Source organism: Streptomyces sp. NPDC040622 (assembly GCF_055593965.1).
This window is the reverse complement of the sequence record NZ_JBVIXD010000002.1, coordinates 279,376-333,920: the sequence shown is the minus strand read 5'-3', so window position 1 is coordinate 333,920 and position 54,545 is coordinate 279,376. Positions and strand designations below refer to the sequence as shown.

The window sequence follows — 54,545 nt, the reverse complement described above, 5'->3', positions numbered from 1 at the left end:
ACCCCCTACCCCCACCCCCCCCCCCCCCCCCCCCCCCCCCCCCCCCCCCCCCCCCCCCCCCCCCCCCCCCCCCCGCGCGTGCGGCTGCGATGGACTCAGGTCCACAGCACCGCGATGAAGATGTTCGCCACGGTCAGCAGACCGACGGCGCCGAACAGGCGCTTGTCGATCTTCTCCTCGTCCCGCTTCACGTAGACCAGCGCGAGGATCACGATCAGCACGGCCATCTTGATGCCGATCTTGACGTTGTTGACCGTGTTGTCGTCGGCCTGGTTGAGGCCCACCAGGGCCACCCCGGTGACGAGCATGACCAGCGCGCCGTGCAGCATCGCGGGGCCGAACCGGGCGGTGCCCTGGCCCATCTGCTTCATCTGGGTCAGGAAACCGCCCAGGAGCGAGGCGATGCCGATGATGTGCAGGCCGACGAAGAGATGGATGAGTAGGTCCATGAGGCCGGAGCCTAGCCCGGGCCCTCGCCGCTCCCGGCAGCCACCCCCTTACCACCGTCGCCCGGCAGGCACGTCGCAATCGGGCCATCGATCACAGCCGGACACCGAGTCGATATTGCCCCGATATCCACATGATCGATGACGGTCATTTTTCACCCACTTCAGCCAGTTACGCACAATCCGTCACCAACCCGTGACGGTCAGGTTTAGCGTCCTCCACCAGGTGACCGGCTCCCCACCGCCGTCCGGCCCAGGACGGCTGTCGGCCACCACCGCCGAGAAACCCGGCGGCGGTCCGCTCCCCCTGTGCGGGCCGCCGCCGGACACGTAAGGAGCCCTACTTCGTGGCAGCGCACCGCAAGCCCAGTCAGCGCTCGCTCAGTGGCAGCACGGCACGCACCGCTCTCACCCTCGCCCTGGCCGGCGTCGCGTCGGCCACCGCCTTCGACGGCACGGGCCACGCGGACCCCCGGCTCAGCCCCGCCGAGGTGAAGTCCAAGGTCGACTCCCTCTACCGCGAGGCGGAGAGGGCCACCGAGAAGTACAACGGCGCGAAGGAGAAGGCCGAGAAGGCCGAGACTTCGCTCGGCGAACTGCGCGACGAGGCCGCCCGCAAAGAGGAGAAGCTCAACTCCACCCGCGACAGCCTGGGTTCGTACGCCGCCGCGCAGTACCGCGCGGGCGGCATCGACCCCTCCGTGCAGCTCGCGCTCTCCTCCGATCCCGACCAGTTCCTGGACCGCGCGGCGCGCGCCGACCGGGCGGGCGACCGGCAGGCCGTGGCGCTCAGCGGCGTCCGCAGGCAGCTCCGGGAGATGGACCGGCTGCGCGGCGAGGCCGACGACCGGCTGGCCGCTCTCCGCACACGCCAGGCCGAGCTGAAGAAGCACAAGAAGACGATCACCGGCAAGCTCGGCGAGGCGAAGCGACTGCTGTCCCGGCTCACCGCAGACCAGCGCGCCGACCTCGCGGGCGCGCGGAGCGACCGCGCCACCCGCTCAAGCGCCCGAGCCGCCGCTCCGACCGCCAAGGCCCCCAACGCCCGGGCAGCGTCCGCCGTCTCTTACGCCTACAAGGCGATCGGCAGCCCCTACGTCTGGGGCGCGACCGGCCCGAACGCCTTCGACTGCTCGGGGCTCACCCAGGCCGCCTACCGCGCAGCAGGCGTCTCCCTGCCCCGCACCACCTACGCCCAGATCGACGCGGGCGAGCGCGTGGCCCGCTCCGAACTGCGCCCCGGCGACCTGGTCTTCTTCTACTCCGGCATCAGCCACGTCGGCCTCTACGTGGGCAACGGTCAGATGATCCACGCCCCCAACCCGAGCGCTCCGGTGCGGCTCGCGCCGATCGACCAGATGCCGTTCGCGGGAGCCGCCCGCGTGGCGTGAGCCGGGACAGCGCCCGTCGGCGACCGGCGCGGCACCCCCAGTACTGTCGGGTCCATGCCTAGCCGTACGCTGCCGCCGCCCCCGCCCCCCGTGCATCTGCGCACCTGGCCGGACCGGCGGACGCTGCTCGCGGACCGGGGGCGGGCCCTCGCGGAGCTGCGCAGGCGGTATCTCGGGGTGCACCGCCTGATGTTGCTGTGGCTGTGCGGCCTCGGCGGGGTCATCGGCTGGGCGCTGCTGACCCAGACGGTCCGGTTCATCGACGACAAGGACCCCACCGGCTTCCTCCTGGGCCCGGTCCTCGCCCTCCTCGGCCTCGCGGTCCTCGCGCCCTCGGTGATCGGCCTCTTCCTCGGCTTCCGGTACGACCGTCGGCTGCGGGAACTCACCGACGCCTGGCTCGCGTTGGACAGTGATCCGGCCGCCGACGCCCGGCTGCGCTCCCCCGCCCTCAGCCTCCTGTGGCTGCTCTCCTCCCTCGCCGTCTGCGCGCTCGGCCTGTGGGCTTCCTTCGCGGCGGCCGCGTACGCCGAACCGGGCCGCGAGACCTACACCGACGTCGCACTCGGCATGGGCGTCGGCCTGATCGTGTGGCTGACGGGCCTGCTCGGCGCCGCGAAGGCCGCCGCCCACTACCGCTGGGCACTGCGGAGCCTGGGCCGGTCCCCGGCGGCGGCCGCCCCGGCCGCCGCACAGGTCCAGGGCTCCAGGGCCTAGACCAGCCGTCGCGCCGTCGCCCACCGCGTCAGCTCGTGGCGGTTGGACAGCTGGAGCTTCCGCAGGACCGCCGACACATGCGACTCGACCGTCTTCACGGAGATGAAGAGCTGCTTGGCGATCTCCTTGTACGCGTACCCCCGCGCGATGAGGCGCAGGACCTCGCGCTCGCGCTGGGTGAGGCGGTCCAGGTCCTCGTCGACCGGGGGCGCGTCGGTGGAGGCGAAGGCGTCCAGGACGAACCCGGCGAGGCGCGGCGAGAACACCGCGTCGCCGTCCTGCACCCGGAAGACCGAGTCCACCAGGTCGGTGCCGGTGATGGTCTTGGTGACATAGCCGCGGGCGCCGCCCCGGATGACACCGATGACGTCCTCGGCGGCGTCGGAGACCGACAGCGCGAGGAAGCGCACGGGGCTCTCCGCGTCGGCCATCAACGGCGCGCAGCGGCGCAGGACTTCCACGCCGCCGCCGCCCGGCAGGTGCACGTCCAGGAGGACGACCTCCGGGCGCGTGGCCGTGATGACCGTGACCGCCTGGTCGACGTCGGCGGCCTCGCCGACGACCTCGACCCCGGTGATGTCGGTCCGGCCGATCTCCGCCTGCACTCCCGTGCGGAACATCCGGTGGTCGTCGACGAGGACGACCCGCACACGACGCCCGTCCGCACCGCCGCCCTCGTCCGCCCCGGTCGGCTCCGTGGGCCCGCTCGCCCCGGTCGCGTCGCTCATGTCGTCGCCGTCCTCTCCATCTCCAGCTCGACTTCCGTGCCGCCGCCGGGCACCGCGCGCAGTCGCGCCGTGCCGCCGTTGCGCTGCATACGGCCGATGATCGATTCTCGTACGCCCATGCGGTCGTCGGGCACGGAGTCCAGGTCGAAGCCGGGACCGCGGTCCCGGACGGACACGAACACCGTCTCCCCCTCGACTTCGGCGAAGACCTGCACCGCGCCGCCCTCGCCACCGTACTTGGCGGCGTTCACCATCGCTTCCCTCGCGGCCTGCATCTGTGCCGTCAGCCGCTCGTCGAGCGGGCAGTCGCCGACCACGACGACCTCGATGGGGACGCCGTGCTTGTCCTCGACCTCCGCGGCGCTCTGCCGGACCGCCTCGGCGAGGGTGTCGGGCTCCTCGTCCTCGTCCTTGCCGGTGCCCTCGGGGTTGTAGAGCCAGGCCCGCAGGTCGCGCTCCTGGGCGCGGGCGAGGCGGCGCACCTCGCTCGCGCTCTCCGCGTTGCGCTGGATCAGGGTCAGGGTGTGCAGCACCGAGTCGTGCACATGGGCGGCGACCTCGGCCCGCTCCTGGGCGCGGATGCGCATCAGCCGCTCCTCGGAGAGGTCCTGCATCATGCGCACGAGATAGGGGCCTGCGAGGAGCGCGACGCCGACGAGCACGGCGAGTGAGGCCTGCAGCACGGCGCCCAGGTGGGCGGCGGAGCCCTGCAGGACGAAGATGCCGGAGACCCCGGCGCCGACCAGCAGCACGCCGGCCCCGGACCGGGCGATCGTCAGGGTGCGCCTGCGGCGGCCGACGGCCATCCAGCGGGCCCTGCGGGCGTTGTCGGCCTGGCGCCAGACGAGCGCGACACCGGCGGCGACGAGCAGGGTGGGGAAGACATAGGCCTTGGTCGAGCCGTCCAGGTCCACGCTGCCGACGAAGACCATGGCGACGACGACCATCGCGAGGAGCGCGACGAGCTGTCCCTTGTCGGGCTTGCGGGCCACGAGTCTGCGACGGCCGTCCGGCGCGGTCTCGGCCGTGACGGCCGCGGGCGGCGGCCGCTCGGCGTCCACACCGCCGACGCCGAGCGGGACGAAGAACCAGAACGCCGCGTAGAGCAGGGCGCCCAGGCCGTCCGCCGTGAACAGGCCGACGAAGATCAGCCGGACCCAGATCACGGGCAGCCCGAGGTGTCCGGCCAGGCCGCGGGCGACGCCGCCGAGCCAACGACCGTCACCGCTGCGGTAGAGCTTGCGCAGCGGTCGGACGTCGTCGATGGGCGGGGCAGCGGCTTCCGGCATGACACCGATATTCACACGTGGGCGCGGGTGCGGGCATCAGGGTCGACCCCCGAGACTTCCCTGATCCCGGTCCCCGCCCCGCCCCTGTCAGGGGTGTGGCCCGCACGGTCTCAGGGGCGATATCAGGGTTCGTCCAGGGTCGTCCCGACTGCCGCGGCGGGCCCGCGGCCGTCACCATGGACGCATGAGAGATCAGCAGCCCGCCGAGACGGAGACCGAGGCCGCCCTCCGCGATGCCCTGCGCACCGCGCACGGCGTGCCGGGCGCTCCCGCGGGCGGTCAGGAGCCGGGGCTGCCCGCGCCGGAGCGGAAGTTCCGCCGCGACCGCCGGCAGAAGAAGCTCGGCGGCGTGTGCGCCGGGCTCGGCCGGCACTGCGACATGGATCCGGTGATCTTCCGCATCGGCCTCGCCGTGCTCGCGATCACCAGCGGCCTCGGCCTGGTCGTCTACGGCTTCGCCTGGCTCTTCGTGCCGTACGAGGACGAGGAGGAGAACGAGGCCCGCAGGCTCCTCTCCGGCCGGGTCGACGGCCAGGCCCTGACCGCCGTGCTCTTCGCCCTGGTCGGCTGCGGCGTCTTCCTCACCCTGTTGAACAACGGCGGGGCGCTCACCTTCTCCGCCGTCCTCGCCCTGCTCCTCGCGGGCGCGGGGTACTGGTCGCAGCAGCGCGACACCCTCGACGCCGACCCGGTGGCGGCCCAGGCCGCGGCGGACGCCCCGCCCGAGGCGAAGGCGCCGCCCGTCACCGGCAGCCCGTCGTGGTGGCGCGACCCGATCGTCAAGGACGGCACGCACGACGGTCTCACGGGCTACTTCTGGGGCCCCGACGGTCTCAAAGGGCTCGATGTCGGCTATCAGCCGACGGGCCATCGCGGAGTGCCCCGCAAGGAGCCCGTGGCGGCCGCACCGGCACCGAGGCCGCGCGGGCCACGCGGGCCGCGCTGGATCGGCGGCACCGTGTTCCTGTTCGCCCTGCTCGCGGGCGCTCTCGGCACCGGCCTGACCTGGGAGGACCATCCGCTCGGCACGACGTTGCAGACCGGTCTCGCGTGTGCGCTCGCGGTGTTCGGCATCGGCATCGCGGTCAGCGCCTTCCTCGGGCGCACCGGCGCGGGATCGATCGTGCTCGCGGTGCTGACCGCCGGGCTCCTCGCCGCCTCGGCGGCCCTGCCGAAGAACATCACCACGCACTACGCCCGCATCGACTGGATACCGGTCACGGCGGCGGACGTCCGGCCCCAGTACGAGGTGGGGCTCGGCCGGGGCACGCTCGACCTGAGCAAGATCGACATCGGCAAGGGCAAGACGCTGAAGACCGGCGCCGAGATCGGCGCGGGCGATCTCAGGGTGATCGTGCCGAAGGACGCCACCGTGCGGCTGTACGCGGAAGTGGGCGTCGGCGACATCGTGTTGCCCGACGACGAGAACAAGGACCTGGACATCGCTCCGGGTCGCGAGAAGAAGGTGACGCTGGAGCCGCCCTCGGGCAGCGAGAACGGCGGCGCGATCGATCTGCACCTCGAAGTCGGCGTCGGACAAGCGAAGGTGACCCGTGCTACGTCATGAATTCCACCCCGGCAAGCTGGTGGCGGGGCTCGCCCTGCTGGCGGTCGCCGTCGTGTACGCGGGCGACGCGGGCGGCGCCTGGGACGCACCGTGGTTCGTCGCGCTGCCACTCGTGATGGCCGGCCTGTTCCTCGCGGGCGTGGCGGCGACGATCCACGGCATACGCCCGAGGAGCGCGGCCCGCGCGGGCGAGCGCTCCCGGGGCACCGAGGAGCAGCGGGACTGAGCGGGCCGCGAGGCCTCAGGGGCGCGAGGTCTCAGGGCCGCAGGGGCGCGAGGTCGCGGAGGCACGAGGCCGCGAGGGCGCAGAGGCGCGAGGTCGCGGGGGCGGAGCGCTAGCCGAGGCCCGTGGCGTCCCTGCGGCGGGCGGTGCGCAGGGCGTCGACGGAGAGGACCGAGGCCCCGGCGAGCACCAGTGGCAGCCATGCCATGAGGTAGGCCAGGTCGTTGCCGTAGTAGTAGGGCTCCTCGTGCCAGCTGACGGTCAGCCAGAGGCTGAGCGAGATGAGCGCACCGCCGAGCGCGGCGATCCGGGCGAACAGGCCGATCAGCGTGCCGATGCCGACGGCCAGCTCGCCGAGGGCGATGGCGTAGCCGAAGCCGACGGGGCTCTTGAGGGAGAGGTCGACGAGAGCGGGGATCGCGGAGATGTCGCGGACGCCTTCCATCTGTGCACCGATCGAGCCCGCGCCGCTCGCCTGGAGGAAGGTGCTGTCGGTGAGCTTGTCCAGGCCGGCGTAGATGAAGGTGACGCCGAGGAAGATCCGCAAGGGAAGCAGGGCGTAGCGGGTGGCGGACTCCCGCCAGTCGTCACGCCTGACGTAGCTGGTGTGGCTGTCCGTCCGCATGCCGTGCGCCATGGCACTCCACCGCCTCTCACGTGGTCCCGTCATCTGACGATACGTACGAAGAGGGGCCGCTGCTCACTGGCGTACGGCGGAATCCGGCACGGGGACCGGAAAGCTCGAAGGGGAGGGTTCTGGGATGTGGTGGGAGGTGTGTGGGGCGGGTTCCGCCGGGCGGGCCGGGGTGCCGGTGGGTCAGTCCGTGACGTCGATGGTGACGCGGTTGGTCTCCAGGCCCGCGGCGGTGACGACCTGGACCTCGACGCGGCCGGGCTCGACGTCGACGGGGACGGGCACGGTCAGTACCGCGTCGGTCGGATTGGTGAAGCCGCCCGGTACGGGGACGAGCGGCACGTGGACGTGCACGGCCCCGATGCGCACGACCGTGCGGGCGAGGCGGTCCGCGTCCCCGGCGCCGGGCGGGACGAAGCCCGCGCCGCGGATCTCGATGTCGTCGCCCGTGCGGATGGGGGCGTCGAGGTCGCCGGCCTCCCGGGCGCGGACGACGGAGAGGATCACGGGGCGCCCGCCCTCGGCGTACTTCCCCGCCAGATATGTCGCGGCCGACACCAGCACGAGCAGGGCGAGGCCCCACGGCAGATCGGGCAGCTGCTCGGGGCGGCGCGCCAGGCGTACGGCGGCGAAGACCACGGCGACGGCACTGACCAGGACGTACTGGGTGTCGGTGAAGCTGCCGCGTCCCGCGTCGTCGGTGAGCGGGTCGGCGGCCCGCGGCCGGTCCGCGCGCACCTTCTGCAGCCGCTGGCCGAGCACACGCAGGCCGACGACCCTGCGCACCAGGACGGCGACCGCGCACACCACGGCGAGGACGGTCACCGTTGCGGCTGCGCGGCCGATTTCGAGGCCGTCGATCAGCGCGTCGCGCTGCCCGTTGCCCGAGGCGGCGGCCAGTTCGCCCGCGAGGACGAGCACCGCGAAGACGACGAGGAGCACCCAGCAGGCGGCCACGGCACGCGAGGTGGAGAGCCGGTTGTCCTCGCCGATGACCGGCGCGAGGACCCCGCCGCGCGCCCGGTGCGCGTACGCGGCGCCGGTCAGCAGTCCGCCCACGACCAGGGCCGCCAGGAGCCCCGCGGTGCGCGCCGCGGTCCAGCCGGTGCCGATCGCGGTGAGCGCCTGGACGAGGAGCAGCACGACGAAGCCGCCCCAGACGACACCGAGCGTGCGGGTCCACAGGCGTCGCAGCCAGGCCTCTCCGTCGGCCCTGGCGCGCTCGGCGACGTCCCGCGCGGACTGCGTCAGTTCGTCCGACACCCACTGCCGCGAGGCGCCGGCCGAGTGCGCGACCGCCGCGGGCAGCCCCTGCCCGGCCGCGAACTCGTCCCGCTGGGCGAGGAACGCGGCGACGGCGCGCCGGTGCCCCTCGCGCGCCCCGTGCGGACAGCCGCCGCACGTGCCGCCACCTCCGTGCGCGCCCTGCCCCGCCTCCTGCACCGCCACCGCGTACGCCGCCTTCCCCACCCTCGAAGCCCCTGGGGGCTCCCACGAACTTCCTTGCAGAGAAAGGGAATTGTGCCGTACTGAAGGGCGAACGAATCCCTGGGGTCAGGTCAGCGGGGGTGAACGGGCCTACGGGGCGTTGACGCCGGCACCGCACGGGCCGTCTGAGCAGGTCGGCTCAGGCCAGCAGGTCGGGTTCGCTGCGGCTGATGTCCTGCCACAGGGACTGGTAGTTGATCCACGCGACCAGGTCACTGCCGAGCTGCTCACGCGTCTGCACCGCCTGCTTGTGCCCGATGAGCACGGGGCGGCCCGCGGCCCGCGCGCTCAGCTGTACCTGGCAGGAGCGTTCCATGGAGATGAACCACCAGGCGGCGGCGTCGACGGAGTCCCCGACGGTGAGCAGTCCGTGATTGCGGAGCACGACCGCCTTGTGCCCGCCGAGTGCGGACGCGATCCTGCGGCCCTCCTCGGCGTCCACGACGACGCCGGTGTAGCCGTCGTACAGCGCGTGGCTCTCGTAGAAGGCACAGGCCTCCTGGGTGATCGGGTCCAGGAGTTCACCGAGCGTGGAGAGGGCGCGGCCGTGCAGCGAGTGGCAGTGTGCGACGGCGACGACGTCGGGCCGCGCCAGATGGGCCTGGGCGTGGACGGTGAACGCGGCCTGGTTGACGTGGCGGCGCCCCTCGACCACCTGGCCCTCGGCGTTGGCGAGGACGAGGTCGCCGACGGTGACGTGCTTGAACGGCATCCCGAAGGGGTTCACCCAGAAGCAGTCGGTGTGCTCCGGGTCGCGGGCGGTGATGTGACCGGAGACGCCGTCCTCGTACCCGAGCCTCCCGAAGACCCGCAGCGCGCCGGCGAGCCGTTCCTTGCGGTGCCGCCGTTCGTCCGCCACGGACTCGTGCACGGGCGGCATCGCGAACTGCAACCGCTCGACGGGTATCGGTGTGGGCGCCTGCATGTGTCCTCCATCCCTGGCTGTACGGGGCGGAAGTTACCGGTGAGAAGCACAGGAGGACAGAGGCACGGCACGATCAACGACCCGCGATGCGGGCCGGCAGGGGCCGACAGGGGCCGACAGGACGCGGCAATAGGAGACAGAAGGTGTCGGGTATGGGCGGGAGGCTCGTCGTATGACGTTCACCTGGGAAGACTTCGTCACGGCGGAGCCGGACTTCGCGACCACCGTCGAGAAGCGCTTCGGCGCGTTCACCCATCACACCCTCGCGACCCTGCGCAGGGACGGATCACCGCGCACCACCGGGCTCGAAGTGCGGTTCCTGCACGGGGAGTTGTGGCTCGGCATGATGCCGAACTCGCTCAAGGCGCTCGATCTGCGCCGCGACCCTCGGTTCGCCCTGCAGGCGAACCCGGGTTCGGGCACGGAGATGGCGGGCGGCGACGTCCGGATCGCGGGTCGCGCCGTCGAGGTGCGGGACGCGGAGTCCCGCGCGCGCTACACGGACACGGTGAACCCGCCGGACCCGGACGCCTTCCACCTCTTCCGCACCGAGCTGACGGAGGTGGTGCGCACGTTCGTCGAGGACGAGACGTACCTGGCGGTGCAGGTGTGGAAGCCGGGCGCCCCGCTGCGCACGACCCGGCGGACATGAGCGGGGCACGCCGCCCCGGACAGGCCTCGTAGGCACACACCGCCGCCGTACGCACACACCGCTGGCCCTACGCGCACACCGCCGCCGTACGCGAGCGGCGCCGCCCACAGACCGTGGGCGGCGCCGCTTCAAGCGTGCGGGGAGATCCCGCGGAGGGAGGTCACTCCCACTCGATGGTCCCCGGCGGCTTCGAGGTCACGTCGAGCACGACGCGGTTCACGTCGGCGACCTCGTTGGTGATGCGGGTGGAGATCTTCGCCAGGACGTCGTACGGCATCCGGGTCCAGTCGGCCGTCATGGCGTCCTCGGAGGAGACGGGACGCAGGACGATCGGGTGGCCGTAGGTGCGGCCGTCGCCCTGGACGCCGACGCTGCGGACGTCAGCGAGCAGCACGACCGGGCACTGCCAGATCTCGCGGTCGAGGCCGGCCGCCGTCAGCTCCTCGCGGGCGATGAAGTCGGCCTCGCGCAGCAGGTCGAGGCGGTCCTTGGTGACCTCGCCGACGATGCGGATACCGAGGCCCGGGCCGGGGAACGGCTGGCGCTGGACGATCTCGTCCGGCAGGCCGAGCTCGGCGCCGACCATCCGGACCTCGTCCTTGAACAGCTTGCGCAGCGGCTCGATGAGCTGGAACTCCAGGTCTTCGGGGAGCCCGCCGACGTTGTGGTGCGACTTGATGTTCGCGGTGCCGGAGCCGCCACCGGACTCGACCACGTCGGGGTAGAGGGTGCCCTGGACCAGGAACTCGACCGGCTGGTCGCCGGGGGCCTCGGCGACGATCTCCGCCTGGGCCTGCTCGAAGACGCGGATGAACTCGCGCCCGATGATCTTCCGCTTCTCCTCGGGGTCGGAGACCCCGGCGAGCGCGGCGAGGAACCGCTCCTGGGCGTCGACGACCTTCAGCTGCACGCCGGTCGCGGCGACGAAGTCCTTCTCGACCTGCTCGGTCTCGTTCTTGCGCATCAGGCCGTGGTCGACGTAGACGCAGGTCAGCTGCGTGCCGATGGCCTTCTGCACGAGGGCGGCGGCGACGGCGGAGTCCACGCCGCCGGACAGACCGCAGATGGCACGGCGGGTGCCGACCTGGTCGCGGATGGCGGCGACCTGCTCGTCGATGACGTTGCCGGTCGTCCAGTCCGGCTTGAGGCCCGCGCCACGGTAGAGGAAGTGCTCCAGGACCTGCTGGCCGTGCGTGGAGTGCATCACCTCGGGGTGGTACTGCACGCCGTACAGCTTCTTCTCGTCGTCCTCGAAGGCCGCGACCGGCACGACGTCCGTGGACGCGGTCACCGTGAAGCCCTCGGGCGCCGCGCTGCACGCGTCGCCGTGCGACATCCACACGGGCTGCTCGGCCGGGGTGCCCTCGAAGAGGGTGGAGCCGGGCTTGGAGACGGACAGCGCCGTCCGGCCGTACTCACGGGCGCCGGTGTTGTCGACCGTGCCGCCGAGGGCGACGGCCATCAGCTGGAAGCCGTAGCACATGCCGAAGACGGGGACGCCGGCCTCGAAGAGCTGGCGGTCGACGGTGGGCGCGTGCTCCGCGTACACCGACGAGGGGCCGCCGGAGAGGATGATCGCCGCGGGCTTCTTGGCGAGCATCTCGGAGACCGGCATCGTGCTCGGCACGATCTCGCTGTAGACGCGGGCCTCACGGACGCGACGGGCGATGAGCTGGGCGTACTGCGCTCCGAAGTCGACGACCAGAACGGTGTCGGGAGCGGCGGCAGCGGGGGACGCTGATGGCACGGCGGCGGCCTTCCGGCGTTGAGCGTGAGCGGTGCGTGAGCAGAGGCTCGTGCGTGAGCAGGGGGTCTGTATTTGTCGATTCTAACGGGCCCGGCGGGGCCCTCTTCGTCGTATCCGACGGCCCTCCACGCCCGGGGGCGGCGCGTGGACGGGCGTCTCAGCATGCGGGCCGTACGGGGTCCCGATTGACCCGGCACGCGCGCGTGGGGGCATACTGGGCCCGTGACCAAGCACCTCGGCTTCCTCTTTACCTATGGCAACCGGCCCACCGGCTGCCATGGTCGAGCTGCTTGATCCACTGACAAGCGACTTACCGGGCGCCCCGGGCCGACAAGGCCCGGGGCGCTCTGTCGTACGCGGGTCCTGCCGCTCCGGGGCGCCTCCACCGCCATCACCCAGGACACAAGGAGCCAGCCCCGCATGAGCACCACCGCCACCACCACCGCTTCCGCCACCACCACCGCTTCCGCCGTCACCGCCGCCGACAAGACCGGCGCCCGCACCCCCGAGGCCGCGGACGTGATCGAGAACGCCCGTGAGCGGATCGACGCGCTCGACGACCGGATCATCGGCCTCGTCCAGGAACGGATGGCCGTCTCGGCCGTCATCCAGGAAGCACGCATCACCTCCGGCGGCCGCCGCGTGAACCTCTCCCGCGAGATGGAGGTCCTCGGCCACTACAGGGACGCGCTCGGCAAGCCCGGCACGGCGCTCGCCATGACGCTCCTGGAGCTGTGCCGGGGCCGCGTCTGACCCGCCGCGGGTGACCCTCCGCGGGTGACCCTCCGCGGACCCGCGCCGCGGGGCCGCGGTCGCCCACGGGGCACCTGCCGGTCGCCGGGCCGCGCCCGCCTGCGGACCTGAGTTCGGATCCGTTCTCACCCGTACGGCGCGTGACCGGTTCCGGGCGGGCTTCGTTGGTCCCGGTGTCCGTGTCAGCCAGGTGCGGGCCCGCAAGATCCACGCGTGGCTCCGCTGGAGCGATGAGGCGTACGGCCCGTTCGTACGCCGTGGGACCTCGCTTCAGTGATGTGACCGGACGGCAGGGGACAGCAGCCCGGTCACCCAAGAGAACGGTCGGCTCCGGGGACGCCCGGAGTCGGCCGGCCTCTCCGTCCCGAGAACCCCGACCCGTTCCCCCATACATGTGGTCCAAACGGTTGCGTCCCCGACAACCCATCCAGCACGATGCAGAGAAAGGGCGGCGGCAAGTCCCCCCGTCCACAGCTTCATTGCCAATGGTCGATACCACGTGAGCGCCCCCCAGTGCGCCGGGTCGGCCACCGGCACCCCGACCAAGCGGCGCACTCCCCCCGGCGCCGCCCCGAGGCATCGACGCGGCCCTGACGTCGGTGCTGACAGCCAAGGGCCCCGCGGATCCGTCCCGCGGGGCCCTTCGCTCCGCCCCGGCCCGGCTGCCGACGGCCTCACCGGCTCGCCCGCAGGGTCAGAGGCCCTGCACCTTGTCCACCTGCGCCTCGACGATCGCCGTCGGCACCTCGAACGTCTTCGGCTTGAGCAGGTTGATCGAGTAGAAGGCCGCGAGCGTCGAGCCGCTGCGTACGACGGTGAAGGTCATCGGCGTCTTCTGGCCCTCGATGACACCCACGACCTTGTACGCGACCGCCTCGTCGCCCGCCTTCGGGGCGGTCAGGGCGGCCACGTCGCGGTACTCGGAATCGGCGTGCTCGTACGCCGTGCACTTCTTCGTCGCCGTGCGCAGGTCGTCCATGACCTTCTCGGCGTCGGCCTTCTCGTGCGCGAGCAACGCCAGCGAGACGACCGTGGCGTCCAGTTCGTCGGGGCCCGTCAGGGTCCTGCCGACGCGGGACTTCGCCGTCGGCTGCGTGGCGAACATGAACATGTCGGCGAACGGCTGGCAGGCCGCCGGGTCCGCGGGCACGGTCTGCGAGGGCATGTCCGCCGCGGACATCTTCTCGACCTCGTAGCCCTTGAGGTCGCCCTTGGCGAGCACCGCCTTCTCCAGGTCTGCGGCGGACAGCACGGTCGACTTCGGCCCGGCCGGCTTCGCATCCCCCACCGCCTGCGCGGACTTGGCCGGATCCGACGGCTTCTTGCCGTCGGATCCGTTGCCGCCCTTGTCGCCGCTGTCGCCGCCGCATGCTGCGGTCAGGCCCAGCGCGACCGTGACGGACGCGGCCATGACGGCCCGAGACACAGATGACTTCACGTTTCCCACCTTCAGATCGCACGGCGCGGGCGACGGCCCGTGCCGAGGCGACATGAAAGCGGCAAACACACGCCGCTCACCAGCGTTTTCCATAACGATCGGAAACCGTGGAAAAGGTTGTACCGCGAGTGTGTGAGTTAGGTCGTCGCCGGCCCGAGCTTGCCGAGCTGCGCGTCGACGATCTCGGGGGCGACCTGCGGATCCTCGTCGGCCGTGGGCGTCCCGGCGCCCTCCATGCCGTCCTTCGCCGCCTCCCTGTCGCTCTGGACGCCCTCGGGGTCGTACGGGTTCGCCGCGTCGAAGACCGCGAGCGTCGAGCCGGTGCGCACGACCGTGACGCTCTCCCGCGTGACGAACTCGCCGTTGCGCCGGGCGAACTTGTACGCGACGGCCTCGTCGCCCCGGTCCGGCGCGGGCAGCCGCGCGACGCCGACGTACCGCTGCTCGCCGACGTGGAAGGCGGCGCACTTCTTCGACGTCGACGCCGCGCGCAGGTCGGCCAGCACCTTCTTGGCGCCGGCCTCGGCACCGGACCCGGCCCCCGCCCCCGCCGTCGCCCCGGAGTGGTCGGACAGCGTGACGTCCGTGATCGTCGCGTCCTTGTGCGAGGCGGCGGTCAGGACGCGGCTCACACGGGACTTCGCCCGGCCGGGAGCCGCGAGCGGCCCGCACACGGCAGGCGTCGGCCGCCCGGCGGGCGGGGCGGCGGCCCCGGCCTCCGCGTCGCCCGCGGACTCGTCCGGGTTCTCGACCTTGTAGCGCCTGAGGCCCCCGTGTCGCTTGAGGTCGCCCGCGGTGAGGGCCGCTTTCTCCAGCTTCGCGGCAGCGTCCTGCCCGCCGCCCTGCGAAGGGCCCGCGCTCGCGCCCGGCTCCGACGGCTTCGTACGGCGGTCGCCACCGCCGTCGCCACCGCCGCTGTCACCACCACTGCCGCACGCGGCGCTCGCCCCGAGGACAGCCACGACCGAAAAGGCCACGACCGCCCGAGACACAGATGACTTCACGTTCCGATCCCCCGCTTGTTCTCGTTCCCCCTGTACGACGGGGAAGGATCAATTACGGTTCCGCGTCCACCGTTGCGGGGCCGGGCGCTGGGCCGGGCGCTGGGCCGGGTGTCGGGCCGAGTGCGGGACTACCACCCCCACATCCAGAAGCGGAACGGGCTGAGCAGCGCGATCGCGAGGGCCATGCAGCCGACGACGATCACCACCGACCAGATCCGGCGGCTCCGCTCGGACCGCTGCCCGCGGCGCGGCGGCCCCACCGGCGCGGAGCGCCAGTCGTCCGGCTGCCACCGCGCGGACTCCGCCGCTCTCTTCGCGCGCCTGCGCCGGAACCGCCCCGCGTCCTGGACCTGTTGGCGCGCGGCCTCCTCGTCCAGGCGCCGCAGCCGCTCGGCCACCATGCGGGCCCGCGCGGACGGCTCCTTCGGCGCGGACGAGCGGATGTCCCGCTCGCTGTCGTTCTCGAATCTCTCCCACACCTCGTCGGGTATGGCCACGCTGTCCCCTCCCCTGTGTCGCCTGCCCCACGAGGCGGGTCCACTTGCCCCATGAGCGGGGGAAGTTCTACGGCACCCGTTCCCGGCAGCACAAGCGATGTGAGTCAGGCCACATAAGAATGATGTGAAGTTCAGGACAACCATTCACAGGGATCACAGGTCATGCATGCAGTAACAACGGCCACACCCGCGTCCCCACCGCGGAGGCCTCCACCTCCGTGCTGCCGCCCCGGCAGCGCACCGGACTTCTGAGGTCTTCATGAAGCTTCGTCGTGCCTTGGCCGCCGCGGCCGCTACGGCGGCCATGGCCCCGATCGCGCTGCTGTCGGCCCCGGCCGCCTCCGCGACCGAGGACGCGCCCACGCCGCCGGCCCCGTCCTCCGGAGCCCCGACGGCGCCCGGCACGCCGACTCCGCCCGCGACGCCTCCTGTTGAACCGCCCGAGACGCCCGGCACGCCCACGACGGCGGACAAGCCGACGCCGCCCGCGGAGCGCCCGACGCCCGGCAAGCACGCGAAGGACGTCGAGACCCCCGAGGTCCCGGACGGGGACGGCGAGGACGACGCGGCCACGTGCCCGTCCGACGACGGTGACGTGGACGCCGACTCCGAGCTGGAGATCGACCTCATCGGCCTGCCCAAGAAGATCGTCGCGGGCAGCGGCTGGCACCAGTTCAGGCTGAGCGCCGCCAACCCCACCGACGAGCCGCTCGGCGAGGTGGACTGGACCGCGTTCGTGAACAACCTCGGTGCCGACCCGGACGCGAAGGACGGGCTGCGGTACTTCACCGACGTGCAGTTCCTCGACCCGGAGACCGAGGAGTGGACGTCCGTCGACAGCCCGCTGGGCGACGGGCTCGCCTACGGCACGGTCGACTTGGACGCCGACGACGAGGCCGTCGTCAAGCTGCGGGCCAAGGTCGGCGCCAAGGCTCCCGCCATGGACGGCTACGCGGTCGGCCTCGGCACCTACGTCGACTCCGAACTGGACTGCACGCACACGTCGTCCGAGTACCTGCCGCTCTCCATCGTCAAGCGCGGCGACGACGGGACGGCGCCCGAGCCCAGCCCGAAGCCGTCCGCGTCCAAGACGCCGAAGGCCGAGGCGGAGCCGCGGCCGCAGGGCAGCGCCGAGGAGACCCCGGCCCCCGCCCCGGTCACCGGCAGCCTCGCCGAGACGGGCTCCGGGTCGATGCTGCCGACCGTCGGCCTCATCGGCGGCGTCGCCGTCGTCGCCGGTGCGGGCGTGGTGTTCGCCGTGCGTCGCCGCAAGGCGGACTCGGCACTCTGAGCCACCCGGTGGCTGCCGTTCGACGGCACCTGATCACGCGGAAGGACCTGCGCTCGGAGGGGGGCGCAGGTCCTTACGTGTGTCCGGTCCTCGCGTGGGTCCAGTCCTCGCCGCGGGCCCAGTCCTCGCGTGGGTCCAAAGGGGTGTCCGGCGGGCGGCTGCGGGCTACTTCTTGGCCGGCACCGTCGGCATCCCCAGGAACGGCAGCTTCAGCGCGCCGAAGGCGTCCGCGGGGACCGCTGGAGTCTTCGGCGCGACGGCCGTGAGCCGCACGTACGTCCCGCCCTGCGCCGGACGCGCGTCCTCGCCGCCCTTGTTGGGCCAGAACGACATGGCGCGTTCGGCCTGCGCGGTGATCGTCAGGGACGGGTTCACACCGAGGTTCGCGGAGACCGCGGCGCCGTCGACGACCGAGATGCCGGGGTGTCCGTAGAGCCGGTGGTAGGGGTCGATGACGCCCGTGTCCGCCGAGTCGCCGATCGGGCAGCCGCCGAGGAAGTGCGCGGTCAGCGGGGTGCCCATGAGCTCGCCGATGTTCGAGCCGGGGAAGCCGTTGATCTCGTCGGCGAGGATCGTCGCCGCCCGGGTGGCCTCGGGGATCTGGTTCGGGTTGGGCGCGCCGTGGCCCTGCCGGGCGGTGAGCAGTCCCTTCCCAATGCCCTTCTCCTTGCGGTACGTGGTCAGGGAGTTGTCGAGCGACTGCATGACCAGGCCGATGATGGTCCGCTCCGACCAGCGCCGGTTGGAGAGCGAGCGCACGGCGAGCAGCGGGTGGCGGGCCATGTTGCCGAGCCAGCCCGCGACCCGGGCCTTGCCGCCCTTCAGGGTGTACGGGACCTGGAGCAGCGTCATGCCGCCCATCGCGTTGGACTTCTTGCCGTAGCGGACGGGCTCGATGTGGGTGCTGTCGTTCGGGTGGATCGACGAGGTGATCGCGACGCCCTTGGTGAAGTCGGCCTTCTCGGTGCCGTGCCGCTTGCGGTAGCGGCGGTCGGTGGTCTGGGCGCCCACCAGCGCCTCGGAGTTGGTGCGGGTGAGCGTGCCGAGGCGCGGCGAGAGGTGCGGCAGCAGGCCGTTGTCCTTCATGCGGTGCAGGAGCGTCTGCGTGCCGTAGGTGCCGGCGGCGACGACGACCTTGCGGGCCTTGAACGTACGGCCCTTGCCCTTGCGCTTGTCGTCGGTGGGCAGGGTCGCGACGGCGAAGCCGCCCTGCGAGTCCTCGGTGACGGCGACGACCGACGTCATCGGGTGGACGACCGCGCCGGCCTTCTCCGCGAGGTAGAGGTAGTTCTCGTTGAGGGTGTTCTTGGCGCCGTGGCGGCAGCCCGTCATGCACTCGCCGCACTCGGTGCAGGCGCGGCGGGAGGGGCCCGCGCCGCCGAAGTACGGGTCGGGAACCTCCGCGCCCGGCTTGGTCTTCGCGCGTCCGTCGGCGTCCTCGTCGTCGCCGAAGAAGACGCCGACGGGGGCCATGTGGAAGCTGTCGCCGACCCCCAGCTCCTGGGCCGCGGCCTTCAGATGGACGTCGGAGGGCGTCATCGTCGGGTTGAGCCGTACTCCGAGCATGCGCTTGGCCTGCTCGTAGTAGGGGCGCAGCTCGTCCTGCCAGTCCGTGATGTCCTTCCACTGCGGGTCGTTGAAGAACGGCTCCGGCGGTACGTAGAGGGTGTTGGCGTAGTTCAGGGAGCCGCCGCCGACGCCCGCGCCGGCCAGCACCATCACATTGCCGAGCAGGTGGATGCGCTGGATGCCGAACAGGCCGAGCGCGGGGGCCCAGAGGTAGTTCTTCAGGTCCCAGGAGTTCTTGGGCAGCGTCGCGCGCGTGAAGCGGCGGCCCGCCTCCAGGACGCCGACGCGGTAGCCCTTCTCCGTCAGGCGCAGCGCGGACACGGCGCCGCCGAAGCCGCTGCCGACGACGATGACGTCGTAGTCGTACGAAGCGTCGTCGCCCGCCCGGTTGTGGGCAGAGCTCTCCTGTGACATTGACTCTCCTCGTTGAGAACTGGCGCGGGCGCGGGGCTCGCGAGGCTTCGGCTAGCGCAGGCGGAAGGCCTTCATGACCTTCAGGCTCGTGCTCATGAACGCCGCGTACTTCTCGTCGTCCAGGCCGAAGGACGGCGCCAGCGGCATGATGCGCTGGGTGGCGACGGTCTGCGCCTCGGTGAACTTGAGGATGCCCTCGGAGCCGTGCCGGCGGCCGAGGCCCGAGTCCTTCATGCCGCCCATCGGGGACTGCACGCTGCCGTAGGCGGGCGCGTAGCCCTCGTTGACGTTGACGGTGCCGGTGCGCAGGCGGGCGGCGATCTGACGGCCGCGCCGTCCGTCCCTCGTCCAGACGGAGGAGTTCAGGCCGTACGACGTGGCGTTGGCGAGCTCGACCGCCTCGTTCTCGTCGGTGAAGCGGTAGATGGAGACGACCGGACCGAAGGTCTCCTCGGTGCAGACCGCCATCGGGGCCTCGACGCCGTCCAGGATCGTCGGCTCGAAGAAGTAGGGGCCTATGTCGGGCCGGGCGACACCGCCGGCGACGAGCGTGGCGCCCTTGGCGACGGCCTCGTCGACGTGCCGGGTCACGGTCTCCAGCTGGCGCTCGCCGACGAGGGATCCCATGTCGGCGCCGTACGCGAGGGACGTGCCGAGCCGCATCGCCTTCGTGCGCTCCGCGAAGCGCGCCACGAACCGATCGGCGATCGACTCGTGGACGTAGAGACGCTCGATGGAGATGCAGAGCTGGCCGGCGGACGAGAAGCAGGCGCGCAGCGCGCCGGCGGCGGCCTTGTCGATGTCGGCGTCGTGCAGCACCAGCATGGCGTTCTTGCCGCCGAGTTCGAGCGAGACGCCGACCAGGCGGGCGGCGGCGCCCTGGGCGACCTCGCGGCCGGTGCGGGTGGAGCCGGTGAAGGAGACGTAGTCGGCGTGCTTGACGAGTTCGGGGCCGACGACCGGGCCCTCGCCGAGGACGACCTGGAAGACCTCGGCCGGCAGGCCCGCCTCGATGATGAGGTCGCGGGCCCACAGGGCGGTGAGGCAGGTCTCGGTGTCGGGCTTCATCACCAGCGCGTTGCCCGCGACGAGGGCGGGCAGCGCGTCGCCGATGGACAGCTCGAACGGGTAGTTCCAGGGGGCGATCTGTCCGACGACACCGCGCGGCTGGCGGTTCTCGGTGACCTTGGTGAGGGTCGGGACGACGCCGGTGTGCCGCTTGGGGCTCAGGTACGCGGGGGCCTTGCGGCCGTAGTGCCGGGCGGCGACCGCGACGGCCTGGACCTCCTCGTGCGCGTGGAGGCGGGCCTTGCCGGTCTCCAGCTGGATGAGGTCGAGGACCTCGGCCTGGCGCTGGAGCACCAGGTCGTGGAAGCGCAGCAGGACGGCGGCGCGCTGCTTCACGGGCGTCCTGGCCCAGGCGATCTGGGCGGTACGGGCCCGCTCGAAGGCGGTCGTCACGTCCTCGGGGGTGGACTCGGGCAGGTCGGCCAGCTTCTCGCCGGTGAGCGGCGAGTGGTTGGCCGTGCGCCCGGAGCCGATGACGTCCCGGGTGAGCTGGGCGATCAGCTCGGGCGTGACCACGTCGGCGGCGGTGCGCGCGCCGTCGGGGGCCGGTGCGGTCGGGTTCGTTCCGAGGGGCGCTGCGATGGCCTGCAAGTCCGTCATGCTCGTGAGAGTAGGCGCACGTCAGGGTTTTGGGTACCCATCGGTAATGGGCTTCACCGGTCACTCACATGACGCCAGTGATTGCTGGCGGCAAAGCCGCTGATCAGGGGGTTGTCAGACACGAACGCCCTCCGCCGACAGATTTCCGTACGTCGGGGAGGGCGGTGCCGAAGGACGGGTTCAGAGCGTGTCGATCTCCAGGCCGGCGATCGCCCGGTCGGCGACCTCACGGCCGCGGGCGGTGAAGTCGCCCTTGCCCGGGTAGCCGATCACCAGCTTGTACATGTCGCCGGACTTGGTCTTGTAGTAGAAGGCCTTGAGCTCCCGGGGAAGGGGGTTCTGGCTGTCGGCCGAGGAGTGCACGACGGTGTTCTCCGCCGCCTTCTCCCCCTGGTACGTGGTGTCCTCCGGCGACGTCCTGGGCGCGGGGTCGGAAGCCATGCCCAGGGTGTAGCTGCCGGACTCCTTGAAGTCCGCGTCGTCGTCGTACATCTCGGCGGCGGCGGTCCCGGCGATCTCACCGTTGTCCTCGGACTTCTTGTCGAGGGACAGGCTGATCCAGACGCTGCCGCTCGCGTCGGTGAACTGGACCCAGTGCTTCTTCGCCTCCGAGTTGTCGTCCTCGGACTTCTTGTAGCCCTCGGGCACGGCGACGGTCGCCGCCAGCTCCTTGGACGCGTGCTTCTCCCACCCCTCCGCGTCCGAGCCGCCGAAGGGGTTCACCGCGACCAGGACGCCCGCCGCCACGGCGGCGACGGCCACGCCCGCGACGACCGCCAGCGCCTTGCGGCTCAGGAAGACACCCTTGCCGCTCCGCCCCTCGGCGCCACCGCCCGCGACCGTCACGACCTGCGTCGGGACGGGCTCCGCGGGCTTGGCCGCCGCTTCCAGGAGCGCACGGACCTGGGCGGCGTTCGGGCGCTGGGCCGGATCCTTGGCCAGCAGCCGGGTGATCGCCTCGGCGAGCGGCCCCGACGCCGACGCGGGCGCGGCGGGCGTCGCGTTCAGGACGGACTGGAGCGTCGCGGGGGTGTTGTTGCGGCGGAACGGCGAGACGCCCTCGGTGGCCGCGTACAGGACGACGCCCAGCGACCAGAGGTCGGAGGCCGGTCCCGGCCGCTGGCCCAGCACCCGCTCCGGGGCGATGAACTCGGGCGACCCCACGAAGCCGCCGGTGTCCGTCAGGTTCGTCTCGCCCTCGATCTGGGCGATGCCGAAGTCGGTGAGGACTACGCGGTCGTGCCGTCCGAGCATGACGTTGTCGGGCTTCACGTCACGGTGCAGGATGCCGGCCTGGTGCGCGGCGTCGAGCGCGGCCAGGACGTCCAGGCCGATCCGGGCGGCCTCGCGGGCGCCGAGCGTGCCCTCCTGGAGCGCGGCGCCGAGCGAACGGCCCTGCACGAGCTCCATCACGATCCACGGCTGACCGTCCTCGACCGCCACGTCGTGGACGTTGACCACGGCCGGGTGGTCCAGACGGGCGGCGGCGCGCGCCTCGCGGCGCATCCGCTCGAAGGCGTTGGCCCGCTCGCGCTCCGGCAGGTGGTCGGGGACGCGCGGCTCCTTCACGGCGACCTCGCGGTCCACCGTCTCGTCCTTGGCGCGCCAGACCGTGCCCATGCCGCCGTGGCCGAGCTTGGCGAGCAGCCGGTAGCGGCCCGCGATCAGCCGGCCTGCGCCCGGATCGGGCTCGGCCGTCCGGTGCGGCACGACCTGAGTGGGCTGGGCGTGCGGGGAGGGGGGCGGGATGGGGGCGGCGGGCTGCTGCGACTGCGGTTGCTGCGGTTGCTGCGGTTGCTGCGGTTGCTGCGGCGACTGCGCGTGCCCCTGCGGCTGTGCGTACGGGTTGTCGGGGTGAGCACCACCATCCTGGCCGGACTGCCCCGGTACGCCCGGCTGTTGTGGTGGTTGAAGGCCGAAGCTGGTGGGTTCGTACGGCCCGTAAGAGGCTCCCCCGTCGTTACTCATGCCCCCATGACTACCCTGCCGGGCACCTCTGTTTCCAGCCAGGCCCGGCAGTTGTGACCGGGGTGATGCACGGGCGGCCGGACGTCACCGACGTACGAACGTGTCGACCGCCGCGTCGAAGTACCGCCTCGCCTGCGCCGCCTCCCCGACCGGCGCCGATACCCACACGTCGACCGTCCTGCCGCGCTCCTCCCAGCACAGGTCGAGCGTGCGCCGGTCGCCCTTCTCCCCGGCGGCGGCGTCCCCGGTGAACTCCCACAGGGCCGCCGGTCTGCCGTTGCGCGTGGTCTCCGTGACCCGGCCGTCGCGGTAACCGGGACGGCTCCGCGGACCGTCGGCGTCGGCGCGGCGCTGCACCGCGAGCGGGCCGCCCGGTAATCGTCCGGACTGCCTGATGCCGATGCGGTAGGTGCCGTCGGGCGACACGTAGTAGACGCGGGGGCCGTCCGTCGTGCGCCGGAAGGTCTCGGGGACGGCGAGCGCGAAGCCCTCGGGGTCCTTCGCGATGCGGTAGCCCTGGGGTGCCTCGGGCGACGAAGGACGCGGTGTGCGGTCCGTGACGGTGACCGTCGGCGTCGGCGAGCCCTGCGACGCGGAGGAGGACGAGGACGGCGTGCGGCCGTCGTCGTCCCGCCCCATCAGGAGCGCGGCGGCGGAGACCCCGGCGCCCGTGATCGCGGCCACCAGCGCGGCGGCGATCAGGACGACCCTGCCGTGCCTGCCGCCCGGTCTCGCGCGCCCGGGTGCGGTGCCGCCCACGGAAAGTTCCGGCCGGGACCGGGACCCCGGATTCCCGCGCCGCCCCGGCCTCCCCGGCCTCCGCAGCTGTCCCGTCCTCCCCGGTCTCCCCGGCCTCCCGTAGATCCCTGAGAGCCCTGAGAGCCCCGGCCGCTCCCGCCCCGCCGCCGGCATCCGCCCCGTCTCGACGTACGCCCGCAGCAGCCCCTCCGCCTCCGTCGCGCCGAGTCGCCGGCGCGGGTCCCGGTCCAGGAGGCCGAGCACCACGGGCAGCAGCGGGGCGGCGGCCGCGGGCGGGCGGATGTCGTCGTAGACGACCGCGTGCAGGACGCCGCCGATCGAGTCGCGCCGGAACGGCGACTCCCCGGTCAGCGCGGTGACCAGCAGCGCGCCCAGCGACCACAGGTCGGACTCGGGCCCCGTCCGCTCCCCCGCCATCCGCTCCGGCGCGGTGTACTCGGGCGAGCCCACGAACGACCCGACCTCCGTGAGCGTCGTCGCCCCGGAGAGCTGCGCGATCCCGAAGTCGGTGAGCACGAAACGGCCGGTGGCCCGCTCCAGAAGGACGTTGGCGGGCTTGAGATCGCGGTGCAGGATGCCCGCCTCGTGCGCGGTGCTCAGCGCGCCGAGCAGATCGATGCCCATCCGCGCGACGTCGTGCACGTCCAGCGGACCGCCCCGCGCGATGCGCCCTGCCAGCGAGCCGCCCTCGATCAACTCCATCACTATGTACGGGTGTTCGCTCTGCACGACGACGTCGTGGACGACGATGACGTGCGGGTGGCGAAGCTGCGCGACCGCCCGCGCCTCGCGCAGGGTCCGCTCGCGCTGCTGCTCCGCCTCGGCATCGGAGAGGGCCTCGTCGCGCGCGAGTTCCTTGACCGCGACCTGGCGCTCCAGGAGCAGATCGGTGGCCCGCCACACGACGCCCATGCCGCCCCGGCCGAGCCGCGCCTCAAGACGGTAACGCCCCGCGATCACACGCCGGTTGCCCCCGCCGATGCCGCCCATGCCGACGCCACCCCCGCCGGAACCGGCCCCACCGGCGCGGTCTCCCAGGCTCCCCATGCGGCCATCATGCCCCACACGTGTGCGAACGGAATGGGTCCGAACGAGGCCGCTGGCGGGTTCCGGCCGCTGTCACCGGGCTTCCCTGCAGTGAACGCGGGCGCTCAGGCCTCCCGCCAGCCCCGGAGTATCGCGTCGAACTGCTCCCGTGTGTCGTCCCAGCCCTCGGCCGGCGCCGACATGTAGAGGGCGTACTCCACGCCGTCACGGCTGAGATAGGTCTGTTCGATGGCCCGGCGCGGCCCCGCGGTCGTGTCGCTGGCGCCGGCCGTCCAGCTGAACTCCCAGAGGGAACCCGTCTGGTCGCGGAAGTTGTTGGAGTTCAGGTGCAGCCGCCGGTACTTGGGGAGCTTGACCTTCAGGCCCCTCTCCAGGGACACCTGGTGGGTGTAGGAGCTCTCGAACTGCGGGTTCTTGTCTACGGCGATGCGCAGGAAGGTGCGGCCGCCGTCGGGCGTGTAGTCGACCTGGTTGCCGTCCGCCTTGCGCTGCCACTTCTTGGGCAGCATGAGGCTGAAGCCCTCGGGGTCGTGCACCCGCTCCCAGTCGCCGGGGATGCCGCCCACCTGCTTGCCGTCCCCGCCGTCTTCCGACTGCGACTGCGAACTGCCGCCGGAGAAGTGCAGATAGCCGAAGACGCCACCGCCGCCGAGCAGCGCGGCCACGACGACCAAGGCGACGATCGCGGGCCATCGGCGGCGCTCACGCGCGCCCGCGCCGCCGCTGACGACGGTGTGGAGGTCGGGAGCACTGCCGCTGCCGCTGCCCGGGACGGGGGTCCGGCCGTGCGTGTACGGCGAGGCGTGGGGCGGCGTGTGCTGAGCGGCGTACGGCGGCGTGTGCTGGGCCGCGGCGTGGCTCTGGGGGTACTGGGGTTGCTGGGGGTGTTGAGGGTGTTGAGGGTGCTGCAGGCTCTGGGAGCTCTGCGGGTCCTGGGTGTACGGCGCGGGGGTCTGTCCCGGCCCCCTCGGGTCCTTCGCCTCCCCCGCGGCCGGGTGCACCTGCGTCGGGACGTACGCCTGCGCCTGATGCGGCCGCCGCCCCTCCGCCGCCTCGGCCAGCATGTGCTCGGCCTCCTCGGCGGACGGCCGGGCCTCCGGGTCCTTGCGCAGCAGCGCGTCGATGACCGGGGCGAGGACCCCCGCGTACCGGGGCGTCGCGGGCTCGTCCGTGACCACGGCCTGCATGGTGCCGAGCGGCGACGTGCGCCGGAACGGGGAGAAGCCCTCGACCGCCGTGTACAGCGTCGCGCCGAGTGCCCACAGGTCGGACGCGGGTCCTGGGTTGCCGCCGCTGACCCGCTCGGGCGCCAGGTAGTCGACGGAACCGACGACCTCGCCGGTCCTCGTGACCGTGGAGTCCCCCTCGATCGCGGCGATCCCGAAGTCGGTGAGCAGGATGCGCCGGTCGTCGGAGAGCAGGACGTTGCCGGGCTTGACGTCGCGGTGCAGGACCCCGGCCGCGTGCGCGGCGCGCAGGGCCTTGAGGGTCCACAGGCCGATGCGGGCGGCCTCGACGGGCTCGACGCGCTCGTCGTCCTTCACGGCGTCCGCCAGCGAACGGCCCTCGACCAGCTCCATGACGATCCACGGCCGGTCGTCGTACTCGACGACGTCGTGCACGGTGACGACGGCGGGGTGGTTGATGCGGGCGGCGGCCCGCGCCTCCGTCTGGGTACGCGTGAAGAGGACCGCGCGGTCCGCCTCCTGCACGAACTGCGCGGCCGTCAGTTCCTTGACGGCGACGGCACGGTGCAGCACCTCGTCCTGCGCACGCCACACCCGTCCCATGCCACCGCGGCCGATGGTCTCAGCGAGTCGGTAGCGGCCCGCGAGGACCAGGCCCTGCATCTGATTCACGTTCCCCCACAATGGTCTTGACAGGGCCAGGTTAAGGAGCGGCGGGCGCGCAGGGAACCACAGGGGGGCTTCGGAGACCGCACTGTGACGCATGCCGTTCATGTCCAGAGTGCCGGATTCGACGGTTGGGACGGCGGTTGGGACGGCGGTTGCGACAGCCCCGGGGCCTCACGACCGGCGACGTCGTACGGGGTCGGCGGTCGGCCTTGTACGTCGTCAGCCGGTGGCCCTGTACGTGGCCGACGCCTGCTCGTACAGCCGCGTCACCTCGTCCCGTTCGGCCTCGGGCCCACGCAGCTGCACCACGTGGTACCTGCCGCCGACGACCATCGCGAGATTGCGTACGAAGACCTCGCGGCCCGCGTCGTCCTGCCAGGTGAACTGGCCCTCCGCCATCGCCCGTCCGCCGACGTCGATGCGTCGCATGCCGCTGGAGGTGGCCCAGGAGGAGTCACGGAACGGCTGCAGCTCCCGCTCGTGCTCGCGCTGGTACTTCATGGGATCGCTGCCGTACCCGTCGGTGGTGTCGCGGCCGGGGACGACCAGCAGCTCGAAGTCGCCGTGCGCGTAACGGACCTGACCCCGGCCGTTCTTGGGCTGCCGGTCCCAGCCGCTGGCGACGGCGACGCTGAAACCCGCGGGGTCCTTGCGCAGGGTGAACCCCTGCGGCAGCTCGGGGCCGCTGGTCTGCGGCTCCTGCGAACCGCTCTTGTCGGGCCTGCCCTTGCCGTCATCCTTGCCGTCGCCCTTGTCAGGGGCATCGCCGGGGTCCTCATCGTGCGTGGGGCCGGTACTCCCCTTGCCGTCGCCGGCCCCCGGCGCCGAACTGACCTCGCCCGCGGCCCCCGCGCGGTCGCCCGACGCCCCGTCGTCGGTCTTGGGCATGAAGACCATGGCGTACACGATGGCCGCGACCAGTCCGAGCAGGATCGCGACGAGTATCAGCCGCCCCAGCGAGCGGGGGCGCGCCGGTCCGCGGGACGAGGACTGGCTCTGCGGCGCACGGCCGCGGGGTTCGCGCGGCACGCGGGAAGCCCGTGGCTCGCGGCGCGGGCGGGCCTCACGGACCGGGCCCGACTCCTGGGCCAGCCGGGGCTCCCGCACCGCCCCGGGCCCGTCAGGAGCCTGCATGGGCGAGGCGAACCGCACGTCCGCCGCCGCGCCGCCCTTGCCCTTGCCGCCGCGGCCTCTGCCGCGCTTGTGCCGTCCGTGCCCGCCCTGCCCGCCCGCCGCGGCCGCGGCTCCGCGGCGCTTGCGCACGACCTCGCCCCTGCGGCGTACGACGGGCAGCCGTCCCGCGTCGTACGGCGGCACCGGCACGACGTGCGCCCCGGCCTCCGGCTCCGGCGCCGACCGCACCAGCGAGCGCAGCCAGCCGCTCAGCTCCTCGAAGTCCAGCCGGTCGGTGGGGTCCTGACGCAGCAGCGACTCGACCACGGGCCGCAGCGGTCCGCACTCCTCGGCGAAGGCGGGCGGCTCGGCGCAGACGAGCTGGACGAGCTCGGCCGAGCTGTCCTCGGGGTAGGGCGCGTGGCCCTGCACGGCGCGGAACAGCAGCGCGCCCAGGGCCCACAGGTCGGTGGCGGGCCCGATCGGCGCGGCCAGCTGCCAGTTCTCGTGCACGGGCCCTGCCTGCTCGGGCGCCCAGCGCTCGGTGACGGCGCCGACGACCACCATGCGGGCGTGCCGGGCACGCTCGGCGGCGAGGGCGGTGGTGGGGCCGCGTAAGGCCGTTCCTTCGGCGGCACCGTCGTCCCAGCCGCCGCGCCCGTGCGGGGCCCCGTCCGGGGCCTCGTGCGGGGCCTCGTGCGGGGCCTCGTGCGGGGCGCTCTGCGCGGTCCCCCGCCAGTCGCCGTACCCGCCGTCGTTGCCGTCTCCGGTGCCGTAGCCCGGCCCTTTCGCGGGTGCCGTCCCGCGCCCCTCGGTGACAGCAGACAGCCGCTCGGTACCGGACCACTCCGAGCCGGGTCGCTCCGAGCCGGGTCGCTGATGACCGATCGTCCCCCGGCGGGCGGCCTGCGCCCCCGCCTCGTCCGTACCCCGCGCCGTCGGCGCCCCGGCCCGCGGCACCGCCCCGTGCCAGGGCTTCCGCTCCGCCACGCCGTAGGGATCCGAGATCCGGCCGGGCGTCCCGGCCTCACGGTCACCGGAGGCCTCCTCGGACACCCGTGCGGCAGCGGCCCGCGTCCCGGCGCGATACGCCGCCACAGCGCCCGTACGCCCCTCCGCACGCCCGCCCCGCGCGTCCCTGCCCGCGGACTCCGGCGCGGGATCGAGCGCCACGTCGTCGCTCTCCTGCCCCCTGCTCCCGAACGGGGCACCACCGGCAGCACCAGAAAAACCCGCAGAACCCTGCGAACCCTGAGAACCCTGCGAACCTGAAGAACTTGAAGTACCCGGAGAATCAGAGGCACCTGGTGCGCCGGGAGAACCCGAAGCTCCGGCCGCCTCCAAAGCCCCCGCGTACCCCGCCACGTTCCCGACCGACCCCGCCGAGCCTGCCGCCTCCCCCGCCTCCACCGGCCGGGGGTCGTACCCACAGAGCGCTTCCTCGGCCGCCCCCGCCGCGAGGCCCGTCAGCATCACGCGGCCGTCGTCGCAGATCAGCACCGTCCGCGCGGTGATGTTCCGATGCACCCACCCGTACGCGTGCAGCACCCGCAGTGCCGCGAGGACGTCCGCCGCGACCTCGGCCGCCCGGTAGGGGCTCAGGGGCCGGTCCGCGAGGAGCGCGGCCAGCGGCCGTGCCGCCACCAACTCACTGACTATCCACAGCGAGCCGCCCTCCGCGAACACGTCGAAGACCTGGTCGAGCCGAGGGTGGTCGGGTATCTGCGCGGCGGTCTGGGCCGCCTCGATGGCACGGCGCACCGCCGGATCCGTGGGCCTGCGCGTCGTCCGCGCCCCGGCCCGCCGCACCCCGCTCCCGCCGGAGCCCGCCCGTGGCACGAAACCCTCGGGCAGGTCGTCCTCGTCGAGCACCTCCGCCTCGACGATCTCCGGCAGCGGCACCTGCCTGACCAGGACTTCCTGCCCGCTGTAGGTGTCAAAGGCGCGGGACTCGGCGAGTTCGTACTCGTCGGAAGGCGGCAGGGGCAGGCGGTAGCGGTCGGCGAGCACCCGCCCCGCGTAGTCGTCCACGACGCCTCCCCCGTCCGCCCGGGTGGTCAATTCCGTTCGTCTTGCGGCTCGTTGCGGCTGCGTACGGTCCGCAAGCACTCACGATACGTGCCGTAGGTGAACCGCAATGAGGGGATACGAGATCTCAGGCCCCGAACCCGGAATCGTGGGGTCCCGGGTGCGCCCCGGGACCCGTCACCCCCGGCTCAGGACTTCGGCTCGAACGTCCGCGTGAAGGTGCGCCACGCGGTCCGCCGCTCCTCGCTCCCCCAGTCGTCGGCCTTGGCCGTGTACATCATTCCGTAGCCGAGCCCGCCGTTGACGACGAATCCCCGGTCTATCGACCGGTACTTGGTCCCGCCGTCCACGTACGTGAACTCCCAGTCGGCCGTGTTCCAGCCGCGGAAGCCGACCTTCTCTATCCGGACCCGGTCGTACTGCGACCGGACCATGTACTTCTCCTGGTTCTTCCAGTCGCTGACCGGGTTGTCCTTCGGCGTGGTCGTCCAGCCGATCAGCAGCTTCTGCCCGTTCGGCCCGCCGAACCGTGCCCCTGCCCGGCCCGTGGACTGGAACTTCCAGCCCTTCGGCAGCCCGATCTTGAAGCCCTGGTCATGCCGGTACGTCGACTCGGCGCCGTCGTCCGGCTTCTTGCCGTCGCCCTTGCTCGGGTCGTTCCCCTGGCCCTCGTCCGGGTCGGAGCTGTCGTCCTTGCCCGGCTCCTTGCCCTGGTCGTCCCCTGTACCGGTGCCTTTGTCGGCTTCCTTGCCGGTGTCCTTGCCCTGATCCTTGCCCTGATCGTCCTTGCCGCCACCGGCGGTCGCCCCTGCGGACACCGCCTTGTCGCCGCCCTTGTTGTCCTCGCTGCCGGCGTTGTCGTCGCCGAGCGCGAGGGCGAGCACCGTGCCGAGCACCGCGAGGACGACCACCACGGTCACTATCACCAGCGTCCGGCGCGGCACCACATCGGTGATGGACGCCTTGACGGGCGGCCTCGGCGGCACACCGCCGGGCCCGGCGGAGGGCGAACCGACGGCGGACGGGCCGGTGGTCGCGGACTTGGCCGCGGACTTCGGCGCGGACGCGGGCGCGGCGGGCGCGGCCGAGGAAGCGGATCCGGCCCCGGCCGCGGCCCCGGACGCCCCGGTTCCGCGCGAGGTGGCCGACGCGGCCGCCTTGCGCACCGACTGAAGGGCGCCCTTCAGCCGGTCGGCGACCTCCTCGGTCTTGTTCCCGGCCGTACCGGCCGTACCAGCCGTACCGGTCGCACCGGCCTGGCCGGCCGCCCCTGCGGCCCCGGCGGCGGCGCCCGCAGCCTTCGCGTTCCGCCCCGGCCTCGGCGTCTTCTGAGCCCTTGACGCCTTGGACGTCCTGGGTGCCTTGGGTGCCTTGGGTGCCTTCGGCGGCGCGGCGGGCGGCACCGGGGGCAGCGGAACCACCTTGGTGGCCTCCACCGGCTCCGGCTCGCGCTTGATCTCCGGCGCGTGGATGACGTCGATGAGGAGCGCGCGCGCCCCCGCGTCGTCGAGCCGCTGGTCCGGGTCCTTGGCGAGCAGGCCGTAGATGACCTTCTCCAACGGTCCGGCGTTCACCGGCTGTTCCACGTCCTCGGTCATCACCGCGGTGAGCGTGGCGATGGCCGACCCCTTGTCGTACGGGGGCACGCCCTCCACGGCCGCGTACAGCAGACCGCCCAGCGACCACAGGTCGGCCGCGGGTCCCGGCTTGTGACCGCGGGCCCGCTCCGGGGAGATGTACGACGGCGCGCCCACGAGCATGCCGGTGGACGTGATCGACGGGTCGCCCTCGACCTGCGCGATGCCGAAGTCCGTCAGGACGACCCGGCCGTCCTCGGCGATCAGCACGTTCGACGGCTTCACGTCGCGGTGCAGGATGCCCTCGCGGTGCGCGGAGCGCAGCACGTCGAGCACGGCGAGGCCGACCTCGGCCGCCCGCCTCGGCGTGAGCAGTCCGTCCTCACGGATCGCCTCGGCGAGGGACTTGCCCTCGACCAGCTCCATCACGATCCAGGGCCGGTCGTCCTCGTCGACCACGTCGTAGACGGTCACGGCGCTGGTGTTGCGGATCCGCGCGATCGCCTTGGCCTCGCGCAACGTCCGCGTGATGAGCCGCCGCTTCTCCTCCTCGTCGATGCTCGAGGGGAATCGCAGCTCCTTCACCGCGACCGTACGGCCAAGCGTCTCGTCCTTGGCGCGCCAGACGGTGCCCATGCCGCCGCGGCCGAGCACCTCTCCCAGCCGGTACCGGCCGGCGAGGAGACGTTCGCTCTTGTCCCGACGGGCCTCACCCGTCTGCTCCGCGTCCGACATGCGTCCCCTCTGCTGCTACCGCTGCTACCCGAGCAACCCGCCCTGACAGAGCCTTCATTGTCCCTTACTCGGGGACCGGTCGGCGCCCAGGGTCCACCGACCCCCGTCCCGTCCCTCATGACGGGCCGCCGTACAAGGAGGGACCGCCCCGCCAACACCGCGCTCACGACGGCCGTCCTCCTCGCGGCGACGCTCCTCAGCGCGACGGCAGGCCCTCCGCGACCTACGGCTCCGGCCACGGACGTCACTCTTCCGCTGCTCACCACCCTAGGCAAGGCCCAGGCCTCGGCACTCCTGAGCCGCACGCTCCCGGAAGCGTTCCCGGACCCACGCACCCCATGCCACCAGGCATCCCCTGCCGTCACTCAACGGCCCACGGGGACAAGCCCGGCTGCCGCGCGAGATGTTCAACACCCGCTCCGCACACAGCCACTACGGCACGGGCCGCCGCTCTTCGAGGCTCCCGCGCGCACCCCACCGACGGGTCGTCACCTTCCGGGTCAACACGGACAAGCCGGTCGACCCGGACCTGGAACCGGCGCTCCCGAACGCGCAGTTCCGCCCCCGCGACGCCCCTAGGTGAGCGGCACGATGTCCGGCGCGCCCAGCCGGGCCGCGTCCGCCGTCAGGTCGTCCGGCTGGCGCTGCGACTCCCGCTCGGCCTCGACCCGCTTCTGGTAGTGCTGCACCTCCCGCTCGATCTGGTCCTTGTCCCAGCCGAGGACGGGTGCCATCAACTCGGCGCACTCCCGGGCGCTGCGGGTGCCCCGGTCGAAGGTCTCGATCGAGATGCGGGTCCGGCGCGTGAGGACGTCGTCGAGGTGGCGGGCGCCCTCGTGCGACGCGGCGTAGATGATCTCGGCCCGCAGGTAGTCGTCGGCGCCCGGCAGCGGCTCGCCGAGCGTCGGGTCGGCGGTGATGAGTTCGAGGAGCTCCTCGGCCAGGGAGCCGTACCGGTTCAACAGGTGTTCCACGCGGACCACATGAAGGCCCGTCCGGGCGGCGATCCTCGCCCGCGCGTTCCACAGCGCCTTGTAGCCCTCGGCGCCGACCAGCGGGATGTCCTCGGTGACGCAGTCGGCGACGCGCTGGTCCAGGGCGTGCACCGCCTCGTCCACGGCGTCCTTGGCCATCACGCGGTACGTCGTGTACTTGCCGCCGGCGACGACGACCAGGCCGGGGGCCGGGTGGGCGACGGTGTGCTCGCGGGACAGCTTGCTTGTGGCGTCCGACTCGCCGGCGAGCAACGGCCGGAGACCCGCGTACACGCCCTGGACGTCGTCCCGGGAGAGCGGCACGGCCAGTACCGAGTTCACGTGCTCGAGCAGGTAGTCGATGTCGGCGCTGGAGGCGGCCGGGTGCGCCTTGTCCAGGTCCCAGTCCGTGTCGGTGGTGCCCACGATCCAGTGGCGGCCCCAGGGGATGACGAAGAGGACGCTCTTCTCGGTGCGCAGGATCAGGCCGGTCGTCGCGTTGATCCGGTCCTTGGGCACGACCAGGTGGATGCCCTTGGAGGCCCTGACGTGGAACTGGCCGCGCTCGCCGACCATCGCCTGGGTGTCGTCCGTCCACACGCCGGTCGCGTTCACCACCTGCTTGGCGCGGATCTCGTACTCCCCGCCGCCCTCCACGTCCTGCACCCGGGCGCCGACGACGCGCTCGCCCTCGCGGAGGAAGCCGGTGACCTTCGCGCGGTTGGCGACCTTCGCGCCGTACGCCGCCGCGGTGCGGACCAGGGTGGCCACGTAGCGGGCGTCGTCCATCTGTGCGTCGTAGTACTGCATGGCGCCGACGAGGGCGTCCTTCTTCAGGCAGGGGGCCACCCGCAGGGCGTGGCGGCGCGTCAGGTGGCGGTGCATGGGCAGGCCGCGGCCGTGTCCGCGCGACATCGACATGGCGTCGTAGAGCGCGACGCCCGATCCCGCGTACAGCCTCTCCCAGCCCTTGTGCTGCAAGGGGTAGAGGAACGGCACGGGCTTCACGAGGTGCGGGGCGAGCCGCTCCAGGAGCAGGCCGCGCTCCTTCAGCGCCTCCCGCACGAGCGCGAAGTCGAGCATCTCCAGATAGCGCAGGCCGCCGTGGATCAGCTTGCTCGACCGGCTCGACGTGCCGGAGGCCCAGTCCCGCGCCTCGACCAGGCCGGTGGACAGGCCTCTGGTCACGGCGTCGAGCGCCGTGCCCGCGCCGACCACTCCCGCGCCCACCACGAGGATGTCCAGCTCCCGGTCGGCCATTCCCGCAAGTGACTCGGCGCGCTCAGCCGGCCCCAGTGTCGCTGTCCTCACCGCTGCCTCCCGTTGAGATCGGGTGTGGTCGGACTCACATCATGCCCAGATTTCCGCGCCGCCCGCTGATCGTGACCCCAGCCTGTGGACAACGCCGGCGACCCGCCGGTCAACACTCCGGACTCCCACGCGACGCAATACCGCAAATCGGTCATATTTACTCCTAGTCTGACATTGCGCTGGTCCGCCTTGTCCACAGGGCTTGCGCACTCGTCCCACTCCGGCTATTGGGAGGACGGCCCACCGCCATGCCCGCAGATCTCGCCGTCATCGGTCTCGGCCACCTCGGCCTGCCCCTCGCCCGGGCCGCCGTCGCACGCGGCATCGCCACCATCGGCTACGACCCGGTCCGCGCCGCGGACCTGGCCTGCGGCCGACTGCCGTGCGACGGCGCCGAAGGCACCCTCACCGCCGCCGACGTACGCCGGATGCTCTCGGGGGGCTTCCGGCCGACCGTCAACCCCGCCGAACTCGGCCGGGTCCGCACCGCCGTCATCTGCGCCCCCACTCCACCGGCCGCCGACCGCTCGCTCGACCTGAGCCAGGTGGCCGAGGCCGCCCGGGCTCTGGCCGCACGGCTGCGTCCGCACACCACCGTGATCCTCGAGTCCCCCGCGTACCCGGGGACCACGGAGGAATTCCTCCGTCCGATCCTGGAGTCCGGCTCGGGCCTGCGGGCGGGGCGCGACTTCCACCTCGCGTACTCGCCCGCCCGCCTCGACCCCGGCAACCGCACCCACGGCTACGCGGGCACCCCCAAGGTCATCGGCGGCATCACCCCGGCCTGCACCGAGTCGGCCGCCACCTTCTACGGCCGCCTCACCGACAAGGTCGTCCGCGCCCGGGGCCCCCGCGAGGCCGAGACCGTCCACCTCCTGGAGACCAACTACCGGCACGTCAACATGGCCCTGGTCAACGAGATGGCGGTGCTCTGCCACGACCTGGGCATCGACCTGTGGGACGTCATCCGCTGCGCCGAGACCAAGCCGTTCGGCTTCCAGGCGTTCCGCCCCGGACCCGGCGTCGGCGGCCACGGCGTGCCCCTGGACGTCCCGGGACCCGCCCGCGGCGCCCGCCCCCTGCGCATGGTCGAGCTGGCCCAGCAGGTCAACGACCGCATGCCCCAGTACGTCATCCAGCGCTCGGCGACCCTGCTCAACGAACACGGCAAGTCCGTCCGGGGCGCCCGCGTCCTGCTCCTCGGCGTCACCTACAAGCCCGACCTCGCCGACCAGCAGGGCGCCCCCGCGCAGGAGGTGGCGACCCGCCTCATGGAGCTCGGCGCGGCCGTCAGCTACCACGACCCGTACGTGCCCAACTGGAGCGTGCTCGGCCGTCCGGTCCCCCGCGCGGACTCCCTCTACGAGGCGGCGGCCGACGCCGACCTCACGATCCTGCTCCAGCACCACCGCACGTACGACCTGCAGGGCCTGGCCGTGAAGGCCCAGCTGTTGCTCGACACCCGGGGCGCGACCCCGGCGGGCGCGGCCCACCGCCTGTGACGACGAAAAGGGCCCCGGTACGAAGTACCGGGGCCCCTCTCCGCACGATCCGCGAGACGCGGACGGCGCGTCAGCGCTTGTGCTGCGCGTCCGCGACCGTCACCTCGACGCGCTGGAACTCCTTGAGCTCGCTGTAGCCCGTCGTCGCCATCGCGCGGCGCAGCGCCCCGAAGAAGTTCATCGAGCCGTCCGGGATGTGCGAAGGCCCGGTGAGGATCTCCTCGGTGGTGCCGACCGTGCCCAGGTCGACCTTCTTGCCGCGCGGCACGTCCTCGTGGACGGCCTCCATGCCCCAGTGGTGGCCCTTGCCGGGCGCGTCCGTGGCGCGGGCCAGCGGGGAGCCCATCATCACGGAGTCGGCACCGCACGCGATGGCCTTGGGCAGGTCGCCGGACCAGCCCACGCCACCGTCGGCGATGACGTGCACGTAGCGGCCGCCGGACTCGTCCATGTAGTCGCGGCGGGCGGCCGCGACGTCGGCGACGGCGGTGGCCATCGGCACCTGGATGCCCAGGACGTTGCGCGTGGTGTGCGCGGCGCCGCCGCCGAAGCCGACCAGGACACCCGCGGCGCCGGTGCGCATCAGGTGCAGGGCAGCGGTGTACGTGGCGCAGCCGCCGACGATGACCGGGACGTCCAGCTCGTAGATGAACTGCTTCAGGTTCAGCGGCTCGGCGGCGCCGGAGACGTGCTCGGCGGAGACGGTGGTGCCGCGGATCACGAAGATGTCGACGCCGGCGTCGACGACGGCCTTGGAGAACTCGGCGGTGCGCTGCGGCGAGAGCGCGGCGGCGGTGACGACGCCCGCGTCGCGCACCTCCTTGATGCGCTGCCCGATCAGGTCGGCCTTGATCGGGGCCGCGTAGATCTCCTGGAGGCGGCGGGTCGCGGTGTCCGAGTCCAGCCCGGCGATCTCGTCGAGCAGCGGCTGCGGGTCCTCGTGCCGCGTCCACAGGCCCTCGAGGTTCAGGACACCGAGGCCGCCCAGCTCACCGATGCGGATGGCGGTCTGCGGCGAGACCACCGAGTCCATGGGAGCGGCCAGGAAGGGCAGCTCGAAGCGGTAGGCGTCGATCTGCCACGCGATCGAGACCTCCTTCGGGTCGCGGGTGCGCCGGCTCGGTACGACGGCGATGTCGTCGAAGGCGTACGCGCGGCGGCCGCGCTTGCCGCGCCCGATCTCGATCTCAGTCACGTTGTGGGGCCTTTCCCTCTTGGTCTGCCTGTCCAGTATCCCCGACGCACACGGAAGGGGCGGCCCCGGTGATCCGGGACCGCCCCTCCACGCGCACGCGCGGCCGGAAGGCTACTTGCTGCGGCTGTAGTTCGGCGCCTCGACCGTCATCTGGATGTCGTGCGGGTGGCTCTCCTTGAGGCCCGCGGACGTGATGCGTACGAAGCGGCCGTTGGCCTGGAGGTCGGGGACGGTCTGTCCGCCGACGTAGAACATCGACTGGCGCAGTCCGCCGACCAGCTGGTGGACGACGGCCGAGAGCGGGCCCCGGTAGGGGACCTGGCCCTCGATGCCCTCGGGGACCAGCTTCTCGTCGGAGGCGACGCCCTCCTGGAAGTAGCGGTCCTTGGAGAAGGACTTCTGCTCGCCGCGGGTCTGCATGGCGCCCAGCGAGCCCATGCCGCGGTACGACTTGAACTGCTTGCCGTTGATGAAGAGGAGCTCGCCCGGGGACTCCTCGCAGCCCGCGAGCAGCGAGCCGAGCATGACGGTGTCCGCGCCGGCGACGAGCGCCTTGGCGATGTCTCCGGAGTACTGCAGGCCGCCGTCGCCGATGACCGGGACACCGGCCTCCTTGGCGGCGAGCGAGGCCTCGTAGATGGCCGTCACCTGCGGCACGCCGATGCCGGCGACGACTCGCGTGGTGCAGATGGAGCCGGGGCCGACGCCGACCTTGATGCCGTCGACACCGGCGTCGATGAGCGCCTTGGCGCCGTCGCGCGTGGCGATGTTGCCGCCGATGACGTCCACGCCCGGGGAGTCGGACTTGATCTTGGCGACCATGTCGCCGACCAGGCGGGAGTGGCCGTGCGCGGTGTCGACCACGATGAAGTCGACGCCCGCGGCGACCAGGGCCTGGGCGCGCTCGAACGCGTCGCCCGCGACACCCACGGCGGCGCCCACCAGGAGGCGGCCCCCGCTGTCCTTGGCGGCGTTCGGGTACTTCTCGGCCTTGACGAAGTCCTTGACCGTGATGAGGCCCTTGAGGATGCCCGCGTCGTCGACCAGCGGCAGCTTCTCGATCTTGTGGCGGCGCAGCAGCTCCATGGCGTCCACGCCGGAGATGCCGACCTTGCCCGTGACCAGCGGCATGGGCGTCATGACCTCGCGGACCTGGCGGCTGCGGTCGTTCTCGAAGGCCATGTCGCGGTTGGTGACGATGCCGAGCAGCTTGCCGGCCGCGTCGGTGACCGGGACGCCGCTGATGCGGAACTTCGCGCAGATCGCGTCGGCCTCGGCCAGCGTCGCGTCCGGGTGCACCGTGATCGGGTCGGTGACCATGCCGGACTCGGACCGCTTCACCAGGTCGACCTGGTTGGCCTGGTCGGCGATGGAGAGGTTGCGGTGCAGCACGCCGACGCCGCCCTGCCGCGCCATGGCGATCGCCATGCGGGACTCGGTGACCTTGTCCATCGCGGCGGAGAGCAGCGGGACGTTCACGCGGACGTTCTTCGAGACGAGCGAGGAAGTGTCGATCTGGTCGGGCGCCATGTCCGACGCGCCCGGCAGCAGCAGCACGTCGTCGTAGGTCAGCCCGAGTGTCGCGAATTTCTCGGGCACCCCAGTCGAAGAACCGCCGTTTGCAGTCATGACACCTTCCCCAAATGGCCTTGATCGGTGCGGATGTCCATGCTAACGGGATCCGGAGGTGTCTCATTCCACGATCAAGATCATCGGGAAGCTTTGTACGTTCGCACGTACGCGGCCGGGGTGCTGCGCTACTGCTCGGCCAGCGCCCGCAACCGGCTCAGCGCCCGGTGCTGGGCGACCCGCACCGCTCCGGGTGACATGCCCAACATCTGTCCGGTCTCCTCGGCCGTGAGCCCGACGGCGATCCGCAGGAGCAGCAGCTCGCGCTGGTTCTCCGGGAGGTTGGCGAGGAGCTTCTTGGCCCACTCGGCGTCGCTGCTGAGCAGCGCGCGCTCCTCGGGGCCGAGCGAGTCGTCGGGCCGCTCGGGCATCTCGTCGGAGGGCACCGCCGTGGATCCGGGGTGCCGCATCGCCGCGCGCTGCAGGTCGGCCACCTTGTGCGCCGCGATCGCGAAGACGAAGGCTTCGAAGGGGCGCCCGGTGTCCTTGTAGCGCGGCAGGGCGAGGAGGACGGCGACGCAGACTTCCTGCGCCAGGTCCTCCACGAAGTGCCGTGCGTCACCCGGCAGTCGGGACAGCCGGGTGCGGCAGTAGCGCAGCGCGAGGGGGTGTACGTGCGCGAGCAGGTCGTGCGTGGCCTGCTCGTCGCCCTCGACGGCGCGAAGGACGAGGGCACCGATCACCGTCGTCTTGTCATCGCGCATCGGTCCATGGTGCCTTGACGGCGGCTGATCCGTGGCACCGCGTCCGTAGTTGTGCACTGAAGCGTTATGAGCAGGTGCGCCGGAACTCATCTCCTGCGCCCTCCCCTCCCGCTCGATCGACTCGTCCCCGAGGAACTCCACACCTCAAGGATGCGGCATCGGCGACGAAACAAGCAGCGGCGGGCGCCGGCCGCCCCGTCCACCACTCGGCGGACGGGGGTCGCCGCGCCCCCGCGACGGCTCACTCAGCGAACCAGGCCCCAGCGGAAACCGAGCGCCACGGCGTGTGCCCGGTCCGAGGCGCCGAGTTTCTTGAACAGCCTCCTGGCGTGCGTCTTCACCGTGTCCTCGGAGAGGAAGAGCTCACGTCCGATCTCCGCGTTCGAGCGGCCGTGACTCATGCCTTCGAGGACCTGGATCTCCCGCGCGGTGAGGGTGGGCGCGGCGCCCATCTCGGCCGAACGCAGTCTGCGCGGAGCCAGTCGCCACGTCGGGTCGGCGAGCGCCTGGGTGACCGTCGCGCGCAGTTCGGCACGCGAGGCGTCCTTGTGCAGATAGCCGCGCGCGCCGGCCGCGACCGCGAGTGCGACCCCGTCCAGATCCTCGGCGACGGTGAGCATGATGATCCGCGCGCCGGGGTCGGCCGACAGGAGCCGCCGTACGGTCTCCACACCGCCCAGACCGGGCATGCGCACGTCCATCAGAATCAGGTCCGAGCGGTCGGCACCCCAGCGGCGGAGGACTTCCTCGCCGTTGGCCGCCGTCGTCACACGCTCGACGCCGGGCACGGTCGCGACCGCGCGGCGGAGCGCCTCTCGGGCAAGCGGGGAGTCGTCGCAGACGAGGACCGATGTCATGACTGTCCTCCGCGGCTCTCACAGCTGCTGCGCGTCACCTTGAGCCTCCAGGCTGGTACATATTCGTCACCTGTGCGGTTGACGCTCTCGGACACCTGCCCGAGCGCTTGTTCTTTCAACCGCCTCGCACTCTCAACGACGGTCACCCGAAAGAGTTACGGGGCAGTCAGCCACGTTCGGCACTCTACGTGAGGGCGCGGACACAGAGCAGACCACGCGGGAGACCCTCAACCTTTCATCACAAGCTATGCCCCATTTAGCGCCTTTTCTTCCCTTTTCCTGGTGTCTATGGCTAGATTCGCAATGAGTCATATTTTCATCTCCTTAGACAGTAGATGTACGGTCATGCGCACCGTATCCGCGTCAGAACGGCACCAAGGGGACCAGCAATGGCAGATTTCTCCCGCCTTCCCGGACCGAACGCAGATCTGTGGGACTGGCAGCTCCTCGCGGCCTGCCGAGGGGTCGACAGCTCGCTCTTCTTCCACCCCGAGGGCGAGCGGGGAGCGGCGCGCAGCGCTCGTGAGAACTCCGCCAAGGAGGTCTGCATGCGGTGCCCCGTGCGCGCGGAGTGCGCCGCTCACGCGCTCGCGGTGCGCGAGCCGTACGGCGTGTGGGGCGGGCTGACCGAGGACGAGCGCGAAGAGCTCATGGGCCGCGCGCGCAATCGCCTGGTGACGGCGGCGGCGCCGGCGGGCCGCGCCGTTTCGCACACCTGAAGGAACGTTTCCGCGAGCGGGCCCCGACGGCCCGTGACGTCTCGCGGGGGAAGCGGGGCCGGCGAGGTCAGCGGGGTCAGCGGGCGGCGGCCCGCGCGAGGTGGTCCAGCGTGGCGGCGACGGCCGGCACCTGCGCCAGATCCGGCAGCGTGAGCGCGACGATCTCCCGCTGCACGGCGGGTTCCACCGTCACGGTACGGGCACCCTTGGGGCGTACCGACTCGATCGCGAGCTCAGGCAGCACCGCGACGCCGAGACCGGCGCCGACCAGGCCGATCACCGCCGGATAGTCGTCGGTCGCGAAGTCGATCCGGGGCACGAAGCCCGCGCTCTCGCAGACCTCCACCAGTTGCCTGCGGCAGCGGGGGCAGCCCGCGATCCACGACTCGTCGGCGAACTCACCGATGGTGACCGAGTCCGCGCCGGCCAGCCGGTGCGTCTCGGGCACGAGGCCGACGAGCCGGTCCGCGAGCAGCGGGCGCACGACCAGGTCGGCCCACTCCTCGGCGGCTGTCGCCCCCTCGTACCGGAAGGCGAGCGCGACGTCGCAGTCGCCCTCGCGGAGCATCTCCACCGAGCGGGGCGGCTCGGACTCCACGAGGGAGACGCGCGTGCCCGGGTGCGCCGCGCGCAGCGCCGCGAGGGCGCCCGGGACGAGGGTGGAGCTGCCGCTGGGGAAGGAGACGAGCCGGACCCGGCCCGCGCGCAGGCCCGCGATGGCGGCGACCTCCTCCTCTGCGGCGGTGAGCCCGGCGAGGATGCCGGCGGCGTGCCGGACCAGGGCCTCGCCCGCCTGCGTCAGGCGCATCTCGCGGCCGGTGCGGATCAGCAGCGGCGTGCCCGCGGAGGATTCGAGGGCCTTCATCTGCTGGCTGACGGCCGGCTGGGTGCAGCCGAGCTCGCGGGCCGCGGCCGAGAAGGAGCCGGTGGCGGCCACGGCGCGCAGGACACGGAGATGACGGGCCTCGATCATGCTTCGATCATAAGTGACGCTTGGATATATCGCGAAATACTGCGTCGCTACTTTGGGGATGCTCGCTTAGCCTGCCAGTCATGGAGCTTCTTTCGGTAAATCTGGGCCGCCGCAGGGTCGTCGCGTACGCGGGCGCGCCCGCCGGCGGCACCGGCATCGACAAGCGGCCGGTGCGCGGCCCCGTCCGCGTGCAGGCGCCGGGCGCGAAGGGCGTCGCGGGGAGCGGTCTCGCCGGGGACGAGATCTGCGACCTGCGCCACCACGGCGGGAACGACCAGGCGGTGTACGCGTACGCCCGTGAGGACCTCGACACGTGGGAGCGGACTCTCGGGCGGCCTCTCGCCGACGGCGCCTTCGGCGAGAACCTCACGACGTCCGGGGTCGACGTGACCGGCGCCAGGATCGGCGAGCGCTGGCGGATCGGCTCCGATCTGGTGCTCGAGGTGACCAGCGGCCGCATCCCCTGCCGGACGTTCCAGGGTCACGTCGACGAGCAGGGGTGGGTCAAGCGGTTCACCGAAGAGGGTGTTCCCGGCGCGTACCTGCGCGTGATCGAGCCGGGTGAGATCCGGGCCGGGGACGCGATCGAGATCGTGCACCGGCCCGACCACGACGTCACCGTCGCCCTCCAGTTCCGGGCCGTCACGACGGAGAAGGCGTTGCTGCCCCAACTGCTCGCGGCAGGTGAGGCCCTGCACCCCGAGACGGCCGAGCGCGCACGCACGTACCTGGCGCAGCAGGCCGGCCGGACTCCGTGAGCCGAGGCCGGGGCGGTGGTCGGGGCCGTGCGGGGGACGCGGCGGTCACGCGATCTCACTAGCCTTGCGCCATGACTACGGCTCTGATTACGGGATCGACCGCCGGCATCGGCGCCGCCTTCGCGCGGCGCCTCGCGGGTGACGGACACAACCTCGTGCTGGTGGCCCGCGACACCGAACGGCTGCACGAGCAGGCGACCGAACTGCACGACCGGCACGGCATCGAGGCGGAGGTGCTGACCGCGGACCTCGCGACGGACGAGGGCATCGAGGCCGTCGAGAAGCGGCTCTCGCACCGCAGGGACCCGGTCGACCTGCTCATCAACAACGCGGGGTTCGGCAACAAGGGCCGGTATCTGGAGGTCTCCCTCGCCGACGAGCTGACCATGCTCAAGGTGCACTGCGAGGCGGTGCTGCGGCTGACGTCGGCCGCGACGGAGTCGATGCGGGAGCGCGGCCGGGGCGGTGTCGTCAACGTCGCGTCGGTGGCCGCGTTCGTGCCGCGCGGGACGTACGGCGCGTCGAAGGCGTGGGTCGTCCAGTTCACCCAGGGCGCGGCGAAGGACCTCGCGGGCTCCGGCGTACGGCTGATGGCGCTGTGCCCCGGCTTCGTGCGCACGGAGTTCCACCAGCGCGCCGGGATGGGCACGTCCAACATCCCGGGCTGGATGTGGCTCGACGCGGACAAGCTGGTCTCGACGGCGCTCGCGGACCTGTCCCGCGGCAAGTCCCTGTCCGTCCCCGACCCGCGGTACAAGGCCCTGATGGGCGTGGTGAAGGTGACCCCGCGAGCCCTGCTGGGCGGCGTCACGTCACGCACGGGCCGCAAGTACGGGCCGCAGTAGGGGTGAGCGACCGGGCGGCCGCGCCCCCGAAAAGGGCTGAGGCCCGGCTCCCCCGTGGAGGGAGCCGGGCCTCAGTCACCGTTCAGGCCGAGCGCGGCGGGTCAGTGCGAGTGACCGTGCCCGTGGCCGTGACCGGCGTCGGCCTCTTCCTCGGCCGGCTTCTCGACGACCAGGGTCTCGGTCGTGAGGAGCAGGGAGGCGATGGACGCGGCGTTCTCCAGGGCGGAGCGGGTGACCTTGACCGGGTCGATGACGCCGGCCTTGACCAGGTCGCCGTACTCGCCGGTCGCGGCGTTGAAGCCGAAGCCCTTGTCGAGCTCGGCGACCTTCGAGGTGATGACGTAGCCCTCGAGGCCGGCGTTCTCGGCGATCCAGCGCAGCGGCTCGACGGCGGCGCGGCGGACGACGGCGACACCGGTGGCCTCGTCGCCCTCCTTGCCGAGGGAGTCGCCGAGCACCTTGGCGGCGTGCACCAGGGCGGAGCCACCACCGGAGACGATGCCCTCCTCGACCGCGGCGCGGGTCGCGGAGATGGCGTCCTCCAGACGGTGCTTCTTCTCCTTCAGCTCCACCTCGGTGGCGGCGCCGACCTTGATGACGCAGACGCCGCCGGCCAGCTTCGCGAGGCGCTCCTGGAGCTTCTCGCGGTCCCAGTCGGAGTCCGTGGCGTCGATCTCGGCCTTGATCTGGGCGACGCGGCCCTCGACCTCGGCCTTGTTGCCGCCACCGTCGACGATGGTGGTGTCGTCCTTGGTGATGGTGACGCGGCGGGCGGTGCCCAGCACGTCGAGACCGACCTGGTCGATCTTGAGGCCGACCTCTTCGGCGATGACGGTGCCGCCCGTGAGGGTGGCGATGTCGCCGAGCATGGCCTTGCGGCGGTCACCGAAGCCGGGGGCCTTCACCGCGACGGCGTTGAAGGTGCCGCGGATCTTGTTCACGACCAGGGTCGACAGGGCCTCGCCCTCGACGTCCTCGGCGATGATCAGGAGCGGCTTCGAGGCGTTGGCCTGGATGACCTTCTCGAGCAGCGGCAGGAGGTCCTGGATGGAGGAGATCTTGCCCTGGTGGATCAGGATGTACGGGTCGTCGAGGACGGCCTCCATACGCTCCTGGTCGGACACCATGTACGGCGACAGGTAGCCCTTGTCGAAGGCCATGCCCTCGGTGAAGTCGAGCTCGAGGCCGAAGGTGTTGGACTCCTCGACGGTGATGACACCGTCCTTGCCGACCTTGTCCATCGCCTCGGCGATGAGCTCGCCGACCTGCGGGTCCTGGGCCGAGAGACCGGCGACGGCCGCGATGTCGGCCTTGTCGTCGATCGGGCGGGCGGTGGCGAGGAGCTCCTGGGAGACGGCCGCGACGGCGGCGTCGATGCCCTTCTTCAGGGCGGCCGGGGAGGCGCCGGCGGCTACGTTGCGCAGGCCTTCCTTGACCAGGGCCTGGGCGAGCACGGTGGCGGTGGTGGTGCCGTCACCAGCGATGTCGTTGGTCTTGGTCGCCACCTCCTTCACCAGCTGGGCGCCGAGGTTCTCGTACGGGTCCTCGACCTCGACCTCACGGGCGATGGTGACGCCGTCGTTGGTGATGGTCGGGGCGCCGAACTTCTTGTCGATGACGACGTTGCGGCCGCGGGGGCCGATCGTCACCTTGACCGTGTCGGCAAGCTTGTTGACGCCGCGCTCAAGGGCGCGACGGGCGTCCTCGTCGAACTTCAGGATCTTCGCCATGGGAGCGATTCAGCCCTCTCGAAAACTCGGATTTAACGAACTACGCCCCTCGCCGCCCGGCAATCAGCGGGGTGACCAGGGGCGCAGCTCAGAAAAGCAAATGCTGGGTGAATTACTTCTCGACGATCGCGAGCACGTCGCGGGCCGAGAGGACGAGGTACTCGTCGCCGTTGTACTTCACCTCGGTGCCGCCGTACTTGCTGTACAGCACGACATCGCCGACCTTGACGTCGAGCGGCAGGCGCTCGCCGTTCTCGAAGCGGCCCGGGCCCACGGCGAGGACGGCGCCCTCCTGGGGCTTCTCCTTCGCGGTGTCCGGAATGACCAGGCCGGAGGCCGTGGTCTGCTCGGCGTCGAGCGGCTGGACCACAATGCGGTCCTCGAGCGGCTTGATGGCAACCTTGGAGCTTGCGGTCGTCACGATCCGGTCTCCCCCTTCGGAGATCTCACGGGGTTAAGAGTCTGAGTGTGGCGACCAGGTGGATCCGTCGTCGCGGGTGCCGGACCTGCCCGTCGCTGTTGGCACTCTCCAGTGGGGAGTGCCAGAAGTGAGACTAGGACGGGGATTAGCACTCGGTCAAGCGGAGTGCCAATCGACTGCGTCGGGCTCAGCGGAGCGGGGGCCCCTGTGCCGGGGTAGGCGGCGCGCTGCCCCTGCCGGGGCAACGGGGCGCGGGGGGCTGGAGTTCCCTCCCGGCGAGGAACGGAGGCCCGCTTTCCCGGCGCCCGGCACCGGGGGCCGCGCCCACCCTCCCTCCGTCTCCCGGCTCCGCCCGACCGGGGGAGACCCCCGTCGCCGTGCGGAACTCCTGCCCGCAGTGGCCGACGACCGGCGCGCCCCGGTCCCCCGTGGGGCCCGGCTTGCGTGGCGGGACCTTCTGGGCCGCCTTTCTGCCCAGGCGTTCGATCGGGTCCACCGATTCCGCGCAGCCCGTGAGCAGTGCGGGCGCGAGCACTCCGCACAGCAGGGCCCCGGCGAGGAGGCGGCGGCGCGCTCGCGCCCGGGGGGTCACAGGTAGTCCTCCAGCCTGGCCACCGCGTAGCCCTTGTCCGTGACCGTCTTCATGACCCGGCGGATCATGTCGGGCATCGTGCCCTTCCAGTCCTCGCGCCCCCTGAAGTGCGTGAGGATGATGTCGCCGGGGTGCAGGTCGCGGTCCCACTCGCGCCACTCCATGTGGTCGGCGAAGGCCTCGGACGCCCACAGCGGCACGGCCTTGACGCCGCAGGACTTGGCGGCGCGCAGGGTGTCCTGGTTGTAGTTGCCGTACGGCGGACGGAAGAGCTTGGGCCGCTTGCCGTAGCGCTTCTCCACGATGTCCTGCATGCCGCAGATCTCGCGGCGCTGGCCCTCGTACGAAAGCCCGGGCAGGTAGCGGTGGTTGAGGGTGTGGTTGTTCAGGGTGACACCGCGGTCCTGCATCTTCCTGAAGTAGCCGTAGTCCTCCTTGACCAGGTAGTCGCTGAGGAACGCGGTGTACGGGATCTTCAGCTCGCTCATCATCCTCAGCAGCGCCGGATCCTTCTCGGCGCCGTCGTCCATGGTGAGGAAGACGACCTTCTCCTTGGTCGGGACGGTCGTGAAGACCGGCGGCAGGCTCGCCTGGCCCTTGACCCCGAAGCCCTTGCGGGTGGTGATCCGCGGCTTGACCCCCGGCGCCTCGGGCGCGGCCAGCGGGGTCCTGGCCAGGCCCCAGCGCTTGGCCGCCGCCGCGCGCGCGGCCTGGGCCGAGGCGAGCTTGTGGGCGTAGGAGTCGAGGGCGCGGGCGGGCGGGGCCTTGAGCGGCTGCTGGCCGGGGGCGGGCCGCACGCCGTCAAAGTCGCCGCCGGAGGCGCAGCCCGAGGCGATCGCCGCGACGGAGAGGACGGCCACGAGGGCACGCGTCTGATTCTTCCGTCTTCTGGTGGATTTTTCGTTTTGTCGTACTAGTTGCATGGCGCCGGATCCTCGCAGCTCAAGGCCCTGCCGAGGGGCCGACACCGCCGCCGGACGCGCACCATCCACCGACTGGCCCACAATGGGGCGGGTGAACGACCCGAACACGCCGAGCACCGACGAGAGCGACCTCGGCGACCCCCTCGCCGCCTTCACCGCCCTCCGCACCCCGCAGGGCGCCGCCCTGCTCGACGAGGTGCGGGACGTCGAGCCCGCCCAGGAGCTCGCCGCCGCCACCCGGCTGCGCCGCGCCCACCCGGCGCCCCTGGTCTCGGCCGCGCTCGCGCAGGCGCGGCTGCGGCAGCGGGCCGCGGCGAAGTTCGGTGCGCGGGACGCGGCCCGGATGTTCTTCACGCCCAACGGCGTCGAGCAGTCCACGCGCACCTCCGTGGCCGCGCACCGCGCCGAGAGCTTCAAGGCGCTCGGCGTACGCTCGCTCGCCGACCTCTGCTGCGGCATCGGCGGCGACGCCATCGCCCTGGCCCGGGCCGGCATCTCCGTGCTCGCCGTCGACCGCGACCCGCTGACCTGCGCGGTCGCCCGCGCCAACGCGCAGGCGCTGGGCCTTGACGACCTGATCGAGGTCCGCGAGGCCGATGTCACCGAGATCGACCCCTCCCCGTACGACGCGGTCTTCGTGGACCCGGCGCGCCGGGGCGGACGCGGGCGGATCTTCGACCCCGAGGCGTACTCGCCGCCGCTGTCCTGGGCCGTCGGGACGGCCCGCGAGGCCCCGCTGGCCGCGCTGAAGATCGCCCCGGGCATCCCGCACGAGGCGATTCCCGCGGAGGCCGCGGCCGAGTGGATCTCGGACGGCGGTGACGTGAAGGAGGCCGTGCTGTGGTTCGGCACGCCGGAGCCCTCCTCGCACCGGGCGACGCTCCTGCCCGGCGGCGCCTCCCTGTGGAGCTCGCTCGACGCGATGCTCCCCGACCCCGAAGTACGGCCCGTCGGGCGTTACTTGTACGAGCCGGACGGCGCGGTCATCCGCGCGCACCTGGTGGCGGAGGTCGCCGCCCGGGTCGGGGGCGGGCTGATCGACGAGACGATCGCGTACGTCACGTCGGACGCGCTGCACGCGACGCCGTACGCGGTGGCGTACGAGATCACCGACCGGCTCCCCTTCGGCGTGAAGAAGCTGAAGGCGCTGCTGCGGGAGCGCGAGGTCGGGATCCTGACGGTGAAGAAGCGGGGCTCGGCGGTCGAGCCGGAGGAACTGCGCCGCAAGGTGAAGCCGCAGGGGAAGAACGCGGCGACGGTGTTCCTGACGAGGGTGGCGGGGGCCCCGGCGATGCTGATCGGCCAGCCGGTGCTTCCCGCCTGAGCGGCCCCTTCCGTCGCCCGCGGGCAGCTACGCCGTCACGCTTCCAGCCCCTCCGGCGTTTGAGGAGCGGGGTCCGGGGCGGAGCCCTGGTTCGGGAGAGGCGGAGCCCTGGTTCGGAAAGGGGCGGGGTCCGGGGCGGAGCCCTGGTTCGGGAAGGGACGGGGTCCGGGGCGGAGCCTGGTTCGGGAAGGGACGGGATCAGAGGGGGAAGCCCCGCAGGGCGCGCTGCTCACACTCCCCGGTCGCACTCCCGCGCCCGCCCCCGCAAGAACTCCCGCTCCCGCTCGTTGCGCGCCAGCGTGGCCGCCCGCTCGAAGTCCTCCCGCGCCTCCGCGAACCGTCCGAGCCGCGCCAGGAGATCGCCCCGCACGCTGGGCAGCAAGTGGTAGTCCCGCAACGCCGGTTCGGCGGCGAGTGCGTCGACCAGGGCGAGTCCCGCCACCGGCCCCTCGGCCATCGAGACGGCGACCGCCCGGTTCAGCTCGACCACCGGGGACGGGGTGCGGGCGGCGAGCAGGCCGTAGAGGGCGGCGATCTGCCGCCAGTCGGTGTCCTCGTACGTGTGCGCGTGGGCGTGACAGGCGGCGATGGCGGCCTGCAGGGCGTACGGCCCGAGGGCCCCGCCGGACACCGTCTGCGCCCGCGCCAGCGCCGCGAACCCGCGCCGGATGAGCATCCGGTTCCACCGGGCCCTGCTCTGGTCCCTGAGCAGCACCGGCTCGCCGGACGGTCCTGTCCGTGCCGCCGAGCGCGACGCCTGCAGCTCCAACAGGGCGGCGAGCCCGTGCACTTCGGACTCCTTGGGCATCAGCCCGGCGAGCACCCTGGCCAGCCGCAGCGCGTCCTCGCACAGGGACGGGCGCAGCCAGTCGTCGCCCGCCGTGGCCGCGTACCCCTCGTTGAAGATGAGGTAGATGACCTCGAGGACCGAGCCGAGGCGGGCCGCACGCCCGGCCCCGTACGGCACCTCGAAGGCGACGCCCTTCGTGGCGAGGGTGCGCTTGGCGCGCACGATCCGCTGCGCCACGGTCGCCTCCGGCACGAGCACCGCGCGGGCGATCTCCGCGGTGGTCAGACCGCCGAGCAGGCGCAGGGTGAGCGCCACGCGGGCCTCGGCGGAGAGGACCGGGTGGCAGGCGGTGAAGACGAGGCGGAGCAGGTCGTCGTCGATGGCGTCGGGGTCGACGGGTTCGGCGGGCCCGGTCACCTGGGGCGGCGCGCTCTCCAGGTCGCGGCCGACCTCCGCGAGCTTGCGGGCGTAGCGCTCGCGGCGGCGGACCAGGTCGATGGCGCGGTGCTTGGCGGTGGCCATGAGCCAGGCGCCCGGGTTGTCGGGGACGCCCTGCTCGGGCCACTGTTCGAGCGCCGCCACCAGGGCGTCCTGCGCCAGCTCCTCGGCGATGCCGACGTCCCGTACGATCCGCGCGACGCCGGCGATGATGCGCGGCGACTCCATGCGGAAGACGGTCTCCACGGTGGCGCGGGGGTGCCGCTCCTGCGCCGTGCGGCGGGGGTGCTCCGGCGGATGGTTCACGGCCACCCATCAGAGCACCCCGGTGCCGCCGCCGCAAAGGCGCGCCGCGGGTCCGGGCCCGCGGCGCTCAGCCCTCCTCGATCTCCCGGACCTCGGCGCTGATCGTCCAGTAGTCCTCGTGGGTCTGCAGGAACCGCTTGGTCCACTCGATCGCCTCCGCCTTGTCCTTGGCCTGACAGATCGAGTAGCCGCCGATGACCTCCTTGGTCTCGGTGAACGGCCCGTCGGTGACGGACAGTTCCCCCTTGTCCCAGGTCACGCGGGCGCCCTCGGCGGTCGGGCGCAGGCCCGCGGTGTCGAGCATGACCCCGGCCTTGGTGATCTCCTCAAGGAGTGCGCCCATGCGCTCCTGGAGTTCGGGGCTCGGACCGCCCTCGGGGACGTTGTTCTCGTCGATGCGGATCATCGTCAGGTAGCGCGGCATGGTGGTCTCCCATCGGGTGGCGGCGGGGGCTTCTCCTCGCCTCTCAGCCCTGCGTCGAACGGGAGACGCCCGTTTCGACATCGTCGCCGGGATTCTTCGAAGTTTCTTCCCGTGCGGGTGTCCGCGCAGGTCGCGGCGGTGTCGGGGCGTCCGGTCGGCGGCCGTGCAGCACCGCGGTCGCCAGTGCGGCCGCCACCAGGAGCCCGGCGGAAAGGAGGAAGGCCGCCGCGTGGCCGTCGGCGAGTGCGGCCCGGCCGGTGCCCGCGCCGGTGACGTCGGCGGCGACCGTGACGAGGACCGCGAGGCCGAGCGAGCCGCCGAGCTGGCGGGAGCTGTTGAGCAGCCCGGAGGCCATGCCGGTCTCCTCGGGGGCGACGCCGCCGGTCGCGGCCGTGCCCAGCGGTACGAAGCACATGCCGATGCCGACGCTCGCGACGAGGGAGGGCCCGAAGACGGAGCTCAGGAACGTGCCGCCCGCCTCGACCGTGAGCGCGAACCACCCGAACCCGGCGGCCCCGAGCAGCCCGCCCGCCACGAGCAGCGCCCGCTCGCCGGCCCGTGCGACCAGCCGGGCCGCGACCGTCGACCCGGCCACGATGCCCGCGCAGAACGGCAGGAACGCGGCGCCGGCGGCCGTCGGCCCGTACCCCAGCACCTGCTGGAGGTAGAGCGAGGTGAAGTAGAAGGCGGCGAACTGGCCCGAGGACATCAGCAGCGCGAAGACGTTCGCGGAGAGCACCGGGCGGTGTGCGGGGCCGAGCAGGCCGAGCCGCAGCAGCGGCTCCCGCTTGCGGGCCTCGACGGCGACGAAGGCGGCGAGCAGCACGGCCGCGGCACCGAGCGTGCCCAGCGTGGTGCCGGACCCCCAGGCGTGCGTCCGCGTACGGACGAGGCCGAGGACGAGCACCGTCATGCCCGCGGTGACCAGCAGGGCGCCCGCGACGTCGAGGCGGGGTGCGGGGCCGGTGCGGCGGTCGGCGGGGACACCGCGGCGCGCGGCGAGGAGCGCGGCGAGCACGACGGGGACGTTGACGAGCATCACGGAGCGCCAGCCCAGCCAGTCGGTGAGCAGGCCGCCCGCCATGATCCCGACCGCGCCGCCGAGCGCGCCGGAGATGCCCCACAGCCCGAGCGCCCGCGAACGCGCGGGCCCCGCCGCGTAGTTGACGGTGATCAGGGCGAGCGCGACGGGGGCGAGCGCCGCCGCGCCCGCGCCCTGCACGGCGCGGGCCGCGACGAGCTGGCCCGGCGCGAGGGCGAGCCCGCCCGCGAGGCTCGCGAGGCCGAAGACGGCGAAGCCGCCCATGAGGGTGCGCCGGCGTCCGATCAGGTCGGCCAGGCGCCCGCCGAGCATGAGCAGGCCGCCGAAGGCGAGCGCGTAGGCGTTGACGACCCAGAGCAGCGAGTCGGGGGCGAAGCCGAGGTCGTCGCCCATGTCGGGCAGGGCGATGTTGACGACGGACATGTCGAGGGAGACGAGGAACTGCACGGTGAGCAGCACCGGCAGCAGAGGCCCTCGCGGGGTGCGCGAGTTCACCATGTTCACCATGCGAGGCACATTACTATACGCGTATAGAAACTCCGCAAGCCCTGCGCCCGCACACCGGCGCGAGCAACCGCGGGCAAGGCGCGACAATGACCCGGTGGCAGAAGAACCGGTGGCGAAGAACCAGCCCGTGACGGACGAACCCGCGACGGACGAACCCGCGAAGAGCGAGCCCGCGACGGAGGCAGGCGCGCGGAAGAAGCGTGTCGGCCGCCCCCGCCGCATCGGCACGGAGACGATCGTCGCGACGGCCCGCCGGATCCTGGAGGAGGAGGGCGTCGCCGCCCTGAGCATGCGCCGCGTCGCCAAGGAGGTCGGCGCGACGCCGATGGCGCTCTACCACCACGTGCGCGACAAGGACGACCTCCTGATGCTCACGCTCTCCGGCACGGCCGCCACGGCCCCCCGCCCCGACCTGCCCGCCGACCCGCGCGAACGCCTGCTCGCCGTCTCCCTGCACATGCACGCCACGCTGGCGCGGATGCCCTGGGTGGTGGAGGTGCTCAGCCTCGGCGACCTCACCGACAAGGGCGCGCTGTGGATGGTCGAGGAGATCATCGCCACGGGCGTCGACTGCGGGCTCACCCGCGCCGAGGCCGTGCACGCCTACCGGACCGTCTGGCACTTCGTCCACGGGGAGCTGATCTTCCGCCGCGCGATGGAGCGCCGCGCCGAGGACCCGGACCGCAAGCGGTACTTCCCCGACATGCTCACCGACGCCGACGCTGCCGAGCTCCCCCACCTCGCGGCCCTCGCGGGCAGCTGGGACGAGCTGACGGGGACGTACGACATGACGCGCCAACTCGCCGCGGTGATCGACGGGTTGCTGCCGCGGGCGGGACGCGCGGACTGAGCCGTGTGCGAGGCTCGCCCGCATGCCCTTCGACCACAACGACCACTACCACCGGCTGCTCCTGCGGACCCTGCCGTCCGACGGTCGCGGCCGCGCCGCCCTCGACGTCGGCTGCGGCACCGGCCGCTTCGCCCGCCGCCTCGCGGGACGCGGCTACGAGGTCGACGCGCTCGACCCCTCGGCGCAGGTCGTCGCCGAGGCCGAGGCACACGGCGGGGGACCCCGCTTCCGCCGGGCGGACGTGACCGAGGAGGACCTCCCCGAGGGCCACTACGCCGCCGTCACCTGCCTGGCGAGCCTGCACCACATGCCGTTCACCACGCTCACGCGCCTGCGCGACGCCCTCGCCCCCGGCGGCACCCTGCTCGTCCTCGGCTGTTACGCCGGAATGACCTGGTGGGACCTCGCGGCCTCCCCCGCCAACGCGGCGGCCCGGGTCACGGTCTACGCGGGCGAGCGCCTGCGCGGCATCCACACGCCCCCGCTCAAGGCCCCCGTGCGCCCGCCCGCCATGCGGCTCCCCGAGATCCGCGCCGAGGCGGCCCGTCTCCTGCCCGGCGCCACCGTGCGCCACCTGCTCTTCTGGCGCTACCTGTTGACGTACCGGAAGCCCGAAGGGAACCGACCGGCACCCACGACGTGTCCCTGACACCACAGGCGTCGTAGGCGTCGTACCCCGGGGGGGGACGGGGACATGGATCGCTCTGCACGACGGTCCTGTCACCAGTGACGGTCACGGTCCCGCTGAGCACGGATGAGCCTCAGGAAGCGGCGGGCAGGGGCTAGCTCTCCCCCACCGGCTCGAACCGCCACCGGTGCACCGGACGCGTCACGAGCTCCGCCGCGGGCTCCGGCAGCTCCGGCAGGTCCGCGTCGAACTCCGCGTCCCACCAGGTGATGACCAGCACCCGGTCCTGCGGAGCCCGGAAGGTCTCCCGCCGGGCCGGGACGGCGGACAGCTCCCGCTCCCGTGCCCACGCGAGCAGGTCGGCGCCCCGCCCTTCGACGGCACGGGCCTCCCACATGAGCGCGACCGTCATGAGTACAGGTTCTCCTTGCTGACCTCGTGCACATGGTCGTGGTCGTGCGTGTGACCGGGCACGTGCGGCTCGGTCACCGGCAGCGACGAGTCCGCCGACAGGTCCCAGGACGAGGCCGCGCGGTTGCGGGCGACCATCTCGGCGCCGAGGGCAGCGACCATCGCGCCGTTGTCCGTGCACAGCTTCGGGCGCGGCACCCGCAGCCGGATGCCGGCCTTCTCGCACCGCTCCTGGGCGAGCGCGCGCAGCCGCGAGTTGGCGGCCACGCCGCCGCCGATCATGAGGTGGTCGACGCCCTCGTCCTTGCAGGCCCGCACGGCCTTGCGGGTCAGGACGTCGACGACGGCCTCCTGGAAGGACGCCGACACGTCCCGCACCGGCACCTCCTCGCCGGCGGCCCGCTTCGCCTCGATCCAGCGGGCGACGGACGTCTTCAGACCGGAGAAGGAGAAGTCGTAGGCGGGGTCGCGGGGTCCGGTGAGCCCGCGCGGGAAGGCGATGGCGGCCGGGTCGCCCTCGCGCGCGTAGCGGTCGATGACGGGGCCGCCGGGGAAGCCGAGGTTCAGCACCCGCGCGATCTTGTCGAAGGCCTCCCCCGCCGCGTCGTCGATGGTCGAGCCGAGCGGCCGCACGTCCGAGGTGATGTCGCTGGAGAGCAGCAGCGAGGAGTGGCCGCCGGACACCAGGAGCGCCATGGTGGGCTCGGGCAGCGGCCCGTGCTCCAGCTGGTCGACGCAGATGTGCGAGGCGAGGTGGTTCACGCCGTAGAGCGGCTTGCCGAGCGCGTAGGCGTACGCCTTGGCGGCCGAGACGCCGACGAGCAGCGCGCCCGCGAGGCCGGGCCCTGCGGTCACCGCGATGCCGTCGAGGTCGCGCGCGCTCACGCCCGCTTCCTTCAGGGCGCGTTCGATGGTCGGCACCATCGCTTCCAGGTGCGCCCGGGAGGCCACCTCGGGCACGACGCCGCCGAAGCGGGCGTGCTCGTCGACGCTGGAGGCGACGGCGTCCGCGAGCAGCGTGGTGCCGCGGACGATGCCGACGCCGGTCTCGTCGCAGGAGGTCTCGATGCCGAGGACGAGAGGTTCGTCGCGCGAGTCAGCCATGAATCTCGGTTCCTTGTACGCCGGTTGCGGGAGTGGAGGGGTCGGTGCGGCGCATGACCAGGGC

At 72.4% G+C, this 54,545-nt stretch carries 46 protein-coding genes (1 of these 46 running past the window's edge); 14 read left to right on the top strand and 32 right to left on the bottom strand.

All coding sequences use genetic code 11. The features are described from left to right. Positions 1-95: 95 nt before the first annotated feature. Positions 96-449: a hypothetical protein gene (locus ACZ592_RS05955; protein WP_471580263.1), complete on the bottom strand. Its 354-nt coding sequence runs from the start codon at positions 447-449 to the stop codon at positions 96-98. A gap of 344 nt (positions 450-793) precedes the next feature. On the opposite strand from ACZ592_RS05955, the gene ACZ592_RS05950 reads away from it, so the two are divergent. Next, on the top strand, positions 794-1,837 hold the full coding sequence (locus ACZ592_RS05950; protein WP_471580262.1) for a C40 family peptidase: 1,044 nt from the start codon (positions 794-796) through the stop codon (positions 1,835-1,837). Between the two features lie 54 nt (positions 1,838-1,891). After that, positions 1,892-2,554, top strand: a complete 663-nt coding sequence (locus ACZ592_RS05945) for a hypothetical protein (RefSeq protein ID WP_471580261.1) — start codon at positions 1,892-1,894, stop codon at positions 2,552-2,554. On the opposite strand, the gene ACZ592_RS05940 is transcribed toward ACZ592_RS05945, so the two are convergent. Beyond that, complete coding sequence (locus ACZ592_RS05940; protein WP_471580260.1) at positions 2,551-3,282, bottom strand: LuxR C-terminal-related transcriptional regulator; 732 nt, start codon at positions 3,280-3,282, stop codon at positions 2,551-2,553. The genes ACZ592_RS05945 and ACZ592_RS05940 overlap by 4 nt on opposite strands. After that, entirely contained in the window at positions 3,279-4,571 is a 1,293-nt protein-coding gene (locus ACZ592_RS05935; protein ID WP_471580259.1) for a PspC domain-containing protein, read from the bottom strand. The genes ACZ592_RS05940 and ACZ592_RS05935 overlap by 4 nt, the downstream gene beginning before the upstream one ends. Before the next feature lie 184 nt (positions 4,572-4,755). On the opposite strand from ACZ592_RS05935, the gene ACZ592_RS05930 reads away from it, so the two are divergent. Then, on the top strand, positions 4,756-6,138 hold the full coding sequence (locus ACZ592_RS05930) for a PspC domain-containing protein (RefSeq protein ID WP_471580258.1): 1,383 nt from the start codon (positions 4,756-4,758) through the stop codon (positions 6,136-6,138). After that, entirely contained in the window at positions 6,125-6,364 is a 240-nt protein-coding gene (locus tag ACZ592_RS05925) for a hypothetical protein (RefSeq protein WP_471580257.1), read from the top strand. The genes ACZ592_RS05930 and ACZ592_RS05925 overlap by 14 nt, the downstream gene beginning before the upstream one ends. A 109-nt stretch (positions 6,365-6,473) precedes the next feature. Here the strand turns inward: ACZ592_RS05925 and ACZ592_RS05920 are convergent, their stop codons facing one another. From ACZ592_RS05920 to ACZ592_RS05910, 3 genes are all read right to left on the bottom strand, one after another. Further along, positions 6,474-6,998 (bottom strand): DoxX family protein, encoded by a 525-nt coding sequence (locus tag ACZ592_RS05920; RefSeq protein ID WP_471580721.1) that lies wholly within the window; start codon positions 6,996-6,998, stop codon positions 6,474-6,476. A 180-nt stretch (positions 6,999-7,178) separates the two neighbouring features. Beyond that, on the bottom strand, positions 7,179-8,444 hold the full coding sequence (locus tag ACZ592_RS05915; RefSeq protein ID WP_471580720.1) for a hypothetical protein: 1,266 nt from the start codon (positions 8,442-8,444) through the stop codon (positions 7,179-7,181). Between the two features lie 178 nt (positions 8,445-8,622). Continuing rightward, entirely contained in the window at positions 8,623-9,408 is a 786-nt protein-coding gene (locus tag ACZ592_RS05910) for a class II aldolase/adducin family protein (RefSeq protein ID WP_471580256.1), read from the bottom strand. Between the two features lie 172 nt (positions 9,409-9,580). Between ACZ592_RS05910 and ACZ592_RS05905 the strand changes: the two genes are divergently transcribed. Further along, positions 9,581-10,060, top strand: a complete 480-nt coding sequence (locus tag ACZ592_RS05905; protein ID WP_471580255.1) for a pyridoxamine 5'-phosphate oxidase family protein — start codon at positions 9,581-9,583, stop codon at positions 10,058-10,060. Between the two features lie 160 nt (positions 10,061-10,220). Here ACZ592_RS05905 and guaA read toward each other — a convergent pair whose 3' ends face one another. Further along, positions 10,221-11,807 (bottom strand): glutamine-hydrolyzing GMP synthase, encoded by a 1,587-nt coding sequence (guaA, locus tag ACZ592_RS05900; RefSeq protein ID WP_471580254.1) that lies wholly within the window; start codon positions 11,805-11,807, stop codon positions 10,221-10,223. A gap of 420 nt (positions 11,808-12,227) precedes the next feature. Here guaA and ACZ592_RS05895 point away from each other — a divergent pair, with 420 nt between their 5' ends. Next, positions 12,228-12,560: a chorismate mutase gene (locus tag ACZ592_RS05895; RefSeq protein ID WP_471580253.1), complete on the top strand. Its 333-nt coding sequence runs from the start codon at positions 12,228-12,230 to the stop codon at positions 12,558-12,560. Positions 12,561-13,254: 694 nt separating this feature from the next. Here the strand turns inward: ACZ592_RS05895 and ACZ592_RS05890 are convergent. From ACZ592_RS05890 to ACZ592_RS05880, 3 genes are all read right to left on the bottom strand, one after another. Further along, on the bottom strand, positions 13,255-13,998 hold the full coding sequence (locus ACZ592_RS05890; RefSeq protein WP_471580252.1) for a hypothetical protein: 744 nt from the start codon (positions 13,996-13,998) through the stop codon (positions 13,255-13,257). Positions 13,999-14,135: 137 nt separating this feature from the next. Next, complete coding sequence (locus tag ACZ592_RS05885; RefSeq protein ID WP_471580251.1) at positions 14,136-14,960, bottom strand: hypothetical protein; 825 nt, start codon at positions 14,958-14,960, stop codon at positions 14,136-14,138. A gap of 170 nt (positions 14,961-15,130) precedes the next feature. Then, positions 15,131-15,499, bottom strand: coding sequence for a hypothetical protein (locus tag ACZ592_RS05880; RefSeq protein WP_471580250.1), 369 nt, complete (start codon positions 15,497-15,499; stop codon positions 15,131-15,133). A 259-nt stretch (positions 15,500-15,758) separates the two neighbouring features. Between ACZ592_RS05880 and ACZ592_RS05875 the strand changes: the two genes are divergently transcribed. Next, positions 15,759-16,790 (top strand): LPXTG cell wall anchor domain-containing protein, encoded by a 1,032-nt coding sequence (locus ACZ592_RS05875; RefSeq protein WP_471580249.1) that lies wholly within the window; start codon positions 15,759-15,761, stop codon positions 16,788-16,790. A gap of 165 nt (positions 16,791-16,955) precedes the next feature. On the opposite strand, the gene ACZ592_RS05870 is transcribed toward ACZ592_RS05875, so the two are convergent. From ACZ592_RS05870 to ACZ592_RS05835, 8 genes are all read right to left on the bottom strand, one after another. After that, on the bottom strand, positions 16,956-18,773 hold the full coding sequence (locus ACZ592_RS05870) for a GMC family oxidoreductase N-terminal domain-containing protein (RefSeq protein WP_471580248.1): 1,818 nt from the start codon (positions 18,771-18,773) through the stop codon (positions 16,956-16,958). A 51-nt stretch (positions 18,774-18,824) separates the two neighbouring features. After that, complete coding sequence (locus ACZ592_RS05865) at positions 18,825-20,441, bottom strand: succinic semialdehyde dehydrogenase (protein ID WP_471580247.1); 1,617 nt, start codon at positions 20,439-20,441, stop codon at positions 18,825-18,827. A 180-nt stretch (positions 20,442-20,621) separates the two neighbouring features. Next, positions 20,622-22,409 (bottom strand): serine/threonine-protein kinase, encoded by a 1,788-nt coding sequence (locus tag ACZ592_RS05860; RefSeq protein WP_471580246.1) that lies wholly within the window; start codon positions 22,407-22,409, stop codon positions 20,622-20,624. Positions 22,410-22,493: 84 nt separating this feature from the next. Continuing rightward, a complete protein-coding gene (locus ACZ592_RS05855; RefSeq protein ID WP_471580719.1) occupies positions 22,494-24,158 on the bottom strand; it encodes a protein kinase domain-containing protein in 1,665 nt (554 codons plus the stop codon). Positions 24,159-24,319: 161 nt separating this feature from the next. Next, entirely contained in the window at positions 24,320-26,065 is a 1,746-nt protein-coding gene (locus tag ACZ592_RS05850; RefSeq protein WP_471580718.1) for a serine/threonine-protein kinase, read from the bottom strand. A gap of 225 nt (positions 26,066-26,290) precedes the next feature. Then, a complete protein-coding gene (locus ACZ592_RS05845; protein ID WP_471580245.1) occupies positions 26,291-29,215 on the bottom strand; it encodes a protein kinase in 2,925 nt (974 codons plus the stop codon). A gap of 185 nt (positions 29,216-29,400) precedes the next feature. Beyond that, positions 29,401-31,524: a serine/threonine-protein kinase gene (locus ACZ592_RS05840; RefSeq protein ID WP_471580244.1), complete on the bottom strand. Its 2,124-nt coding sequence runs from the start codon at positions 31,522-31,524 to the stop codon at positions 29,401-29,403. A 575-nt stretch (positions 31,525-32,099) separates the two neighbouring features. Next, on the bottom strand, positions 32,100-33,809 hold the full coding sequence (locus ACZ592_RS05835) for a glycerol-3-phosphate dehydrogenase/oxidase (protein WP_471580243.1): 1,710 nt from the start codon (positions 33,807-33,809) through the stop codon (positions 32,100-32,102). A 248-nt stretch (positions 33,810-34,057) separates the two neighbouring features. Between ACZ592_RS05835 and ACZ592_RS05830 the strand changes: the two genes are divergently transcribed. Further along, positions 34,058-35,311: a nucleotide sugar dehydrogenase gene (locus tag ACZ592_RS05830; RefSeq protein WP_471580242.1), complete on the top strand. Its 1,254-nt coding sequence runs from the start codon at positions 34,058-34,060 to the stop codon at positions 35,309-35,311. A gap of 70 nt (positions 35,312-35,381) precedes the next feature. Here the strand turns inward: ACZ592_RS05830 and ACZ592_RS05825 are convergent, their stop codons facing one another. The 4 genes from ACZ592_RS05825 to ACZ592_RS05810 form a co-directional block, all read right to left on the bottom strand. After that, positions 35,382-36,506, bottom strand: a complete 1,125-nt coding sequence (locus ACZ592_RS05825; RefSeq protein WP_471580241.1) for a GuaB3 family IMP dehydrogenase-related protein — start codon at positions 36,504-36,506, stop codon at positions 35,382-35,384. Positions 36,507-36,617: 111 nt separating this feature from the next. Further along, a complete protein-coding gene (gene guaB, locus ACZ592_RS05820; protein WP_471580240.1) occupies positions 36,618-38,135 on the bottom strand; it encodes an IMP dehydrogenase in 1,518 nt (505 codons plus the stop codon). A gap of 128 nt (positions 38,136-38,263) precedes the next feature. Beyond that, positions 38,264-38,839, bottom strand: a complete 576-nt coding sequence (locus ACZ592_RS05815) for a sigma-70 family RNA polymerase sigma factor (protein WP_127909693.1) — start codon at positions 38,837-38,839, stop codon at positions 38,264-38,266. A 245-nt stretch (positions 38,840-39,084) separates the two neighbouring features. Next, on the bottom strand, positions 39,085-39,696 hold the full coding sequence (locus ACZ592_RS05810) for a response regulator transcription factor (protein WP_003948568.1): 612 nt from the start codon (positions 39,694-39,696) through the stop codon (positions 39,085-39,087). Positions 39,697-40,085: 389 nt separating this feature from the next. Here ACZ592_RS05810 and ACZ592_RS05805 point away from each other — a divergent pair, with 389 nt between their 5' ends. Then, complete coding sequence (locus ACZ592_RS05805; protein ID WP_471580239.1) at positions 40,086-40,415, top strand: WhiB family transcriptional regulator; 330 nt, start codon at positions 40,086-40,088, stop codon at positions 40,413-40,415. A gap of 76 nt (positions 40,416-40,491) precedes the next feature. Here the strand turns inward: ACZ592_RS05805 and ACZ592_RS05800 are convergent, their stop codons facing one another. Further along, positions 40,492-41,388, bottom strand: coding sequence for a LysR family transcriptional regulator (locus ACZ592_RS05800; protein WP_471580238.1), 897 nt, complete (start codon positions 41,386-41,388; stop codon positions 40,492-40,494). 80 nt (positions 41,389-41,468) lie between these two features. Here ACZ592_RS05800 and ACZ592_RS05795 point away from each other — a divergent pair, with 80 nt between their 5' ends. Together ACZ592_RS05795 and ACZ592_RS05790 are read left to right on the top strand one after the other, a co-directional pair. Continuing rightward, entirely contained in the window at positions 41,469-42,146 is a 678-nt protein-coding gene (locus ACZ592_RS05795; RefSeq protein ID WP_471580237.1) for an MOSC domain-containing protein, read from the top strand. Positions 42,147-42,217: 71 nt separating this feature from the next. After that, positions 42,218-42,991 carry an SDR family NAD(P)-dependent oxidoreductase gene (locus ACZ592_RS05790; protein WP_471580236.1) on the top strand — a complete coding sequence of 258 codons (774 nt, stop codon included), beginning with the start codon at positions 42,218-42,220 and terminating at the stop codon, positions 42,989-42,991. Positions 42,992-43,092: 101 nt separating this feature from the next. Here the strand turns inward: ACZ592_RS05790 and groL are convergent, their stop codons facing one another. From groL to ACZ592_RS05775, 3 genes are all read right to left on the bottom strand, one after another. Continuing rightward, complete coding sequence (gene groL, locus ACZ592_RS05785) at positions 43,093-44,721, bottom strand: chaperonin GroEL (RefSeq protein WP_471580235.1); 1,629 nt, start codon at positions 44,719-44,721, stop codon at positions 43,093-43,095. A 112-nt stretch (positions 44,722-44,833) separates the two neighbouring features. Further along, positions 44,834-45,142, bottom strand: a complete 309-nt coding sequence (groES, locus tag ACZ592_RS05780; protein WP_006347174.1) for a co-chaperone GroES — start codon at positions 45,140-45,142, stop codon at positions 44,834-44,836. Between the two features lie 588 nt (positions 45,143-45,730). After that, positions 45,731-46,657 (bottom strand): polysaccharide deacetylase family protein, encoded by a 927-nt coding sequence (locus ACZ592_RS05775; RefSeq protein WP_471580234.1) that lies wholly within the window; start codon positions 46,655-46,657, stop codon positions 45,731-45,733. 82 nt (positions 46,658-46,739) lie between these two features. On the opposite strand from ACZ592_RS05775, the gene ACZ592_RS05770 reads away from it, so the two are divergent. Next, a complete protein-coding gene (locus ACZ592_RS05770) occupies positions 46,740-47,981 on the top strand; it encodes a class I SAM-dependent methyltransferase (protein WP_471580233.1) in 1,242 nt (413 codons plus the stop codon). Between the two features lie 229 nt (positions 47,982-48,210). Here ACZ592_RS05770 and ACZ592_RS05765 read toward each other — a convergent pair whose 3' ends face one another. The 3 genes from ACZ592_RS05765 to ACZ592_RS05755 all read right to left on the bottom strand — a co-directional run bounded on the left by ACZ592_RS05765 (position 48,211) and on the right by ACZ592_RS05755 (position 51,479). Beyond that, complete coding sequence (locus tag ACZ592_RS05765; RefSeq protein ID WP_471580717.1) at positions 48,211-49,437, bottom strand: RNA polymerase sigma factor; 1,227 nt, start codon at positions 49,435-49,437, stop codon at positions 48,211-48,213. A 145-nt stretch (positions 49,438-49,582) separates the two neighbouring features. Beyond that, positions 49,583-49,939, bottom strand: a complete 357-nt coding sequence (locus tag ACZ592_RS05760; protein WP_471580232.1) for a YciI family protein — start codon at positions 49,937-49,939, stop codon at positions 49,583-49,585. A 43-nt stretch (positions 49,940-49,982) separates the two neighbouring features. Next, positions 49,983-51,479 carry an MFS transporter gene (locus tag ACZ592_RS05755; protein WP_471580716.1) on the bottom strand — a complete coding sequence of 499 codons (1,497 nt, stop codon included), beginning with the start codon at positions 51,477-51,479 and terminating at the stop codon, positions 49,983-49,985. Between the two features lie 103 nt (positions 51,480-51,582). On the opposite strand from ACZ592_RS05755, the gene ACZ592_RS05750 reads away from it, so the two are divergent. Together ACZ592_RS05750 and ACZ592_RS05745 are read left to right on the top strand one after the other, a co-directional pair. Beyond that, positions 51,583-52,338: a TetR/AcrR family transcriptional regulator gene (locus ACZ592_RS05750; protein ID WP_471580231.1), complete on the top strand. Its 756-nt coding sequence runs from the start codon at positions 51,583-51,585 to the stop codon at positions 52,336-52,338. A gap of 22 nt (positions 52,339-52,360) precedes the next feature. Beyond that, positions 52,361-52,987, top strand: a complete 627-nt coding sequence (locus tag ACZ592_RS05745; RefSeq protein ID WP_471580230.1) for a class I SAM-dependent methyltransferase — start codon at positions 52,361-52,363, stop codon at positions 52,985-52,987. Positions 52,988-53,120: 133 nt separating this feature from the next. Here the strand turns inward: ACZ592_RS05745 and ACZ592_RS05740 are convergent, their stop codons facing one another. The 3 genes in view from ACZ592_RS05740 to rimI are tightly spaced (each overlapping or abutting the next) and all read right to left on the bottom strand, a layout consistent with a single transcriptional unit that may run on beyond the window. Then, complete coding sequence (locus tag ACZ592_RS05740) at positions 53,121-53,378, bottom strand: hypothetical protein (RefSeq protein ID WP_471580229.1); 258 nt, start codon at positions 53,376-53,378, stop codon at positions 53,121-53,123. Further along, positions 53,375-54,481: a tRNA (adenosine(37)-N6)-threonylcarbamoyltransferase complex transferase subunit TsaD gene (gene tsaD, locus ACZ592_RS05735; protein WP_471580228.1), complete on the bottom strand. Its 1,107-nt coding sequence runs from the start codon at positions 54,479-54,481 to the stop codon at positions 53,375-53,377. Before tsaD ends, ACZ592_RS05740 begins: the two co-directional genes overlap by 4 nt. Next, positions 54,474-54,545 carry the final stretch of a ribosomal protein S18-alanine N-acetyltransferase gene (gene rimI / locus ACZ592_RS05730; RefSeq protein ID WP_471580715.1) on the bottom strand. The gene runs 411 nt beyond the window's last position, so 72 of the gene's 483 nt are visible here — the last part of the coding sequence; the start codon falls outside the window, past its right edge; its stop codon occupies positions 54,474-54,476. The genes tsaD and rimI overlap by 8 nt, the downstream gene beginning before the upstream one ends.

Coding starts and splice junctions, on each gene's coding strand:
- ACZ592_RS05810 (WP_003948568.1), bottom strand. CDS start 39,696: ATGACATCGGTCCTCGTCTGCGACGACTCCCCGCTTGCCCGAGAGGCG.
- ACZ592_RS05850 (WP_471580718.1), bottom strand. CDS start 26,065: ATGCAGGGCCTGGTCCTCGCGGGCCGCTACCGACTCGCTGAGACCATC.
- ACZ592_RS05865 (WP_471580247.1), bottom strand. CDS start 20,441: ATGACGGACTTGCAGGCCATCGCAGCGCCCCTCGGAACGAACCCGACC.
- ACZ592_RS05875 (WP_471580249.1), top strand. CDS start 15,759: ATGAAGCTTCGTCGTGCCTTGGCCGCCGCGGCCGCTACGGCGGCCATG.
- ACZ592_RS05910 (WP_471580256.1), bottom strand. CDS start 9,408: ATGCAGGCGCCCACACCGATACCCGTCGAGCGGTTGCAGTTCGCGATG.
- ACZ592_RS05775 (WP_471580234.1), bottom strand. CDS start 46,657: ATGCAACTAGTACGACAAAACGAAAAATCCACCAGAAGACGGAAGAAT.
- ACZ592_RS05930 (WP_471580258.1), top strand. CDS start 4,756: ATGAGAGATCAGCAGCCCGCCGAGACGGAGACCGAGGCCGCCCTCCGC.
- ACZ592_RS05945 (WP_471580261.1), top strand. CDS start 1,892: ATGCCTAGCCGTACGCTGCCGCCGCCCCCGCCCCCCGTGCATCTGCGC.
- ACZ592_RS05935 (WP_471580259.1), bottom strand. CDS start 4,571: ATGCCGGAAGCCGCTGCCCCGCCCATCGACGACGTCCGACCGCTGCGC.
- tsaD (WP_471580228.1), bottom strand. CDS start 54,481: ATGGCTGACTCGCGCGACGAACCTCTCGTCCTCGGCATCGAGACCTCC.
- ACZ592_RS05830 (WP_471580242.1), top strand. CDS start 34,058: ATGCCCGCAGATCTCGCCGTCATCGGTCTCGGCCACCTCGGCCTGCCC.
- ACZ592_RS05760 (WP_471580232.1), bottom strand. CDS start 49,939: ATGCCGCGCTACCTGACGATGATCCGCATCGACGAGAACAACGTCCCC.
- ACZ592_RS05905 (WP_471580255.1), top strand. CDS start 9,581: ATGACGTTCACCTGGGAAGACTTCGTCACGGCGGAGCCGGACTTCGCG.
- ACZ592_RS05805 (WP_471580239.1), top strand. CDS start 40,086: ATGGCAGATTTCTCCCGCCTTCCCGGACCGAACGCAGATCTGTGGGAC.
- ACZ592_RS05745 (WP_471580230.1), top strand. CDS start 52,361: ATGCCCTTCGACCACAACGACCACTACCACCGGCTGCTCCTGCGGACC.
- guaB (WP_471580240.1), bottom strand. CDS start 38,135: ATGACTGCAAACGGCGGTTCTTCGACTGGGGTGCCCGAGAAATTCGCG.
- ACZ592_RS05815 (WP_127909693.1), bottom strand. CDS start 38,839: ATGCGCGATGACAAGACGACGGTGATCGGTGCCCTCGTCCTTCGCGCC.
- ACZ592_RS05870 (WP_471580248.1), bottom strand. CDS start 18,773: ATGTCACAGGAGAGCTCTGCCCACAACCGGGCGGGCGACGACGCTTCG.
- ACZ592_RS05920 (WP_471580721.1), bottom strand. CDS start 6,998: ATGGCGCACGGCATGCGGACGGACAGCCACACCAGCTACGTCAGGCGT.
- ACZ592_RS05740 (WP_471580229.1), bottom strand. CDS start 53,378: ATGACGGTCGCGCTCATGTGGGAGGCCCGTGCCGTCGAAGGGCGGGGC.
- ACZ592_RS05765 (WP_471580717.1), bottom strand. CDS start 49,437: ATGGAGTCGCCGCGCATCATCGCCGGCGTCGCGCGGATCGTACGGGAC.
- ACZ592_RS05895 (WP_471580253.1), top strand. CDS start 12,228: ATGAGCACCACCGCCACCACCACCGCTTCCGCCACCACCACCGCTTCC.
- ACZ592_RS05800 (WP_471580238.1), bottom strand. CDS start 41,388: ATGATCGAGGCCCGTCATCTCCGTGTCCTGCGCGCCGTGGCCGCCACC.
- ACZ592_RS05860 (WP_471580246.1), bottom strand. CDS start 22,409: ATGAGTAACGACGGGGGAGCCTCTTACGGGCCGTACGAACCCACCAGC.
- ACZ592_RS05840 (WP_471580244.1), bottom strand. CDS start 31,524: ATGTCGGACGCGGAGCAGACGGGTGAGGCCCGTCGGGACAAGAGCGAA.
- groL (WP_471580235.1), bottom strand. CDS start 44,721: ATGGCGAAGATCCTGAAGTTCGACGAGGACGCCCGTCGCGCCCTTGAG.
- ACZ592_RS05770 (WP_471580233.1), top strand. CDS start 46,740: ATGGGGCGGGTGAACGACCCGAACACGCCGAGCACCGACGAGAGCGAC.
- ACZ592_RS05955 (WP_471580263.1), bottom strand. CDS start 449: ATGGACCTACTCATCCATCTCTTCGTCGGCCTGCACATCATCGGCATC.
- ACZ592_RS05795 (WP_471580237.1), top strand. CDS start 41,469: ATGGAGCTTCTTTCGGTAAATCTGGGCCGCCGCAGGGTCGTCGCGTAC.
- ACZ592_RS05755 (WP_471580716.1), bottom strand. CDS start 51,479: ATGGTGAACTCGCGCACCCCGCGAGGGCCTCTGCTGCCGGTGCTGCTC.
- ACZ592_RS05855 (WP_471580719.1), bottom strand. CDS start 24,158: ATGGGCGGCATCGGCGGGGGCAACCGGCGTGTGATCGCGGGGCGTTAC.
- ACZ592_RS05940 (WP_471580260.1), bottom strand. CDS start 3,282: ATGAGCGACGCGACCGGGGCGAGCGGGCCCACGGAGCCGACCGGGGCG.
- ACZ592_RS05790 (WP_471580236.1), top strand. CDS start 42,218: ATGACTACGGCTCTGATTACGGGATCGACCGCCGGCATCGGCGCCGCC.